Raw genomic sequence first — 57,671 nt, forward strand, 5'->3', positions numbered from 1 at the left:
TTTATCTTCAGTTGAATGCTGGACAAGGGGGAGTTACAAGCTATTATCCTTTAAAAAATCGTTTAATTAAACAGTCAATTCTTTTATAAAATGATAATTTTTTTTGGATTGAGGCTATAAAAAAACCACCTAGAATAGGTGGTTTTTTTAATTGTTGTTTTATAAGCTGCAGAATCCTTCCTAAAGGCTTTATGTACAGCATGAAAAATGAATTTAATCTTTCTTATCTTGTTGTTCCGTTTGAGTCTGATGGTTAGTAGCGTTTTTTTCTTCGTTATATATGCCATTAGACATACCAATCATAAGTGCAGCAAGAATTAGAAAAGTTTTCCTTTTTATCCAATAGGCGAAGTGCTTGGATTTCTCCAAGACGGTTTTGTTTTTTTGTGTATACATTTTAGTAATGATAAAGGATTATACATTTTTTTATCAGGATACTAGCGTAGACAGAAAATCTGTTCTAGGCTTTGATGTATAAGCAGGAATAGGTATTACAGGAAGTGTTTCTTTGGTTTAAAAAAATGCTTTGCGCTATTTTAGAATCTATCTTTTGATAAAGCGCTATGCGTAACTCTAAAAGAATAAGGGTTTGTGTAGTATAGATATTTTGCAGATTACGATAAGTAATTCGTGCAATAGCTACTTTTTTGGAAAGTATTTTTCTAGCATAAACATAAAATATAGTATGTTTATTGCTAATTTTTTTCTAGTCTTTACAAACGATACTTGCTGTTGTTTACTGTATATATTGAGGAATATATAGAACATTCATTAACCGTCAGGCCAAAAATTAGCAGGAAGGAAATAAGATGTTTTAGGTAGTTCATCAATGTATATATATATGGTATGTAAATTAAATAAAAACCACCTCGAAAGGTGGTTTTGTGTTTTAAGTAATGAAAATCAGATTCTCTTTTTCAAGGGAATTGTACTTCACTTACTTTATCATTTCATAGCTACGTTTAATAAAATTAGTTAATTCTTCCCCTTTTAATAAACCTTGAGAAAGTCTTGCTAAATCTAAACTTTGCGTAATTAAACGTTCTTGTTTCTTTTTGGTTTTAGTGCTTAAAATTTCACTCACCAATTCAGAATTTGTGTTTACAATAAGATTATGCATATCTGGCATATTACCAAACATTTGCATTCCGCCACCACCAGTTTGCTGCATTTCTTTCATTCTACGCATAAATTCTGGTTGTGTAATCATAAAAGGCGAAGCACTGCTATCCATTGCTTCTAATTGTACAGTGAATTTTTCAGAAGGAATTACCTCTTTTAATAATTCGTCTAAAGCTTTTGTTTCGTCTTCGCTTAATTTTGAAATTGCGGTATCTTCTTTTTTGATTAAATTATCAATATGATCTCCATCTACACGAGCAAAAGAAATGTTTTCTTTTGTACTTTCTAATTTCTGAATTAAATGCGATACAATTGGAGAATCTAGCATTAAAACTTCATATCCTTTTGCTGTAGCAGCTTCAATATAACTGTGTTGTTCGTCTTTATTGGAAGCATATAGAATAACCAGTTTGTCGTCTTTATCGGTTTGTTTTGCTTTTATTTTATTGAATAACTCTTCGTAGGTATAGAATTTTCCATCAACAGTAGGGTATAATGCAAATGCATCTGCTTTTTCAAAGAATTTTTCTTCGGAAAGCATTCCGTATTCAATAACAATTTTAATATCATCCCATTTAGATTCAAAATCTTCACGATTGGCATTAAATAAAGATTTTAATTTGTCGGCTACTTTTCTAGTAATATAAGACGAAATCTTTTTTACTGCACCATCTGCTTGTAAATACGAACGAGAAACGTTTAAAGGAATATCTGGCGAATCAATTACACCACGAAGCATGGTTAAAAATTCTGGAACAATACCTTCAACATTATCGGTTACGAATACTTGGTTTTGGTATAGTTGAATTTTATCTTTTTGCACATTTAAATCGTTTGTCATCTTAGGGAAATATAAGATTCCTGTAAGATTAAAAGGATAATCAACATTTAAGTGAATGTGAAATAAAGGCTCTTCAAATTGAGCTGGATATAATTCTTGGTAGAAACTTTTATAGTTTTCATCTTCTAATTCTGTTGGCTGTTTGGTCCAAGCTGGATTAGGGTTATTGATAATATTATCTACCGTTATTTTTTTCTGAGGCTCTGTTGTTTCTTTTCCTTCTGCATCTTTTGTTGTTGCAGGAGTATGTTCAGGATCATTAATTTCTTTGGTTCCAAACTTAATTGGAATAGGCATGAACTTATTGTATTTGCTCAATAAACTGCCAATTCTTGCTTCTTCTAAAAACTCTGTAGAATCTTCCGCAATGTGCAAAATAATTTCTGTACCTCTATCTGTTTTGTCAGCTTCTTCTAAAGTGAATTCTGGAGAACCATCACATGTCCAATGTGCAGCTTTTGTACCATCTTTGTGTGATTTGGTAATGATTTCTACTTTTTCAGCAACCATAAATGCCGAATAAAAACCTAAACCAAAATGACCAATAATTCCAGAGTCTTTTGCAGCGTCTTTATATTTATCTAAAAATTCTTCGGCTCCAGAAAAAGCTACTTGGTTGATGTATTTTTCAACCTCTTCAGCAGTCATTCCTAATCCTTGATCAATGATGTGAAGTTTCTTTCCTTCTTTATCAATTTTTACTTCAATTTTAGGGTTTCCATAATCGGATTTTGATTCCCCAATACTTGTAAGGTGCTTCAGTTTTAAAGTAGCATCTGTACCATTACTAATAAGCTCACGTAAAAATATTTCGTGATCGCTGTATAAAAATTTCTTGATTAATGGGAAAATGTTTTCTACCGAAACATTAATTTTTCCTTTTGACATGATTATTTGTTTTTTAAATGTTTCCCACGAAAGTGAAAAATGGTTTAAACTTAGTTTTATTATTGTTACCCATTGGTAGGCAACAAAAATGCCAATTGATAAAAAGTGACAAGATGGCATTAACTAAGCAGTTATAAATTGGATGGATGTAATTGATTATTGTAAAATAAAGAAGCTCGCTTTTAAGGCGAATAGATAATAGCAGAAATTTTTATTACAGGATAAATATTATGCATGCATAATAAATAAAAATTTATTTTGAAACCATTATTTACGAAATACTTAAATTGCGAGTCTATTTATTAGTAAATTAATAATCTACGTTTCGCTTTTAGCAGAAATAAAAATAAAATATTCTCGATGTATAATTCCAAAATAATAGGGCTTGGTCATTATGTTCCTGATAACGTTGTAACTAACGACGATTTGTCTAAAATGATGGAGACCAATGATGCCTGGATAACAGAACGAACAGGAATAAAAGAGAGACGTTGGGTAAAGCCAGAAACGGGAGACACTACAGCAACCATGGGTGTAAAAGCTGCTAAAGTAGCTATAGAACGAGCTGGAATAGATAAAGAGGAGATCGATTTTATTGTATTTGCAACCTTAAGTCCAGATATGTATTTTCCTGGTCCTGGAGTACAAGTTCAACATGCATTAGGAATAAAAACTATTGGAGCTCTAGATGTTAGAAACCAATGCTCTGGATTTGTATATGCTATTGCTGTTGCAGATAATTTTATAAAAACAGGAATGTATAAAAACATTCTTGTTATAGGTAGTGAGTTACATTCTCGAGGTTTAGATAAAACAACAAGAGGAAGAGGAGTTTCTGTAATTTTTGGAGATGGTGCAGGAGCTGCAATATTAACTCGTGAAGAAGATAATTCTAAAGGAATTTTATCTACACATTTACATAGTCAAGGGCAACATGCCGAAGAATTAGCACTTGTAGCTCCAGGAATGGCAACACGTTGGGTAACAGATATTCTAGCAGATGATGATCCAGATGATGAAAGTTATTTTCCGCACATGAATGGGCAATTTGTATTTAAAAATGCAGTTGTTCGTTTTAGTGAAGTAATTATGGAAGGCTTAAACAAAAACGGATTGGAAAAAGAAGCAATAGATATGTTAATTCCGCATCAAGCGAATTTACGCATTGCGCAATTTATTCAGAAAAAATTTGGGTTAACCGATAATCAAGTGTTTAATAACATTCAAAAATACGGAAACACAACTGCAGCATCTATACCAATAGCTTTAACTGAAGCTTGGGAAGAAGGAAAAATAAAAGAAGGAGACACTGTTGTACTTGCTGCTTTTGGTAGTGGTTTTACTTGGGGAAGTGTAATTATTAAGTGGTAATAAATTACTAAGAAAGCTAAAACTTATATTTAATGAAATAAAAAAAAATCCGAATACTTAGCAAATTCGGATTTTTTCTTGTTGTAAACGTAATTACAACAATCACTTCAATTAATATATTGTATTAAAAGGACTAATTCAAACATAATATAATAGTTGGTGGTTGTTTGAGTTTAACGTAGTTTATTGTTTTTTATTGTATTGATTATCAGGTTTTAACGTATTTTAACAATTGTTGTGTAAAAAAACAAAAACCCAAAGCAATGACACCTTGGGTTTTCTTATTTAATAACCATACATTAACACTAACCATCAACTATTATGTTGGTTATTAAATTTATTTTTTTTCTATATAAATCCGCCACCAGATTTTTCATTGTTATCTCTCTGTTTTCTACTTAAAGCTTTATATTTTCCACCACCAAACCTGTAGTTTAATCCAACTTGCCAAGCATTACTTTCCCAATTAAATTCTCCATGTGAAGGATAAGGACGTTCTTGGTCAAACTCAAATTTCATAGTATTAAAAATGTCATTATAGCCAAAACTTAACGTTGCTTTATTGTCTAAGAACGTGTAGCGTAGACCTGTGTTTACTAGTATCATTGGTTTTGTAATAAATTGTAAACCTTCGTCTTCACCTCTGTACATACCAAATAAAGAAAAGCTTATTTTTTTTGAGACTTTAAAATTATTGTTCATTCTAATATTAAAGTTTGCATTATGGATATCAACATTTTCTAGCTCGACAACACCTTTTACATTTTTCAGGTAATATTCTGCACTTGTATTAATATTCCACCACTTTGTTGGTCTATAGTTGCTAGAAGCTTCAAAACCATAAGCAGCATTTTTGTCGAAATTATCATAAGTTAATAATACGTTGTTTGGGTCTTCTGGATCAATATATACAGCCCTGTTGATTTCGTCTTTAATGACTCTATAAAATGCTCCAGCTGTTATGCTTCCTTTTTCTAATTGTCTTGTGTAATTAAATTCTATAGAGTTGGTAAACTGTTGTTTTAGTTCTGGGTTTCCAACAGAGGTTAATCTTGGTGTGCTCCATTCTCTAATAGGATTTATTTGCCCTAATCCAGGTCTATCTACACGACGACTAAAGCTTAATTGGTAGCTGTTTTTTTCGGATGCTTTATAGCTTACAAAAGCCGAAGGATATATGCTTAATTGATCATCAGTAAATTTTGCGTTTTCTTGCGTGTTTTGTGCAAAATTAGCTTCAACTTCATATTGTTCTATACGAGCTCCAACTTGATACGACCATTTTTCGTAGGTTTTTCCAAAGGTGGCATAAAAAGAATAGATGTTTCGGTCGTATTCGTAATTAGAATCCAAAAAATTAACATTGTTAGTATTGTAGTCGTTTTCAGAATTATTTACTCTGTATTCTGCACCAATTTCTAGTTTTGTACTTTCAGATAATGGGTTGGTGTAATCAATATTTAAAAGTGTGTTTGTTCTTTTATTATCTACTAAATCTAAATAATTTGGTGCATTAGAAAAACTAAAATTAGCTGTCTCATCGCTATTAAAAACGCTATAATCACCTTCTAAAATAATGTTGTGTCCTTCTTTTTTAAAATCGTGTTTAAAAGAACTATTGTAAGTAGAAGTGTTGTTGTCATTAATATTATTGAATCTTTGACGAAGATCAGAATCGTTATTATCTAAATAAAGTAGATCTGTAATACCTTTGGTTTTACCATCATGAATATTTTGATTGGTGTATATAGAAAATGTATTTCTGTCATTTATATAATAATCTACGCCAATCTTATATAAGTGTGATTTGTTGTTATCGTAAAACTGAAATAACTGTTGTGTGTTGTCGTCAAACCTATCTATTTGTCCATTATTGTTTCCTTTTCTATAGCTAGTACCATAGTTTCCGTAAAAGTTAAATTTTCCATTTCGGTAATTTAAATTTATAGCACTATTAAAGTTTGCGTTAATTTCTTTTCTTAAACCTAAATCAATACTTCCATTAAAACCTAGTTTAGTATTTTTATGAAGAATAATATTAATAATCCCGCTCATGCCTTCTGGGTTGTATTTTGCTGAAGGATTTGTAATTAATTCTACACTTTTTACAGAAGAAGAAGGAATTTGTTTTAATAATTGTGCAGCAGGAACATTGGTAGGTTTACCATCTACAAGTACTCTAACATTTTCGTTACCACGTAAGCTAATGTTTCCGTTTTGACTATCTACACTAACCGAAGGGAGGTTATTCATAATCTCGCTAGCTGTGGTTCCTGTAGTGGTTAAGTCTTTACCTACTGTTATAACTTTTCTATCTACTTTTTGTTGAATGGTAGATACTTCGGCAACAATAGTTACTTCGTCTAATCCAGTAGCTTGTTCTTCTAGTGCTATGGTTCCTAAATCTATTTTATTATTGTTAGAAGTAATATTTATTTCTTGAGTAATTGTCTTGTAACCAATAAATTGAATACTTACAAAGGTTTTTCCTAAAGGGATATCTGCTACTTTAAAATAACCATCGTCATCTGTGATACTTCCTGTAATTATTTTATCTGCACTGTTTTTAATAACAATGGTTACATAAGGTAAGGGTTCGTTTAATGTTTCGTCTATTACTTTACCAGAAATGGTTCCAGATTTAAATAAAGGTCTTGTAGAGGTTTGTGCTTGTATTGTAAGAGTTAACAATAGCAAGAAAACTGCGATTCGTTTTTTCATTTGATTGATTGATTGATTGATTGATTGATTGATTGATGTTTGTTAATAATAGTATAGACGACTACTTTTACATCTTGTTACCGTTTTTAACATTCGTTAACAAATTTTAACATTATAAAACAAAAAGAATATGAATAAAAAAACATTGGTGTTTGGAGCTTCTTTAAAACCAGATAGATATTCTAATATTGCATTACAAAAATTAGTAAACTATAAACACAAAACTGTTGCTTTTGGTTTACGAAAAGGAGAAGTAGCTGGAGTGATAATAGATACCCAATTAAAATTATATAAAGACTTAGATACAGTGACCTTGTATATAAATCCGAAAAGACAAAAGGAATATTATATGCATATAATTTCTTTGCAACCTAAGCGAGTAGTTTTTAACCCAGGAACCGAAAATCCTGAGTTTTATTCTATTTTAAAAGAAAATAATATTGCTTTTGAAGAAGCTTGTACTTTGGTTTTACTTTCTACGAATCAATACTAATCCTATAAAGGTAAGTAGACCATTTAGAATTAAAATAAAGAACCCAAATTCGAATCCAAACCACTTTAAGCTATTCACACTAATTATGTAAGATAAAATAGGAGAAAGTATAGCTATTATTGGTACAATTTTATCTTTTACTTGCCATTTAGTAAATAAACCAAAGGCATATAAACCTAAAAGAGGACCATATGTATAACCCGCAAAAACAAAGAGTTTAGCAATTACACTTGCATCTTTAATTATATATTTAAAAGCAATTATTACTAAAATTAATATAAGAGATATTAATATATGAATGCGTTTTCTAATTTGTACTTGTTTTTCTGGATTGTGTTTTTTTTCAATATCTAAAATATCAATACTAAAAGAAGTGGTTAAAGAAGTTAAAGCAGAATCTGCACTACTATAAGCTGCAGCAATTAATCCTAAAAGAAAAAAGGCAAAAACACCAATACTTAGATGATTTTTAGCAAGAATAGGAAATAAGTCATCCTTATGTGCGTCTATACCATTTTGTTGCGCATAAACGGTTAGAAGTAGTCCTAAGCTTAAAAAGATGAAGTTTACAATAGTTAGTACAATTGTAAACCAAAACATGTTTTTTTGTGCATCTTTCAACGTTTTGCAAGTTAGGTTTTTTTGCATCATATCTTGGTCTAATCCTGTCATAACTATAGCAATAAAAGCACCAGATATAAATTGTTTCCAGAAGTAGTTTCCAGATTTAAAATCATCAAAAAAGAACGTTTTACTTAAGTCACTATCTAAAACAAACCCTAGAATATTTTGTCCTTCTAAATTCAAGGACTCACTAACAAAATATATGGCAACACCAACAGCTATAAGCATAAATAGAGTTTGTAAAGTATCTGTCCATACAATAGTTTTTATTCCAGATTTAAAAGTATATAACCAAATTAAAAGCACTGTAATAGTAACGGTTTGCCAGAATTCAACCCCTAGTTCATCAAACAAAATAATTTGTAGAACATTAGCAACTAAAAACAATCTAAAACTAGCTCCAATAATTCTAGATATTATAAAAAAAGAAGCACCAGTTTTATAAGAATAGTTACCAAAACGTTCTTCTAAATAGGTGTAAATAGAGGTAAGGTTTAATCGATAGTATAAAGGAAGTAAAACAGTACCAATCACTAAATAACCTACAATATAACCTAAAACTACTTGCATATAGCTAAATTGGGAAGCTTCAATCCATCCAGGAACAGAAATAAATGTTACACCAGAAAGCGAAGCACCTATCATACCAAAAGCAACAACATACCAAGGCGATTGTTTGTTTCCTTTAAAAAAGGCATCATTTCCAGACTTTTTACCAGTTAAATAAGAGATTATTATTAACACCCCAAAATAGGCTGCAATAAGTAAAATAATTTGTGTAGCTGTCATAGATTATAATTAAAGTAGGCAAAATACAAATTACTTTAAAAGATACTCAAACAAGTTGATAATAAATATTAAATTCGCAACCATGGAATTTTCTTCAAAACTATTAGAAAGCGCAGTAAACGAAATGTCACAATTACCAGGAATAGGTAAGCGTACGGCATTACGTCTGGTTTTGCATTTGCTAAGACAACCAGAAGAACAGACTTTAAAACTATCCAAAGCTTTAGAGAATATGCGTTCTCATATTAAGTTTTGTACATCTTGTCACAATATTAGTGATGTGGATTTGTGCGAAATTTGCGCAAATCCACATAGAAATCAAGAATTAATTTGTGTTGTAGAAGACGTAAAAGACGTTATGGCAATAGAAAACACAAGTTCTTTTAGAGGATTATATCACGTATTAGGCGGGAAAATTTCGCCAATGGATGGTGTTGGTCCACACGATTTAAATGTTACCTCTTTAGTAGAAAAAGTGAAATTAGGTCAAGTAAAAGAACTTATTTTTGCCTTAAGCTCTACTATGGAAGGCGATACCACCAATTTTTATATTTTTAAGCAAATTCAAGATTACAACATAATAACCTCTACAATTGCAAGAGGAATTTCAGTTGGTGATGAATTAGAATATGCCGACGAAATCACATTAGGAAGAAGTATTATTAATAGAATACCTTTTGAAACTTCTTTAAAATCTTAAATACTTTATTTGAAACTTTCTATAATCATATTAAATTATAATGTTCGCTACTTTTTAGACTTATGCCTACAAAGTGTGCAAGCTGCTATTGCAAATTTAGACGCAGAAATTATTGTGGTAGATAATAATTCGCCAGACGATAGCTGTGTTATGATAAAGCAAAAATATCCCAATATAAAACTGATTGAAAATAAAGAGAATTCCGGATTTTCCACTGGTAATAATATTGGAGTTGCTCAAGCTAAAGGTGAATATATTTGTATATTAAATCCAGATACAGTTGTTGCTGAAGATACTTTTATAAAGATTTTAAGTTTTGCCGAAAAACAAGAGAAGTTAGGAGCAATTGCGTGTAAATTAATTGATGGAAGTGGAAATTTTCTTCCAGAAAGTAAGCGTAATATTCCTGTGGTAAAAGTAGCTTTTCAAAAAATGATTGGAAACGCTAAAAACTACTATTCTAACCATTTAAAAGAAGATGAAATTGGAAAAATAGATATTCTTGTTGGTGCTTTTATGTTTATGAAACGTAATGTTTATGATGAAGTAAAAGGTTTTGATCAAGACTATTTTATGTATGGTGAAGATGTCGACTTGTCGTATAAAATTTTAAAAGCAGGCTATCAAAATTATTATTTTGGCGAAACGACAGTTATACATTATAAAGGAGAAAGCACATTAAAAGATGCCGAATATGCAAAACGCTTTTATGGAGCAATGCAGATTTTTTATGAAAAACATTTTAAAAGCAATATCCTTTTCGATGCTTTAGTGTGGTTCGGAATTCAGTTTGCCATACGTTTTAGAAAAGCACCTCCTATAGAACCCAAAGCAGTAAGTAGTTATGCTTTTTTTTCTTATACTAAAGATCCAGGTTTTATAAAAAACTTGCCATTTGAAGCATCTCAAATTACAGAGGTAAAAGATGTTAGGCCAAATGCAGAAGTAATTTTTGATGCCAATACAATGCATTACAATGAAATTATTAAGCATCTATTAGAATTACAAAAAAATAATACACATACATTTAAAATTATTCCGAAAAGTTCTAATTTTATCATCGGAAGTAACGACTCGCAAAACCGAGGAGAGATTCTTCATTTTTAAATAAAAACACACTTTGTTAAATCTTAGTGAATAATGAACGAAATCGTTCTTTTTTTATTAATTTTGCAAAACAAAAATAAAAACTAAGGCTTACGTTATAGATATGGCAAAATTTGAACTGAAATTACCTAAGATGGGAGAGAGTGTTGCAGAAGCAACAATTACCTCATGGCTAAAACAAGTTGGAGAAACTATTGAAGAAGATGAAGCGATTTTAGAAATAGCTACAGATAAAGTAGATAGCGAAGTGCCAAGTGAAGTAGATGGCGTTTTGGTTGAAATATTGTTTAATGTAGACGATGTTGTACAAGTAGGTCAAACCATTGCTATTATTGAAACAGATGCTAATAATACTGTTACTACTTCTGCTCCAAAAGTTGAAGAGGTAAAACCAGAAACTCCAGTAGAATCAGTAGAAAAAGTAGCGCAAACGGTTGTAGCAGCAAAAGAAACTACTGCTCCTGTAATTTCTAGTGGCGAACGTTTTTATTCTCCTTTAGTAAAAAATATAGCAAAGAAAGAAGGAATAACGCAAGCAGAGTTAGATACACTTCCAGGAACAGGAAAGGAAGGTCGTGTTACCAAGAATGATATTTTAAATTACTTAAAAAATAAAGGTGCGCAACAAAGCACAAAAGCTTCACCTACACAAGATATTAATGCTGTTAAAGCTACAAATACAACTGCAAAACCAAAAGCAGAGGTAGCTCCTGCAGTAGTAAGTGGTGAAGATGAGATTATTGAAATGACAAGAATGGGCAAATTAATTGCGCATCACATGGTAGAGTCTGTGCAAAAAAGCGCACATGTACAAAGTTTTATTGAAGCAGATGTAACTAAAATTTGGAATTGGAGAAAGAAAGTAAAAGACGATTTCATGAAACGTGAAGGAGAAAATTTAACTTTCACACCAATTTTTATGGAGGCGGTAGCAAAAGCACTTCGCGATTTTCCTATGCTTAATATTTCGTTACAAGGAGATACTATTATTAAAAAGAAAAATATTAACCTTGGTATGGCAGCAGCTTTACCAGATGGAAACTTAATAGTTCCTGTTATTAAAAATGCAGACCAATTAAATCTAGTTGGTATGACAAAACAGGTAAATAGTTTGGCTAATAAAGCTCGCGAAAACAAATTGAAACCAGACGATATCCAAGGAGGAACTTATACTGTAACGAATGTTGGTACCTTTGGTAGTATTATGGGGACTCCTATAATTAATCAACCTCAAGTAGGTATTCTTGCTTTAGGAGCAATACGTAAAATGCCTGCAGTTATAGAAACTCCAGAAGGAGATTTTATTGGTATACGTTACAAAATGATAATGTCTCACTCTTATGACCACAGAGTTGTAAATGGAGCACTTGGCGGACAGTTTGTAAAAGCTGTTAAAGATTATCTAGAGGCTTGGGACAGCAATAGGGAAATATAATTTCTGTAAAGAAGGAAATCTTAAGAATAAAAAAAAGCACCATTTTAAATGGTGCTTTTTTTATAATAATGCGACTTGTTAATAATGCGCTTGTAAGGTTTTAATTAATTCTTTTTGGGTTTTTATATTGGTGTAAAGGGAATCATCGATTTTTAAAACAGGAACCGTCGCTTTACTTTTTAGATCCTTCTTTTTAAACTCTTTAAGTAAACCTATTAAATAGGTCGAATCTTGATCAATATTTATTTCTTGATAATTTATTTTATTATCACTTAAAGTGCTTTTAGTTTGATTACATAACAAACAGTTTTCTTTAGTAAATAAAGTAACCGTTTTAGCGGTTAGCGCATCGTCAATTTTAAAATCTAAACCAATGTCATCTTTTTGCATGGTAATTTCATAGCTAACTTCATTAACAACCAAAGTGTAATTGTATTTAGATTCCTCATTAACAAGTTTAACTAATGTAATCATTCTTACTTTAGAGTTTGCAGGAATCGTTTTAATAATTGGTCTTGCGCTACTTCGTCTATAGCCAGTTGCATCTACTTTTAAAAACACATCATAAGAAATGTCATTGGTGTTTACAGCAAAAAGTTCTACGCGTTTTCCTGTACTTTTTTCTTCAATACGAACAAACTCATGGTCGTTTTGTGCTATTGTAGGTATGGTAAATAATAGTATAAAAATACTTAAAAATAGAAATTTCATTATTTGTAATTAAAAGTGATTTTTTAAAGCCTTAATAAGTTTGTCTCTGCTTTCTAGTCTATTGTATATGGAATCTTCAATTTCTATAATAGGAACAAGAGAAGTCTTGTCGTTCTTTCTATTTAGAAGCTCTTGCTGTATTTTTTGGTAATACTCTTTGTCTTCATCAATATTATAAATAGTATGTACAATATTATTGTCACTAAATAATTGAATTGTATTATCACATAAATCGCAGTAGTCTTTCACAAAAACAATAACAGGTTTGTTTTTTTTGCTTTCCTCAAAAGTAAAATCAATAGCGTTGGCTATCTTTTCTTTATCATGTCCAATTTCATTAACAATCATACCAAAACTAAGGTTAGACTCGTCCGATATTTTAATTAAAGAAGCCATTTTTACTTCAGAGTTTGCAGGCACTATTTTTGTAACTGCATTTTGAGCTATTTTTCTATACCCAGCGGCATTAATTTTTATAAAAACTTCATAGTCTGTAGCGCTAGAATTAACAGCATAAACAGCAACGTGTTTCCCTTTTTCTTTCTTTTCAATAGAAATATGAGCATGGTTATTTTGTGCAAAACTTGATGCAGACACAAAAAAAAGTAAAAAATAAAAAGTAATTTTTTTCATTATTAGTTATAGATTTAAAAATAAGATAAATATAATAAAAAGTATATTTGCATAAACCATTCCAAACTAATGAATTTAAATTTAATAAAACCAATTTGTTTCTTCGACTTAGAAACTACAGGAATAAATATTTCAAAGGATAGAATAGTAGAAATTTCTATTTTAAAAGTTTTTCCCGATGGAAAGCAAGAAAGTAAAACCTGGAAAGTAAATCCAGAAATGCATATTCCAGAAGAAGTGACCTTGATTCATGGTATTTCTAACGAAGATGTTGCAGATAAACCAACCTTTAAGGAACTAGCAAAAGAAATTCATAACGTCATTAAAGATGCCGATTTAGGAGGCTTTAACTCCAACCGTTTTGATATTCCACTTTTAGCAGAAGAAATGCTACGTGCAGATGTAGATTTCGATATGAAAAATAGAGTATCTATAGATGTACAAACCATTTTTCATAAAATGGAACAACGTACATTGGTAGCGGCATATAAATTTTACTGCGATAAAGATTTAACAGATGCACATAGTGCAGAAGCAGATACCAATGCAACCTTCGAAGTATTAAAAGCACAAATAGAGAAATACGATACCTTAGAAAATGACACCAAGTTCCTAGCCGAATTTAGCTCTCGAAAAAAGTTTGCTGATTTTGCAGGATTTATTAATTTTAATAAAAATGGAGAAGAATGTTTTTCTTTTGGTAAGCATAAAACTAAGCGTGTTGTAGATGTGTTAAATGACGAGCCAGGTTATTTTGGTTGGTTATTAAATGCCGACTTTCCTTTATATACTAAAAAAGTATTAACAGCTATAAAATTGCGATCATTTAATAATAAATTGGGTTAGAACTTAATACTTTTTACCTTTACTAAATAAGGAAACCTGATACATTGAAGCCATAATGTTTTCGCTTTCGCGGAAACTAAAAATTATAAATTCGAAATGAAAATAATCTGCATAGGAAGAAATTACACAGATCACATTAAAGAATTAGAAAACGAAAAGCCAACAGATCCAGTTGTGTTTTTAAAACCAGATACAGCGATTCTATTAAAAAAGCAACCGTTTTTTATTCCAGACTTTTCACAGGATGTGCATTATGAAGTTGAAATTCTAGTGAAAATTAATAAAGTTGGTAAGCATATTCAAAAAAAGTTTGCACATAAATATTATGACCAAATCGGATTAGGAATAGACTTTACTGCAAGAGATTTGCAAGCAAAACTAAAAGAAAAAGGTTTGCCTTGGGAAAAAGCAAAATCCTTTGATGGAGCAGCGGTAGTTAGTAATTGGATAGAAAAAGCAGAGTTTCCAGATGTAGATAATTTAAATTTTTCGCTTCAAAAAAATGAAACCATTGTACAGCAAGGAAATACAAGCCTTATGCTATGGAAAATTGATGAAATTATAGAATATGTATCAAAATATTTTACTTTAAAGATTGGAGATATTATATTTACGGGAACTCCAGCAGGAGTTGGCAAGGTCGTTGCAAACGATAAACTAGTAGGAAGTATAGAAAATAAGCAAATGTTTTCAATAACAGTAAAATAAATGGAACAACATTACAAATTATCTCGAGTACGCGAATTAGCAGAAGGGGACCAAGAATTTATTAACATACTAGCGCAAACTTTTTTAGAAGAAGTTCCTGCAGATGCACAAATCTTAAAAGAATCGGTAGAAAATGACAACCATTTAGCGGCGTACCAAACTGCGCATAAAATGAAACCAACGATTGATATGTTTGAATTAGGTGTTCTTGAAGATTTAATTGAAGTACAAGATTGGGGGAAGTATGAAAAAAAAGAAATAGATATACTCCCTAAGCTACAAATTGTACTTGCAGCTGTAGAACAAGCATCTAACGAAATTCGTTCTGACTTTAATTTATAATGCAAGCAGAAATAATAACCATAGGCGACGAAATCCTAATTGGTCAAATTGTAGATACTAATTCTGCATTTATAGCACAGCAACTTAATAAAATAGGCGTTTCTGTTTACCAAATAACATCTGTACAAGACGATAAACAACATATTCTAAAATCACTTCGTGAAGCAGAAGAAAATGCAGATATCATTATACTAACTGGAGGATTAGGGCCAACAAAAGATGATATCACAAAAAAAACTATAGCAGCTTATTTTCAAGATACACTTATACAAAACAAAGCCGTTTTAAAAAATATAGAAACCCTTTGGGAAAAATATATTAAGCAACCACTTTCTCAAGTTAATATAGACCAAGCATTAATACCAAGCAAGGCTACTGCGCTAATGAATAAAGTAGGTAGTGCACCAGGAATGTGGCTGGAAAAAGGTGATAAAACCTTTATATCACTTCCAGGAGTGCCATTCGAAATGAAAGCCTTAATAGAACAGGAGGTAGTGCCAAAACTTCAAAAAAAATATAAATTCCCATTCATACTGCACAAAACCTTACTTACTTATGGAATTGGTGAAAGTAATTTAGCAGCTAAAATTGAAACTTGGGAAGATCAATTACCAAAGCATATTAAATTAGCATACTTACCAAATTTAGGAAAAGTACGCTTGCGTCTTTCTGCAAAAGGAAATAATAAAGCAGAAATAATACAAGAAGTAGACCAGCAAATAAAGTTACTCCTACCACAAATAGAAGATTATTTTACAGGTTTCGAAGACCAAGAAGAAACCATAGAAGCAGCAATTGCAAAAAAACTAACCTTAAAAAAACAAACATTAGCAACTGCAGAAAGCTGTACAGGTGGAAAAATTGCTGAACAAATAACTGCAATTCCTGGAGCATCTTCATATTTTAAAGGGAGTGTGGTAAGTTATACCGAAGAAATAAAAAAAGAGATATTAAAAGTGCCAAAAGCACTTATAGCAAAACACACAGTCGTAAGCGCAGAAGTTGCAGAAGCAATGGCAGCAAGTGTTTTACAATTATTTAGTACAGACTATGCAATAGCAACTACTGGAAATGCAGGACCAACCAAAGATAATACAACAGAAGAGCTAGGAACTGTTTTTATTGCAATTGCAACAAAAAACAATGTTTATTCCCAAAAATTCACTTTAGGACAACCCAGAATAAAGGTGATAAACAAAGCCGTAAATAAGGCTTTTGAAATGCTTAATAAAGAAATTTTAAAAAATAGATAAAAATAAGATTGTCAAAACATAAAGTATTTGTATATTTGCACCTCGTTTTGAAATAACAATAATACATTTAGAACAATGTCAAGAGTTTGTGAACTTACAGGAAAGAAGGCAATGGTTGGAAACAACGTGTCTCACGCAATGAATAAAACTAAACGCACATTTGATGCTAATTTAATCAAAAAACGTTTCTTTATTCCTGAGGAAGATAAGTGGATTACTTTAAAAATATCTACATCAGCATTAAAAACTATTAATAAAATAGGTATATCTGCTGCATTAAAAGAAGCAAGAACCAAAGGTTTTATTAAATAATAGCCGCATTTAAAAGTTTAAGAAAATGGCAAGAAAAGGCAACAGAGTACAAGTAATATTAGAGTGCACAGAGCACAAAGAGTCTGGTAAACCAGGAACTTCTCGTTATATTACTACAAAGAACAAAAAGAACACTCCAGATAGAATGGAAATTAAAAAATTCAATCCTATCTTAAAGAAGATGACTGTTCATAAAGAGATAAAATAATTAAAGATTTTTTATAAATCTTATAAAACATTAAATCATGGCAAAGAAAACCGTAGCATCATTACAAACTTCTTCTAAAAGATTAACTAAAGCAATAAAAATGGTAAAGTCTCCAAAAACAGGAGCTTACATGTTTGTTGAGTCTGTAATGGCACCAGAATTAGTAAGCGATTTTTTAGCAAAAAAATAAGTTTACTTTAAAAAAGATATTTTAAAGCTGCTTTCCAAAAGAAAGCGGCTTTTGTTTTATATTTACATTTCAAGTTAATGACAATATTTCAGGCTAATAAAAAAGGCTTGACTATTGTTATAGAAATATTAGCGTTCCCTAAAGGTCGCGCTTTCGCAAGTCGCTATCAGAGATGAGCTCCAACAATTGCTCTATCGCTAACGCAACTTCAGTTTAGTATCAACTAAACAGTAAACAATAAACAAAACGTAAAATGAGTTTTTTTAAAAAAATATTTTCTTCCGATAAAAAAGAAACACTAGACAAAGGTTTAGAAAAATCTAGCACTAATTTTTTAGGTAAGTTAAGCAAAGCAGTAGCTGGGAAATCTAAAGTAGATGACGATGTTTTAGATAACCTAGAAGAAGTATTAGTATCTAGCGATGTTGGTGTAAATACCACATTAAAGGTAATTACACGTATTGAAGAACGTGTAGCAAAAGACAAATACTTAGGTACAGACGAACTTAATAAAATACTTCGCGAAGAAATAGCTGGGTTATTAAGTGAAACCAATTCTGGAGAAGAAACCGAATACACTATTCCGCAATTACCAAAACAAGAAGATGGTAAAAAAACACCATATGTACTTATGGTTGTTGGAGTAAATGGTGTAGGAAAGACTACAACTATTGGTAAATTAGCATACCAATTTAAAAAACAAGGATTAAAAGTAGTGCTTGGTGCAGCAGATACTTTTCGTGCAGCAGCAATAGATCAATTACAAGTATGGGCAGACCGAGTAGATGTGCCAATGATACGTCAAGAAATGGGATCGGATCCAGCTTCCGTAGCTTTTGATGCTTTAGAATCTGGTGTAAATCAAAATGCAGATGTTATTATTATTGATACCGCTGGTCGTTTACACAACAAAATAAATTTAATGAACGAGCTTACTAAAGTAAAACGTGTCATGCAAAAGGTAGTAGGAGATGCTCCACATGATGTGCTTTTAGTTTTAGATGGTTCTACTGGTCAAAATGCTTTCGAGCAAGCAAAACAATTTACTGCAGCAACAGAAGTAACAAGTTTAGCGGTTACCAAATTAGATGGAACGGCAAAAGGAGGAGTTGTTATTGGTATTAGTGATCAGTTTCAAATACCTGTAAAGTATATTGGTGTTGGAGAAGGTATTGAGGATCTTCAAGTATTTAATAAATTCGAATTTGTAGATTCTTTCTTTAAATAAGAAAATCATAAAAATAAAAAAGCCTTAAGTAATTTACTTAAGGCTTTTTTTATTAATAAAAGGTGTTGTTTATTGTGCGGTAACCGTTATTGGTCCAACCCAATCACTATATCCATTAGTGCCTCCGCAATTAGCTCTTAGATAAAAATCATAAGCTTGTCCAGAACTTGTAGAACCATATGTAATCCTAACGCTATCAAAAGAAGTTGCTAATATATTTGCAGTTGATGCATTAAAAGTTGACCCAGCTATAATACGAGCTACTTCCCAGCTATTTTGAGTACTTGGGTGACTCCATGTAAAATCAAAATAATTACTGTTGTTGACGTCTGTTCCAGTTCCTGTAGAAGTAAAAGCGGTAGGGTCAATACAGTTTGGGTTAGAAGGGGGCTCCAAAGTGCTATGTGTATATGGTCCAACCCAAGTACTATAACCACTTTCATTACAATTGTTGCGTATATAAAAATCATAAGAAGTATCTGGATTTAGTCCATCCACTCTATAACTACTAGGGTAATTACTAGAAATTGTAATTGTTGTGCCAGATCCAAAAGCAAAGCCTTCTAAACCGTATTGGATTTCAGACCCACCATATTCACCATTAGACCAAGATAAGTCAATGTGTTCATGTGTTACAGAGTCTGGATATAATTCTACGCTAAGGTTATCCGGGTCATCACAGTAAGGATTACTCTCTAAAGTTACAAAAGAAAAAGGACCAGTCCAGTTGCTATACCCATTAGAATCATTACAATATACTCTAGTATAGAATGCATATTGTGTTAACGGATCTAAGCTAGTTACATCTGCATAGGTATCTGGTACTGTTAAAGTCGTTCCAGTACCTAGACTAAAACCAAGAGTACCATATTCTACTTGATATAGTGAAGAATTCACATTCGTGCTCCAGCTTAATGTTGCAGTTGTGTTGGTAAGATTATTGACATCTAAATTGCTAGGTTTAGAACAGTTGTTCGAATCTCCAGAGTCATCGCTACCACAACCAATCATAAATAAAGAGATTGTAAATAATAAAATAATTTTTTTCATAAATAGATTTATAAGATTTTTCAGACGCGAATATATAGATTGTATTCAAAAAAAAAAAGAATATAGTTTGTTACTAAGTAATGGAATTATATCGTTTTATCTTTTCAGCGTAAAATGACCAGAATTACTTTTACCACTTGCTCTAGTAACAGTAAACCAATAATCTGAATTTGGCATATATTTTCCGTTAAAAGTGCCATCCCAAGAGGTATTGGCGTTTAGTGTTTTAAGAAGTTTCCCATATCTATCAAATATTTGAATAATCATGGTAGGTTCCGTTTGAGAAAAAGGGATAGACCAAGTGTCATTATAGGAGTCTCCATTTGGGGTGAAGAATTTTGGATAACTAAGAATATATACCAGTTCTTCTATTGTACCACAACCGTTTTTGTCTCTAATATAAACCGTATACTCACCAGGGATTAACCCAGAAAACACATTGCTATCTTGGTAGTTTATAGCATCTAAGGAATATTCGTAATCTCCTAAACTTGTATCAGACAAATGCACCGTAATCGTATTTTTATTATCCGTCCAATCTTTTACAATTATATTCAAGACGATGGCAGTGTTTGATAATACTACTTGAAAGTTTTTTGTAGTAGAGCAGCTGTAATTGTTATAATCTTGTGTAACGGTTATGGAATACTCGCCAATATCTTCGATAGCAACAGTAATTTCTTGGGTTGTACTTCCGTTAGACCATAAATAACTGTCAAAACCATCTCCAGCATTCAAAATAATGCTGTTTTCTCCTTCACAAATACCAACAGAATCTGCTATTGGTATTATTGGCGACTCTTGAAAAAGTATGCTAATTTCTGCAATTTGAGAGCAATTATCAGAGGAGTCAATTCTTACGTATACGCTATATATATCTTCTAGCCATTCAAAATTTGTTGGAGCGGTAATAAGGTCTTCTTCTGCATCATTTTCAGCAGAGGAATAGGTTGTGAAATAATGAAACTCACAATCCAAACAATCCGTTATATCTAATTCGTAGCTTGTTAAATCTATAATTTCTGAAGCATCATTATATGCATCACAAACGGTAGTTAAAACATCGTTTATAATTAAACTTGGAGCTATTATTTGTATAGAAATAGCTAATCTGTCTTCACTTTCACAACCATTAGTATTGGTATTTGTAGCATAGTAAGTCGTGTTGTTAATTAGATTGGTTGTTTCGGGAAGGATATTTCCGTTTGTTGCTGCATCATACCAAATAGCTGCTGTGTTCACTTCAATATCGCTAACGGTTGCGTTTTGTGTTGTGCAAAAAGTTTGTGCAGTTTCGGCTGTAGTAATTTCTGGCGTTTCAATAACTTCTACATAAAAAATATCAGAAGCTATCCTGCAAGACTCTGTATTAATATTTGCGCCATTTGCAGCAGTTAATCGGTATAAGAAGGTGCCAGCAATGCCTGTGCTAGAATAGGTGTACGTTGTTGCTGTTTCTCCAGTAATATCCATCCAGGTTGCTCCATTATCTTCTGAGTATTGCCACTGGTATTGCGGATTGGAATACCCCGAAGAAATAGAGGTTTGAAAATTGTAGCTAACGGTGTCATTTTGGCAAACGATTATACTGGAGTCTAATTCTCCTTCAATAGCGTTTGTAATTGTTGGTCCGCAAGGTCGAAATGCGATATCATCTAGAGCAATATCATTGCCTGGATGTGCACTAGGAGCAGAGTTTAGTATACTTATAACGGCTTCTGTTTCATTTCCAAGAGTGAAAAAGAAACCATATTGTATCCAGGTACCAGAAGTGGTTTGTGCAATATCTTCTGTGTTATAAGCACCTAAAATGTTACCAGAGGTATCGCTTATTCTAAAGGTTACATCAGGATGGTACTCATCTGTTCCAACGGTAGGATTCATTAAATTAATCAACCAGGCAGAAAATTCGTAAGTAGTATCTGCACAAAGACCAGTTACTGTTTTGTTATAAAAAACACCTTCATCTGCAAGTACAGCACTATTTATAACCATCATATACCCATTAGTATTACCTGTGTGATCATTAGTTACATGCCAAGCATTACCTTTTAAACCACTTGTGGAATTGGCTATGGTGTATTCGCCTTCATCTAACTCTCCAACGGCACTATAAGTAAAAGCTGTAACATCATTACCTAAGGCGCTACCAACTCCCGAGCCAGAACCGAAATCTATTTCTACAACAGAATCTCCTAAGCTACCTTCACATAATTGTGCATGTGTTTGTAGAGTAAAGCAAAAAAGAATAACTAGAGCAAGTGGTTGTTTTATATACAAAGTATCATCATTTTCAATATCTCAAAAAGAAAATGGGATGCTTTTTAAGAATGTGTTGTCTTTTTAGATGCCATCTTTGTATAAAACTTGCGTTATCCATGCTATGTTTTATTTCAATATATAAAAAGCGGTAGTATAGTAATTACATTTACTATCGTGAATAAAGTACACCTCTAGAGGGTTCTAGTGTTTTTAAAAAATAAAATAGCTGTTATTCAACAATTTTTGAGCGGAAGTTAATTTATTACAAGATTTATTTTAGCCCATAAATCATTATCAAAAGTAGAAAGCCCAAAGTTTGTATCCTCTGCTGCTTCTCCCATTCTAATAACCACTAGTTTCTTACTAGGAACAATATATATTTTTTGATCGTTTTTTCCTAAGGCAGCATACATGTCGCTTGGCGCATTAGGGATTAAAGAACCAGAGAATTCAAACTGTGTTGTAGGTAAGTGATAAGTGGTTTTTCCATTTAGCCACCATAAATAGCCATAAGCATCATTTATATTTTGCGATGTATTTGTTGCTTGGCTAATATAGTTTGAAGATATAATTTGCGTGTCTTCCCATTTTCCGTTAGCAGAAGTTAATAATCCAAATCTGGCCATGCTTCTGGTGTCGCTCCAATATACACTTAAATCTCCTAATGGTATCCAGCTTCCAGACATGCCTATTCTGTCTTTTAATTTGGAGCTAAAATAGTTAGACCATGTTTGGTTACTGGCCTGCGCAACAACGTCTTGTAACTTTACATACACGTTATGATACGCCCATCGTTGTCCTGCATCTGCTATATATTGAAGGTTTGCTGGAGATACATCATCGCCTAAAGAGTCGTCCAAGCCAGAGCTCATAGATAATAGATGTTTGCAAGTAATTAAGTTTTCTTTTTCTATGGGAGCGCTAGTCCAACCAGTTCCTAAATAATCAGATACTTTAGTATTTGTATCTAGTAAACCTTCCTCTTCTGCTATTCCGGTTAGTGCAGATGTAAGTGTTTTTCCTGCGCTAGCCCAATACCAATTCGACGAAGCTGTGTGGTTATTCATGTATTGTTCTATAACTATTCTTCCGTTATAGAGCATAATAAATCCTTTAGTATTTTTTTCTTCTAAAAAATCGAATAAAGGTTGTAAGTTGTTTTCATCCCATCCTAATTCAGAAATAGGAGTAGTTTCCCAAGTGTTTGACGTAATAGGCGGAAAGTAAATGGATGTAGTATTGCTATCTTCTTCATCTTCTATTGCTTCATCTGAAGTTGCACAACTTACAAAGCTAATTAATATCCATAATAATAAGTAAACTTTAGTTTTCATAGTGTGGTTTTAATTTAAGACAGTGAAATATATAAAAGGTTTAATTAAGATTGTATCTTTGCACCCTAAAATTATAATTAGTAATCATTAAAAAGATTCCCGGTTTTTCGGGAAATAAATATGAGAACAAAGACGCTAAAAAAAAATAAAATCAACGTTGTTACTTTAGGATGCAGTAAAAATGTATACGATAGTGAAGTGTTAATGGGCCAACTTAAAGCTAATGGAAAAGAAGTTGTTCATGAAGAAGAGGGAAATGTCGTTGTAATAAACACTTGTGGTTTTATTAATAATGCGAAAGAAGAAAGCGTGAATACTATTTTAGATTTCATGCAAAAAAAGGAAGCTGGCGAAGTGGATAAAGTATTTGTTACTGGATGTCTTTCGGAAAGATATAAACCAGATTTACAAAAAGAAATACCTAATGTAGACCAATACTTTGGTACTACAGAGTTGCCTCAATTATTAAAAGCTTTAGGAGCAGATTATAAACACGAGTTGATTGGAGAGCGTTTAACAACAACACCCAAAAATTACGCATATTTAAAAATTGCCGAAGGTTGTGATAGACCATGTAGTTTTTGCGCTATACCTTTAATGCGTGGAAAACATAAAAGTACTCCAATTGAAGAGATTGTAATTGAAGCTGAAAAATTAGCAGCAAATGGAGTAAAAGAACTTATTCTTATAGCTCAAGATTTAACTTATTATGGTTTAGATTTATACAAAAAACGAAACTTAGCCGAACTTTTAGAAGCTTTAGTGAAAGTTGAAGGAATAGAGTGGATTCGTTTACATTATGCATTTCCAACCGGATTTCCGTTAGACGTTTTAGATGTTATGAATCGTGAGCCTAAAGTGTGTAACTATTTAGATATTCCATTACAACATATTAGCGATTCTATTCTAAAAAGTATGCGTCGTGGTACTACCAAAGAAAAAACAACAAAGTTAATTGGTCAGTTTCGTGAAGCAGTTCCTAACATGACAATTAGAACCACTTTAATTGTCGGTTATCCTGGAGAAACGGAAGAGAATTTTCAAGAATTAAAACAATGGGTTCAAGACATGCGTTTTGAACGTTTAGGTTGTTTTACTTATTCGCATGAAGAAAATACACATGCTTTTAATTTAGAAGATGATGTGCCAGAAGAAGTCAAAATGGATAGAGCAAATCAGATTATGGAGATGCAATCGCAAATATCTTGGGAATTAAACCAACAAAAAATTGGACAAGTTCTTAAGGTAGTTATCGATAGAAAAGAAGGGAACTATTTTGTTGGAAGAACAGAATTTGATTCTCCAGATGTAGATAACGAAGTGCGTATTGATGCCAGTAAAACGTATTTAAAGACAGGGGAATATACAACAGTTAAAGTTATTGAGGCAGAAGACTTTGATTTATATGGAGAGGTGGTTTAGACTTATTTTTCTAAATTTTCAACAATAGCTTCAAAATATCTATCTGCAATTTCTTTTGCTCCTAATTCATTGTAATGTAAATTGTCTGCCATATAATCATCGGTCCAATTGGTAGACATATCTACAAGTATTATTTTAGATGCTTCATTGGTCTGTTCTAAAGCAATTGTAGCAAGTTGTTCTAGATAAGAATTATATGCGGTAATACCATCAGGAGTCATAACATTAGATCTTCCTGGAGCAATGCGCTCTAAAAAAATAGTGATATTTGCATTGCTGTTTTGTAAAATATCTATGGTTTGATTTATGTTATCTATTATTTCTTCTACAGGAATACCTCTTACTAAATCATTTCCTCCTATACCTAATAAAACGACATCTGGAGTTCCTGCATCATCCATAACCTCTTCAATGTTCTCTAAAACATCTTCGCTTTTAAAACCGCCAATACCTTCATGATCTGGGTCAAAAGATTTCCCTAATAATAAGGGGTACGAAGTGTTATCATTCTGCGTACCAACATAATCAATGTCCCATTCGTTAGAAACTAAATCTTTCCATAAATCGTATCTGTAACTTACAGAGTTACTAGTTGCTCCTTCCACTCTCGAATCTCCCAACGGCATAATCGTTATCGTGTTAGTATTAACATTATTTTGTGTAAAAGTATTAGAATTTTCTTCATTTTTGTGACAGTCTTGTAAAGCGAAAAATGTCGTTAAAACAAGAAACGGTAAAAGAATAGCTGTTTTTTTCATTAAAAATATTTTAAGGACTAATAGTTTTAAGAGACTAAAGATAAGTTATTTCCTTTTTGTTTTGTTTTATTAAGGGGGAAATTGAAAATAAAATATCTAAAAATTAAAGAATAAAACACTGTATCTTTACATAAAATATTAAAGTTTAATATGCCAACAGAATGTATCGCTTTTAAAAAAACCAACTATTTTTCATCTTTAATATGTGATTATTTAGAGGAAAAGGAACAACTACAATCTTTTTATAACAACTATCCAAAGCTTGAAAATTTTAAAGCACAAATAGAAGAGAAGCGAAACTCTGAAAATACTTCAGAAGCCAGTCGAAAAATTTTAGTAGAAACTTTAAAAAAACAATATCAAAATATAGAAGCTTCAGCAAAAACGCTTCAAAATATTGAAGATTTAAAACATCAAAACACGTTTACAGTGACAACGGGCCACCAATTAAATTTATTTACAGGGCCTTTATATTTTTTATATAAAATTGTTTCTGCAATAAATTTAGCTTCACAATTAAAACAAGCATATCCAGATAATAATTTTGTGCCAATATATTGGATGGCAACCGAGGATCATGATTTTGAAGAAATTAATTATTTCAACTTTAAAGGAAAAAAAGTACAGTGGAATAGAAATGTATCTGGAGCAGTTGGAGAACTAACAACAGAAGGTTTAGAAAAAGTTTTCGAAGTATTTACCAAAGAACTTGGTGTAGGAAAAAATGCTGAAACTTTAAGAGAATTGTTTCAGTTTGCTTATTTAAAACATACTAATTTAGCAGATGCAACTTTGTATTTAGCAAATGCTTTATTTGCTAAATATGGTTTGGTTATAATAGAAGCAAACACGAAAAACTTAAAGCAATTATTTATACCATTTATTGAAGAAGAACTACTAAAACAAACTTCTTTTGCTACAGTTTCGGAAACAAACAAGCAATTAGAACAATTACCTAATGTTAGTAAAATACAGGTAAACCCAAGAGAAATAAATCTATTCTATTTAAATAAAAATCTTCGCGAACGTATTGTTTTAGAAGATAATGTATACAAGGTTCTAAATACAAATATTACATGGAGTAAGAGCGAGATACTTAAACACCTTCATGAAGCACCGCATCGATTTAGTCCAAATGTAATAATGCGTCCTTTGTATCAAGAAGTTATTTTACCAAACCTTTGTTATATTGGTGGAGGTGGAGAATTAGCCTATTGGTTACAATTAAAAGATTATTTTAAAGCCGTAAAAGTAACTTTCCCAATGTTGTTATTACGAAACTCCGTTTTAATTAAAACCGAAAAACAAGCAGGAAAATTAGATAAGCTTCATATTAGTAACGAAGACCTTTTTTTAAAGCGTGATGCTTTTATTAATAAAAAAGTAAGACAAATTTCTAATATCGATATCGATTTTTCAGAGCAATTAAAACATTTACAACAACAATTTAAAGACTTATACACTTTAGCTGATAAAACAGATCAATCTTTTGTTGGCGCAGTAGCATCTCAAGAAAAAAAACAGATAAACGGCTTGATGCAACTTGAAAAACGTTTACTTACCGCACAAAAACGCAAATTAAAAGATCAAGTTTCCCGTATGACAGAACTGCAAAACGAGCTATTTCCTAATGGCAGTTTACAAGAGCGTAACACTAATTTTTCGGAATTATACTTAGCGTTTGGGGAACAACTAGTGCCAAAACTAATCGAAGTATTAAAACCACTACAAGGTGACTTTACGATATTAACAATGTAAGTCTTTTAATGTTTAAAATTCTATTAAAAAAGTTTAAGTATCGTTCATGATTAAAAAATCAATTCCTATTTTTGCGCATGCAACACAACAAGGTACTTATATTAGATTTTGGATCGCAATACACACAACTAATTGCGCGAAGAGTTAGAGAGCTTAACATCTTATCCGAAATACATCCATTTAACAAAATTCCGTTAAACATAGAAGATTACAAAGCTGTAATACTTTCTGGTAGCCCAAACTCTGTACGAGGAGAAGATGCTTTACATCCAGATTTATCTAAAATAAGAGGTCATAAGCCCTTATTAGCAGTATGTTATGGCGCACAATATTTAGCACATTTTTCTGGAGGAGAAGTAGCTCCTTCAAATACCAGAGAATATGGTAGAGCGAACTTAAGTTTTGTAGACGATTTAGACCCTTTTTTTAGCACAATTTCTAAAGGAAGCCAAGTCTGGATGAGTCATAGCGATACCATTAAAGTATTACCTACCAATGCTGTGCTTTTAGCAAGCACTCATGATGTAGAAAATGCAGCTTATAAAATTGAAGGCGAGCAAACTTATGCAATTCAATTTCATCCAGAAGTGTATCACTCTACAGACGGAAAACAATTACTAGAAAATTTCTTAGTAAATATCGCTAATCTGGATCAAGACTGGACCCCAGATTCTTTTGTAGACGAAACCGTTCAGGATTTAAAAGATCAGTTAAAAAAAGATAAAGTAGTATTAGGCTTATCAGGAGGAGTAGATTCTTCGGTAGCAGCAATGTTATTACACAAAGCTATTGGTGAAAACCTTTACTGCATTTTTGTAAACAATGGTTTACTACGTAAAAACGAATACCAAAGTGTATTAGACCAATACCAAGGTATGGGTTTAAATGTAAAAGGTGTAGATGCTTCGGCACGCTTTTTGGATGCACTTGCTGGATTGAGCGATCCAGAATTAAAGCGTAAAGCAATTGGTCGTGTGTTTATTGAAGTTTTCGATGACGAAGCACATCAAATTGAAGACGTAAAATGGCTAGCGCAAGGTACCATTTATCCAGATGTTATCGAAAGTGTTTCGGCAACAGGAGGACCAAGTGCAACCATAAAAAGTCATCATAATGTTGGTGGTTTACCAGACTTTATGAAACTAAAAATCGTCGAACCTCTAAAAGCATTATTTAAAGATGAGGTTCGTCGCGTAGGTGCTTCCATGAACATGGATAAAGCCTTGTTAGGTCGTCATCCATTTCCAGGACCAGGACTTGCAATTCGTATTTTAGGAGACATCACTCCAGAAAAAGTTCGTATTTTGCAAGAAGTAGATGCTGTATTTATAGACAATCTAAAAAAATGGAATCTATACGATAGCGTTTGGCAAGCAGGAGCAATCCTACTTCCAGTAAATAGCGTTGGTGTCATGGGAGATGAGCGAACTTACGAAAAATGTGTAGCACTACGAGCAGTAGAAAGTACAGATGGTATGACCGCAGATTGGGTAAATTTACCATACGAGTTTTTACAAAAAACGAGTAACGAGATAATAAATAAAGTAAAAGGCGTTAATAGAGTAGTGTACGACATTAGTAGCAAGCCACCAGCAACCATCGAGTGGGAATAACAAATTCCTTTGAAAAAAGGAATATCATAAATAGTAATTATGGCGTTCCTTTTTGAAAAAAAAACAAAAAGTCAGGCTTTACGTTGCAATCTTTTTTAAAAAAAATAAAAAAGGATTTACACTGCAATCCTTAACGCAAGCATACTTGCAAATGTAAGTGTCATTTATAAGTTAAGGAGCATTAATAGAGATAAGGAACATTAAATAGATACCTGTTTTCGCAGGCATTAATATGAAAAAAATAATATATATATTCAGTTTCGTTTTAATATTCAGTAGTATTACAACAATACAAGCACAAGAATATAAAACACATAGAGTACAATCTGGAGAAACCATAGAGTTAATTGCAAAGCAATATAATGTAACACCTTACGATATATATGCATTAAATCCAGATGCAAAAAAAGAACTAAAACAAAATGCAGTTCTAATCATTCCAAAATCTAAAATTGCAAAACCGCAAACTAAAACTACAACTGTAAAAGAGTTTGTAAATTTTAGAGAACACAAAGTAAAACGTAAAGAAACGCTTTACAGTTTGGCAAAAAAATATAATGTAGAACAGGACGAAATTAAAAAGCACAACCCTTCACTATATGCGAATAACTTACGTAAAGGAGATAAAATTAAAATTCCTGTATACAAAACAAAAACAGTAGTTGAGACAGTAAAAACAACAAGTGATTATACGGTTTTACCAAAAGAAGGGAAATGGCGAATTGCATATAAATACGGAATTACAGTAGACGAGCTAGAAGCATTAAACCCAAATATGCCTGCAACACTTAATGTTGGTCAAGTAATACAAGTACCAAATTTAGAAACTGCAGCGGTAAAAGAAATAGACGAAAGATACTCGTACTACTCGGTGTTACCAAAAGAAGGTTTTTATCGTTTAAAAATTAAATTAGGATTAGAGCAGGAAGAACTAGAAGCTTTAAATCCAGAATTAAAAGAAACAGGATTAAAATCAGGTATGGTTTTAAAGATTCCATTTTCTAGTAAAATTACCGAAACAGGCGAATCTATTTCTGGCGACATACAAACTACAACATCCAGTTTAATAAGTAACATTAGAAATTACGAAACGAAGAACATTGCTATTATGCTGCCTTTTAGATTAAATCGAGTAAATGCGGATTCGGTTTACGATGCTAAAAAGCAAATTGAAAACGATAATTTTCTAAGCACTTCTTTAGATTTTCATTCTGGTGTTTTGATGGCTGTAGACTCTCTAAAAAAATTAGGAATCTCCCTAAAAGTAGATGTGTATGATACTAAAAATCAATTAAGCGAAGTTTCCTATTTGCTTAATTCTAAAAATATAGAAAGTGCAGATGCTGTAATTGGACCATTAATGCCTAAAAATTTTGAGCGTGTAGCTTCCGAGTTAAAAAGAAACAACGTTCCTGTAATTTCTCCTAATTTAAAGGATTTAAAACTATCAGAAAATGTGTTTCAATCCATGCCTTCTACAGCATTGTTAAAAACTAAAATGATCGATTTTGTTAAGGCAGATAGCACAAAAAATCATGTCATTATTATTGCAGATGCTAAAAATGCTGCTACAAGTAATGCTCTAAAAAGAGAGTTAGGTACAGCATCACAAATACACTCCAGAAAAGATAAAGAAGGAAAAGATTCGTATTACGTTTTAGAAGAAGATATTATTGCAAAACTAAAACCAGGAAAAAATATTATCTTTTTAGAAACCGAGAATTTCGTATTTGTATCTAATGTTACTAGTATTTTAAATTCGTTAAATAACGACGAAAATAAAATTGTTTTAGTTACAACAGATATGAATGATGCTTTCGAGAATGATGAAATTTCTAATTATCATTTATCTAATCTAAACTTTCATTTTCCTACTGTTTCTAAAACCTATAACGAAGACGATAATAACGGTTTTGCTAAACAATACAGTAAAAAATATGGAGCTACACCAAACAAAACGGCAGTTCGAGGTTTCGATTTAATGATGGATGTTGTTTTACGTCTTTCAGCTTCAGAAAACATATATAACTCGGTAAACGAATTTCCCTTAACCGAATACCTAGAAAACAAATTCGCTTACCATAAAAACTTATTTGGAGGTTATTATAATAATACGGTTTATGTGGTAAAATATCAAGATTTAAAAATTGTAGAAGCTAAATAAATGTTTTTAAGATGCTTTTTTATTATTTTTTGTATTCTCACACTTCATAAAGAGGAGTCTACAATTGCTTGGAGCGAATCGTATACGCTTTCATGGGATGATTTTAAGGGGCCAATAAAAAAGGATACAGATGCAGTTGCAACAACAGCTTCGGGTATTACGTTTAGTTATTCCATTAAAAAAACAAGTGTAGAAGTTGTTGGTTTTAAAACTAAAATACAAGCGCATTTCTATCCTAAAAAATCTTGGTATAAACCAGAGCAAGCAGATAACCACATATTAGCACATGAGCAGTTTCATTTTAATATAACAGAGCTGCATACTAGAAAGTTTAGGCAGCGTGTAGCACAGTTGCAAGTTTCCTCTAATATAAGCAAGCAATTAGATAAAATACATCAAGAAATTAATCAAGAACTTTCTAGCCTTCAAAAACAGTATGATGCAGAAACCGATTTTTCTAGAAACTACGAGATGCAATCACATTGGCAAAACCATATTGAAACAGAATTAGCCAAATTAGATAATTATAAATCTAAAGAATAGGCATGCAACTTCAGCCAGATAAAGAGTTTCTTGTAAAACTAGCACATACAAAAATGCCATTTGGTAAGTATGAAGGTCGGTATTTAATAGATTTACCAGAATACTACGTGGTTTGGTATCATAACAAAGGATTCCCTAAAGGAAAACTTGGAGAAATGCTTGAAACGGTATATACTTTAAAACTAAATGGCTTAGAAAATTTGATTAGAAATATACAAAATAATTTTTCTAAGCCTTAGGCCTTGATGGTTTCATTAATTTGTTTGTTGTTAGGTTAAGTAACTAATTTAGTAAATGTAAACCGTTTAGAAAATTCAAGTAGATTTTTAAGTATACTATAGTTAAAAATGAATGATACATCGTGTTATATAGCGTTTTCTTTTTGCCAATCGTTTTTCAGATATTTCAATGCGTCTTCCAGAGCTTTTCTTGAAGGTTTAGGATTAAAATCTAGTTCTTCTTTTGATTTACTAATATCATAATCTTGTTTTAAACCATAAAACATATCTACGTAATGTCTCTGTAATAAAGGCTCTTTCCCTGTCAGTTTACTACTAAATTCCATTAAACCAGCAACAGAATATAATAGACATTTTGGTGCTTTTTTAGGTGTTTTTAGTTTTAGTTCAGGATATAATTCTGAGGCTATTTTTACTGTTTCTTGTATCGTAGTGTGTTGTTCGTTCGATAAAATATAACGTTCTCCATTTCTGCCTTTTCGCATTGCTTGATAAGCACCAAAAGCAACATCTTTTACATCAACCCAATTTAAAGTCATGTTTGTATCTATAGGAATCTCTCCATTTAAAGCTTGATGAACTAAATTATTACTGTAACTTAATTTATGAGCTTCACATCCAATCATAGCAGAAGGCAAAATCAAAACGGTTCTGATACCGTATTTTTCACCCAATTCTAATGCTAATTTATCGGAATCGTTTTTAGAGTTATAATACCAATTTCTTCTGTCTTTGTTATATCCATTGTCCACATTAGCGGGTAATTTGGTAAAATCTAAACTAGCTACAGAACTTACATATACAATGTTTTTAACACCACATTCTTTTGCCATATCAAACACATTTTGTGTTCCTTGCATATTATTATCATAAATTTCAGTTATTGGGTCTTTTGCCCACATGCTAAAATTTGCAGCCACTGCATATACGTTTGTAACTCCTTGAAATGCTTTTTCAAGTGATTTCCTATCCATAAGATCTGCCTGTACAACTTCGCAATCTAAACCTTCAAAAGGTTTCGTGTTTTTTGTGTTTCTAACAGTAGTCCTTACGTTTTGATTATTTGAAAGTAATAACCTAACTAAGTTGTTTCCTAAATGACCTGTTCCTCCTGTTACTAATGAAATTTCGTTGCTCATAATTATTAAATTTTGTTTGAACAAATTTCGATAGATTTGAAGCGCTTAGAAATAACATTTGTTAGAAAGCGATTTGTTTTCTAATACGACTTAAAGATTGAGGTTCCATTCCTAAAAAAGAAGCGATATTGTCAATAGATACATTTAAAGCTAAATTTGGATACTGATTTACAAATTTTAGATAACGCTCTTTTGCTGTTAAAACTTGAAAATCTTTAACACGCTCTAATTTACAATTCAAATGCGCATTGGTTACATCTTTCACAAATATTGCCCAGAATTTTGTTTCTTTTTGTAAAATGTCAAAATCAGGTTTTGATATTTTTATAAGGCTACAATCTGTGATAGCCTCATAATAATCTAGAGAAGGTGTTTCAGTCATAAAACTATCTAAAGAAGTGAAGAAATCTTGTTCCGTTACAAGGTGCTGTACAATAATTTTTCCGTCGATATTTTGATATCCTTTTACAATACCTGTATCTATAAAATAAATGTATCGCTCCACTTTTCCTGCTTCTAAAAGATTCGTTTTTGCAGGAATTTTTTCGGAAACGAAATGGTTATTTATTAATTCAATTTCGTTTTGAGTTAAAGTGGTTTTTGATTGTATGTAATTAATTAGATTTTCCATTGTTGTGTTATAATGGTATATAATAATTCTGTAATAAAAAAATGTTTTATAACCAGTCTGGCTAGTCACATATGTTTTTATCAAGCTTGAAACGAAGTTCGACATTTTTTCTGACAAATTCAAATAACATACGCTTCTAAAACGCCTTAAAACTACTTATTAATTTGACTAAAAATAAAACACTAAAAACGGAAAATTTCAACTTAAAATCGTAAATTTGCTCGCGTTTAACAACGCAACATGACAACTACAACAAAATACATATTTGTAACAGGAGGAGTAACATCTTCCCTTGGAAAAGGGATTATTGCTGCCTCTTTAGCGAAACTTCTTCAAGTACAAGGTTACAGAACTACCATTCAAAAATTAGATCCTTATATCAATGTAGATCCAGGAACACTTAATCCTTACGAACATGGCGAATGTTATGTTACAGATGATGGCGCTGAAACCGATTTAGATTTAGGGCATTACGAACGTTTTTTAAACGTACCAACTAGCCAAGCGAATAATGTAACTACAGGACGTATTTACCAAAGCGTAATTGAAAAAGAACGTCGTGGGGAGTTTTTAGGAAAAACGGTTCAGGTAATTCCGCATATAACAGACGAAATTAAAAACAGAATCCAAATTCTTGGTAACTCTGGAGATTACGATGTGGTTATTACAGAAATCGGTGGTACTGTTGGTGATATTGAATCGCTTCCCTATGTAGAAGCTGTGCGTCAACTAAAATGGGATTTAGGAGATAATAATGCTATTGTTATTCATTTAACATTAGTTCCTTATTTATCTGCTGCTGGCGAATTAAAAACAAAACCAACCCAACATAGTGTGAAAACATTAATGGAAAGTGGTGTTATGGCAGATATTTTAGTTTGTAGAACAGAACATGAACTACCAGAAGAATTACGAAGTAAACTAGCTAAATTTTGTAATGTAAGAGAAGAAGCAGTAATTCAATCTATAGATGCTTCTACCATTTACGATGTGCCAAATTTAATGTTAGAACAAGGTTTAGATAAAGTAGTCTTAAAAAAATTAGATTTAGAAAGTCATACTCCCGATTTAACCCAATGGAATAAATTTTTACAGCGACATAAAAATCCTAAAACCGAAATAACAATTGGTTTGATAGGTAAATATGTAGAGTTGCAGGATTCGTATAAGTCTATTTTAGAGGCATTTATTCACGCTGGAGCAGAAAATGAAGTTAAGGTAAATGTAGAGTCTGTACATTCGGAGTATTTAAATAAAGACAATGCCAAAGTAATGCTATCCCATTTAGATGGTGTTTTAGTGGCTCCAGGTTTTGGAGAACGTGGAATTGAAGGGAAAATTAGTGCTGTAAAATATGTGCGTGAAAATAATATTCCTTTCTTCGGAATTTGTTTAGGTATGCAAATGGCAGTCATAGAGTTTGCTAGAAATGTACTAAAAATAGAAGATGCAAATTCTTCTGAAATGGATCCAGAAACTAAAAACCCAGTAATTAGTTTAATGGAAGAACAAAAGACGATTACTGAAAAAGGCGGAACGATGCGTTTAGGAGCTTGGGCCTGTACTCTTAAAAAAGATAGTATCGTAGCAAAAGTCTATAAAACAGAAGCAATTAACGAAAGACATAGACATCGTTACGAGTTTAATAATATTTATAAAGCGCAAATTGAAGCTGCAGGTATGCTAGCAACTGGATCAAACCCTGAAACAGGTTTGGTCGAAATTGTAGAGTTACCAGAACATCCTTGGTTTGTTGGTGTGCAATACCATCCAGAATATAAAAGTACGGTTTCTAATCCGCACCCATTATTTGTGGCATTCGTAAAAGCCGCATTAAAACATAAAAAAAAGAAATAAAGATTAACTAACGTGTCACAATGGCATAAAAATAAAGTTGGATTACTTTTTGTGTAATTCAATTTCTCTACTTCTCTTTAAGAAAGAAGAAAATAAAAATAGATTACCGCTTTCGCGGAAAATAAATATGGAAGAAAAAAAACTAGACCTTAATTCAATAATAGGATTCATCCTAATATTTGGAATTTTAGTGTACATGATGTACACCAACCAACCATCTCCTGAAGAACTTGAAGCAGAAGAAAAAGCAAAACTAGAGCAAGTTGAAGCAGAACAAAAAGTAGAAATACAAGACAATACTTTGGTAACAACTGCCAATGATTATTCTGCAGCAACTGTAACAGATTCTTTACAACTTGTTGCACTAAATAATAAATTAGGCGCTTTTGCTTATGCATCTACTTTGCCATCTGCAACCAATAAAGAAACCTTAGTAGAAAATGGTGTGCTTTCTTTAAAGTTTAGCAATAAAGGTGGGTATCTTAGTGAGATTAAATTAAAGCCTTTTGTAGATTACGACTCTATTCCAATTTATTTAGTAAAGGAAAATAATACCGCTTTTAATATTAATTTTAATACTTCCGATAATAGAAATCTTAATACACAAGATCTGTTTTTTGAACCAACTGTTACCAAAAACGGGGAGAATACAGTAGTTTCTATGAAACTAAAAGTGTCTCCAACACAATTTTTAGAATACCGATATGAGCTGAAACCTAACGATTTTATGGTAGATTTTACTATTCGATCACAAGGTTTAAGTAGTATTGTAAATGGTTCGCAAAAAATTAATTTAGATTGGAAACTGAAAACGTTTCGTCATGATAAAAGTATCTCTTATGAAAATAGATATACGCGTTTAACGTACCAACATGAAGAAGATAAAATAGACAAATTAAGCCCTTCAGGTGATGATGAAGAAATTCTTGAAGACGTAAGCTGGTTATCGTATAGACAACATTTTTTTAGTTCTATATTAGTTTCAGAAAAACCTTTAAAAGAAGTAACTGTCACTTCTAAAAACTTAGTTTTAGATGAAGAAATTGATACTATTTCTACAAAAATATTTACGACTAAAATGCCATTAGAGTTACAAGCTGGTGAATTTAATCAACCTTTAAAATTCTATTTTGGACCAACAGATAACAATACACTTAAGAAGTACGATATAGGCTTAGAAGACAGTATTCCTTTTGGATGGGGGATTTTTGGGTGGATTAACCGTTTCCTTTTTGTTCCGTTATTTTCTATGTTAAGTGGTTTCTTACCATATGGTATCGCTATTGTTGTTATGACCGTTTTAATTAAATTATTACTTTCATTCGTACAATACAAACAGTTTTTGTCGCAAGCAAAACTTAAAATTATTAAGCCAGAATTAGATGCTATTAAAGAAAAGTATAAAGACAATAAAATGAAAATCCAACAGGAAACCATGGCATTGCAAACCAAAGCAGGAGCAAGTCCTTTAAGTGGTTGTTTGCCAGCTTTAATTCAGCTTCCTGTGTTTTATGCTCTGTTTCAGTTTTTTCCTTCTGCTTTCGATTTAAGACAAAAAAGTTTTCTTTGGGCAGACGATTTGTCCTCTTATGATGTAGTAGCTGAGCTTCCGTTTCATATTCCTTTTTATGGAGATCACGTAAGTTTATTTCCAATATTAGCATCGATAGCTATTTTCTTTTACATGAAAATGACTACAGGACAACAAGTGGCAACGCAACCAACGCAAGAAGGTATGCCAGACATGCAAAAAATGATGAAGTATATGATCTACTTCTCTCCATTAATGATGTTATTTTTCTTTAATAACTACGCATCTGGTTTAAGTTTATACTATTTTATTTCTAATGTTATTAGTATTGGAATTATGTTAGTAATCAAGAATTATATTTTAGATGAAGATAAAATTCATGCTAAAATTCAAGAAAATAAGAAGAAGCCTAAAAAACAAGGTAAATTTGCAAAAAAGATGTCCGAAATGATGGAACAGGCTGAAAAGCAAAAACAAGCACAACAAAAAAAGAAGTAATCGCCTTCTTTTATAAAATGAAAGCTGCTAATTGTTTTTAACTTTGGCAGCTTTTTTGTTATAACAATTTTAGCTTTAAAAAAACGTTATTTAAATTATGAAAAATATACTATTCCTTTTTGTTTTTTTACTACCAATTTTTGCTTCTGCGCAAGATGTAAACCTATTGGATGCTAACGGTAAGCGTCATGGTGTTTGGAAAAAGAATTTTGATAATACAAAAGTTTTACGATACCAAGGCACGTTTTTTCATGGTAAAGAAATTGGTGAATTTAAGTTTTATAAAAATGTAAATGGTAAAGCAGTTTTAGCAGCCAATAAACAATTTAACAAAGACAATAATATCGCACAAGTTTCTTTTTATGCTTCTACAGGAAAACTAATTAGTGAGGGCCAAATGAATGGTAAATTATATATTGGTACTTGGACTTACTATCAAAACAAAACAAAAAACATATTAAGTAAAGATACCTATAATGATAAAGGGGAATTGCATGGAGAGCGTTTGGTGTATTATGACGATGGTGTTTTAGCGCAAACAGAAACATACGTAAACGGGAAACTTCATGGTCCTTCTATTTGGTACACCGAAAAAAGTGTTGTTGTAAAAAAATATGTTTACGATCAAGGAGAATTACATGGTCCAGCAACTTTTTTCGATAAAGATGGAGTTCTTATTTTAGAAGGGCAGTACCAAAGAGATAGAAAGCATGGCCTTTGGAAATACTATGAAAATGGAAAACTTGTTAAAGAGAAAGATTTTACCAGAAAGAGTAATAATCCATACAAACGATAAGTTGAAATAGGTGCAAAATATAAGCTCCTTACTTTCGTAAGGAGCTTTTTTAGGTAGTCATTCTTGTTATGAGTAAGCTATTAATCAATCTAAATGAAAGGGGTTACCTAAAATTGTAATGCTAAACTATAAAAAAAAAGAATATCTCTTTAGTTTTTATTTGTTTTTTCGACTAAATACATACCCTTTTAATAAAGCATTATAATTAAATACCATTCAAAATTTTTTATTTGTAATTTTGCAACATGAGATTAATTCTTAAATACAACGGTTTTAATAATTTCAGTTTTGATGAATTACATCTGATAAATAATACAAAAAATAACAGATGAAAAGAGTAATAGTAGGACTTTCAGGCGGAGTAGATTCAAGCGTAGCTGCATACTTATTAAAAGAGCAAGGTTATGAAGTAATAGGCTTGTTTATGAAAAACTGGCATGATGATACCGTAACTATTTCTAATGAGTGCCCTTGGTTAGATGATAGTAATGATGCAATGTTGGTTGCAGATAAATTAGGCATTCCTTTTCAAACCGTAGATTTAAGTGAACAATATAAAGAACGTATAGTAGATTATATGTTTCATGAATATGAAAAAGGAAGAACACCAAATCCAGATGTGCTTTGCAATAGAGAAATTAAGTTCGATGTGTTCATGAAGATTGCTTTAGAACTCGGAGCAGATTATGTTGCTACTGGTCATTATTGCAGAAAAGGCACTATAGAAAAAGAAGGCAAAGAGACCTATCAATTGCTTGCTGGAGCAGATGGTAATAAAGATCAATCGTACTTTTTATGTCAATTATCACAAGACCAATTGGCAAAAGCATTATTTCCTATTGGTGAATTACAAAAGCCAGAAGTAAGAAAAATTGCTGCCGAACAAGATTTAATTACAGCAGATAAAAAAGACTCTCAAGGATTGTGTTTTATTGGTAAAGTGCGTCTTCCAGATTTTTTGCAACAGCAATTAAAACCTAAAGAGGGTGTTATTGTTGAAATTCCAGAAAACAATCCTTCTTTTCATACAACAGCACCTAGCTTTTCTAATAAAAAAGAAGAACTAATATACTTGTCTGAAAAAACAAACTTCAAGGTACAAGATGGTAAAGTTGTTGGGAAACATCAAGGAGCACATTATTTCACAAAAGGACAGCGTAAAGGATTGGCTGTTGGGGGGACAATAGAACCTCTATTTGTTATTGATACAGATGTTAACGATAATGTAATTTACACAGGGCAAGGTAAAAACCATCCTGGTTTATATAAAAAAGCGCTTTTTGTAGCTAAAGAAGAAATCCATTGGGTTCGCGAAGATTTAGCGTTACAAGTTGATGAAAGCATGCAGGTATTAGCAAGAATAAGATATCGTCAAGATTTGCAAAGAGCGACCTTACACCAAGTAAATTCTGGAATGTATGTAGAGTTTGAAGAAGCACAATCTGCCATTCAAGAAGGTCAATTTGTGGCTTGGTATCATGACGATGAACTTTTGGGTTCTGGGGTAATTTCATAATTATCATTTTCATATAATGTGAGTTCGAGAGAAATTGTTTTACAATTTTATATCGAGAATATTTCAATTGCCAAATTGCAATCAAATCCGTAAATTTCAAATTCGAAACTAAATATCATACTTAGCCTGTCGAAGCATCTCTAATAAAATCAATAAAATGCAAAATAGAATCACGAAACTTTTTCATATAAAACATCCAATTATTCAAGCTGGGATGATCTGGAATTCTGGTTGGAAACTAGCCGCAGCAGCAAGTAATTCTGGAGTATTAGGACTTATTGGAGCAGGGAGTATGTATCCAGATGTTTTAAGAGAACATATTCAGAAATGCAAAAAAGCAACCAATAAGCCTTTTGGTGTAAACGTACCAATGTTATATCCTAACATTGAAGAAATCATGAATATTATTGTAGAAGAAGGTGTAAAAATTGTATTCACTTCAGCAGGAAACCCAAAAACGTGGACCAATTGGTTGCAAGAAAAAGGTGTTACTGTGGTACATGTAGTAAGTAGTGTAAAGTTTGCATTAAAAGCACAAGATGCAGGTGTAGATGCTATTGTAGCAGAAGGTTTTGAAGCTGGAGGACATAACGGAAGAGACGAAACTACAACACTCACATTAATTCCAATGGTTAAAGAACAGTTACAAATACCATTAATTGCTGCAGGAGGAATTGCTACAGGACAAGCCATGTTAGCAACTATGGTTCTTGGTGCAGATGGGGTGCAAGTAGGTAGCAGGTTTGTTGCTAGTGAAGAAAGTTCGGCACATCAAGCATTTAAAAAAGTGGTTGTTGATGCTAAAGAAGGAGATACGCAACTTACTTTAAAAGAATTAGCTCCAGTACGTTTGATAAAAAATAAGTTTTATAACGAATTACAAGAGCTATACAAAAGCTCACCATCACCAGAACAGCTGAAAGAATTACTCGGTAGAGCAAGAGCAAAACGTGGTATGTTTGAAGGTGATTTAGAGGATGGTGAATTAGAAATCGGACAAATAGCAGGACTTATTCACGACATTAAACCTGTTGCGCAAATTGTGGAAGATATGGTACAGGAGTTTGAAAATGCGAAGGATAGAATATCCAGTTTATAAATGGTAAAATAAAATTCGCATAACCAAAACCGAAGCATTACTTTTACCAAATGGTTTTAAGTAAATACACCAAAGAATTTAAATACAACTGGAAGCTTGCAGCACCTGTAATGCTAGGTATGCTTGGTCATACCTTTGTGCAGTTTATAGATAATATTATGGTTGGCCAATTAGGTACTGCAGAATTAGCTGCTGTATCTCTTGGTAATAGTTTTATTTTTATTGCAATGTCTTTAGGTATTGGTTTTAGTACAGCAATTACACCTTTGGTGGCAGAAGCAGATACTGCAAACGATTTTAAACAAGGAAAATCGGCTTTCAAACATGGTTTGTTTTTGTGTACGGTTTTGGGAATTTCCCTTTTCTTTTTAGTATATTTTGCTAAACCGCTTATGTACTTAATGCAACAACCAGAAGAGGTTGTTGCTTTTGCAATTCCGTATTTAGATTTGGTGGCGTTTTCTTTAATTCCGTTAATTATTTTTCAAGCTTTTAAGCAATTTAGTGATGGTTTATCTATGACTAAATACCCAATGTATGCAACCATTTTAGCAAATGTTATTAATGTAGTTTTAAACTATCTGCTTATTTTTGGAACTTTTGGTTTTCCAGAATTAGGTATTATTGGTGCTGCTTATGGTACTTTGGCTTCGCGAATTGTCATGGTTGTTTATTTGTGGTGGTTATTAAAAGGAAAAGAAAAATCTAAAAACTATGTAACTAATATTAAGTTTTTTGTGCTAGAAAGTAGCATGATAAAAAAACTGATAAGTTTAGGAGCGCCAAGTGCCATGCAAATGTTTTTTGAAGTAGCCATTTTTACTGCAGCCATTTGGTTAAGTGGTTTGTTAGGTAAGAATCCGCAAGCAGCAAACCAGATTGCTTTAAATTTAAGCTCGATGACCTTTATGGTTGCTATGGGTTTAAGTGTTGCATCGATGGTTCGTGTTGGTAATCAAAAAGGGCTTAAAAATTATGTCGAGTTGCGCAGAATTGCTTTTTCATTATTTTTATTAGGAACAATATTTGCTAGCTGTTTTGCTTTATTGTTTTTTGTGTTTCATAACCAACTACCTAAGTTATATGTAGATTTTGACGATGCCAAAAACCTTGTAGATAATACGGAAGTAGTTGCAATAGCATCTAAGTTAATGCTTGCAGCTGCTATTTTTCAAATAAGCGATAGTCTTCAAGTTGTTGTACTTGGAGCTTTACGTGGTTTGCAAGATGTGAAAATTCCAACCATTATTACTTTTGTTTCGTATTGGCTTGTTGGTTTTCCAATTAGTTGGTTTTTAGGAAAAGAGGACGCCTACGCTAGTTTTGGCATTTGGTTAGGTTTACTAGCAGGACTAACAACTGCATCTATATTATTGTATATTCGTTTTAACTATCTAACAAAAAAATTAATTCATTCAAAACATGGAACTACCTAAATTTATTCTTGGCGACAACACAGATCATCCAAACGCTATTTTTGTTATTCATACTGAATTTCCTATGTTTATAATAAACTTGGAAGATGATGAAGTAGAATGGTTAGAAGATTTTGATCAGCATGACCAAAAAGAATTAGAACTAGAAACCGAAAATTTAATTAAAGAAGCAACAGCTTTTTACGATAGAGAAGTAGAACGTTACGAAGATTAATTGCGTTAAGGATTGAAGTGGAAATCCTTTTTTATTTTTCTTAAAAAAGATTGCAACGTAAAGCCTGACTTTTTGCAATAGGAAAGCTATTCTATACCTGCGGAGTTTTGTTGTAAAAAGTAACGCCCAAAAACATTAAAAATGCTAGATCAACTAATACAATACGATAAAGAATTATTTTTATTCTTGAATAATTTAGGAACACCTACTTGGGATGCATTTTGGTTATTAGTTACCAACAAGCTTACTTTTATTCCATTATATGCTTTCTTATTGTTTTTAATTTACAAACGATTTGGACTAAAAACGTTAGTGTTTTCTGTTTTGATAATTGTGTTTATGGTTACTTTTACAGACCAAATAACCAACCTTTTTAAAGATGGATTTAAAAGGTTAAGGCCTTGCAGACAAGAAGGAGTAATGGAGCAAATGCGTTTTATAGCAGTGCGTTGTGGTAAGTATGGTTTCTTTTCTGGGCATTCTTCTAATACTATGGCAGCTGCTGTTTTTACTGGTTTATTTTTAAGACCTTATTATAAAAAATTAATTTTTATTCTGCTTTTTTGGAGTGCAACGGTAGCGTATAGTAGAATTTATGTTGGTGTGCATTATCCTTTAGACGTTTTTTGTGGAATGACCTTTGGAGCGCTTTCTGGTTTTATGTTTTATAAAATACTGAATTATGTGATTCAGCGTTATGTAGTACAGCAAGAGGCCTAAAAAAATCTAACTGTTTATAATAGTTTCTATTTAATGCGTTATTACTCTTAGATTGATAATTAGATATATAAACGAAATTAATGAAAGTAAATACGATGAGAAATATACTTGTTATAATAACGTGCCTACTATTTAATTTTTTAACAACACCACTGTTTGCACAACAGGATAATTTTATCAAGGATTATTTAGAGCGATTAGAAAATTCTAAAAAATATTTAATTCTTGTTGCAGAGACAATGCCGGAAGCTAAGTATAACTATAAAGCTACTTCAGAGTCTTTGAGCTTTGCCGAAAACTTATTGCATATAGGTTATGCTTTAGATTGGCATAGTGAGTCGTTGTTGGGAGAACGTGAATCAAGAGATTGGAAAACAGATACTGTTTATAAGGTGGCTAATAAATCTAAAGTAGAAATGATTGCTACAGTAGGGGAAACTTTCGATGCTGCAATACAATTAATTGCACAGTTTGATATTGCGCATTTAGAAGATAAGCTAGATTATTTTGGTTTGCATAGATCTAAAAGACAAATCCTCTTATTACTAGCAGACCATATAACGCATCATAGAGGGCAAATGCTGGTTTATATGCGATTAAACGGACTTGTTCCTCCAAGATATGTTTTGTTTCAGTAGTAGCATGAAAAACGTATTCATTTTACTCTTTTTTAGTTAGTACATAGTAATTACATGATAATCTACCATTATGAGAACTAGAACCAAGGGCAGCAGTATTTAGATCGTAAGTTGATATTTTTTCGATAGTATATATGGTATTTAACTTGGCTTGATCTTCAGGTGATATGCCATTAGTTAGCATGCCAAAAGTATTTTCTTTTGGAAAGTTATAGGTGTTTTCGGCCTGTTTTATATTTGGGATCTTACTGCCAAATTGCCAAATCATTTCTGGGGAAACATAATTAAAAGAATACACGTTTAAATTTGTAGCAGAAGCTTCTTTTTTTAAATTTGAAATAGGAGTATAATTACTACTAATTAAAGCTTTGCTTAATGGTGAAACAGTAAGTGTAATAGAAGTAAAGAATAGTACAGTATACATAAAAACCTGTTGTATGTTTTTTCTTTTTAAATGAATTAAAATTAAAATACCTAGTGGCACCAAAATTAAAGAAGCTAGTAGATACCAAAACCAATACCCAGCTAAATTATCTTTTAAAAAGAGATATGCTACTATAGGAAAAACAATACCGATGCAACCAATTAATCCAAAATTAAAATATACAGGAATAGTTTCTTTTTTATTTTTTAAGTGTTTAAATTTTCGGAATAAATACTCCATATAAAACCCAATATTTATAGCTAATGGAATTAAAACAGGCATGAGATAGCGTGATTTTTTTTCAGGAATTACAGAGAGTAACACCACAGCAATTATGGTCCATAAAAAAGAAAATGTATAGGCTTTTTTATTACTCACTCTGTGTTTTAAATACGGATACAGTAAGCTAATAAACGCTGGGATAGTCCATAATCCGCTTTGAGTAAAAAAGCTCCAATAGTAATAAAATGGTCTTACATTATAACTAGACCAATTGCCCGTTTCTTTTTTTGTAATCGCTTCAAAAGTCGCTGGGTCTTCCATTCTTACGTATATAAACCACCAAGAACCAATTATTAAAGCTAATAAGAGGACGCTAAAATAGGAAAAAGCTTTTGTTTTAAAATTACTAAATTTAAAGGTAAAACCATAGGCAATTAAAAATGGAAGCAGCAAAGCATACATAGAAACTGGGCCTTTACACATAAAGGAGGAACCAATAAAAATTCCTGCAAAGAGGGAATGTTTCCAATAGTTTTTTTCGGATTTAAAAAGTAGAAATAAATGATAGATTGCCACTAGCATAAAACCATGTGTAAAAATATCCCAAGGCGCTTCAATAATTATTGCAATAACATAGAATGCGCTAATAACAATTAGTGCATTTATAAAACTATGTCTATTCTTTTTAAGTATTTGATACGACAGTTTATACATAAAACTACCCATAAGCATAACCATAATTGCAGCTGGTAATCGTAAGCCAAAAATGCTTTTTATTCCAAAAATTAAACTAGAAATCGCGGCAAGCCAAGTAGGTAAAGGTGGTTTTTGGTACCTGGCTTCTCCATTCATAGTCGTTAAAAGCCAGTTATTATCTACTATCATTTCGCGAGCAGTAATAAAGTTTCGAGCTTCCATAATAGAAACAGAAATGGTTTCTAAATTTGGTAAAAGCATAATTGCTACCAAAATACAAACACTAAGAATTGGGTGTTTTTCAAGTGCTTTTAACATAATTCTTTTTTAATAGCATTAAATTCCTACTATAAATAACTGCTCCAAAAAGCTGACCAATGAATAAAACAGGATCTCTTCTAATAGTAGCATAAGTTAATATTAAAATGGAACCAATTAAACTTAAAAGCCAAAAACCAAAAGGCAAAGAAGATTCTTTGTGTTTTTCAGAATATAGCCATTGGTATACAAAACGCAAGGTAAATACTACTTGCGAGACTATACCAAGTATTAATAACCAAAACGGAATGGCTTCGTTTTTAAATAAGCGATCTACATCTATGGTATTGTTGTTAAAATAAAAGATAGAAATAAAGACAGGAACCAAAAGCAATAACCAACGCATTATTTTAGGGAATTTTTCCCACTGATTTTGTAATTGTAAATTTCGTATATAAATAAAATAGGTGAGACCTTGACCAAGCATTATAGCAAAGTCGTCGCGTAAATAACCATAAACAAATAAAAGAAAAGAGGCAAATAAACTTAATGTCCAGAATAAAGTTGGTGTTGATACTTGTTTTTGTTTTTCGCTAGTAATCCATTGTATTATTAATCTAGAGGAGAATAATATTTGTGCAGTAAACCCTATGCTATATATTATCCAGTTGTTCATTAACCTTGTTTTTCAACGGAATAATTAATGTGTTTTTTCTTCATCCATAGATAAGCAAAACAATCTGTTAATGGACCAAGTAATCTATTCCAAACACCAAAATTTGCTTGGCCAGCTATTCTTGGAAAGTGTTGCACAGGAACTTGTGTTATTTTTCCGTTTTGCAATAAAATCATAGCAGGTAAAAAGCGATGTAAGCCTTTAAACATTGGAATGCGTTTGGCATATTCTGTTTTTATAACTTTTAGAGGACAGCCAGTGTCATCCATACCATCATGGGTAAAGCTCCTTCTAATTCCATTTGCAATGATTGAAGACAGGTTTTTTACAAAACTGTCTTTTCGGTTAGCACGAACCCCAGTTACTAAATCGTAAGTGCCAATATCTTTTAAAAGCAAGTTGAAGTCTTCAGGTGCAGTTTGTAAATCACTATCTATGTAACCAACTAATTCGGTGTCGGTATAATCGAAACCAGCTTTTATAGCAGCACTTAAACCGCTATTTTTTTCGAAAGAAATATATGAAAATTCAGGATTTCTATTACAAATGGTTTCAATTAATTCTTGGCTTTTGTCTTTAGAACCATCATTAACAAATAGTATTTTGGTAGTTTTAATTGCGATTTTAGTATATGCAAGTAATTCTTTTTCAACTCGTAATAAATTGTCTTCCTCATTATAAACAGGAACAATAATGGTAAATTGAAAATTCATAAAAAAGGAATTAATTATACAAATGTATTCTTTTTTAAGGAATAGAAATTCTTTATAAAAAAAAATATGTTTCTTTGTAATATAATACTCTTATATGAACCTTTCATAACTAGCATTTAATATTAAAACGAATGACTAAACTTGGAAGCACCATGTGACCGTTAAAAAAAATAGAATAGACACATGAAAATATTAATTACTGGAGCTGCAGGCTTTATAGGTTCGCATACTGCCGAACGTTTACATGATTTAGGACATGAAGTTATTGGTATAGATAATTTTTCGCCTTATTATAGTTTAGAATTAAAAAAACTAAATGAAAAAGCCCTAAGCGACAAAGGTATTACAGTAATTAATGCAGATTTAAGGGATGTGAATTTAGCGGAAGTGTTACCTAAAGACATCCAATATATCTTTCATTACGCTGCCCAACCAGGGATTTCTAAAACATCGACTTTCGAAGATTATTTTACTAACAATATAATCGCAACAAAAAACCTAATTGATTATGCACTTACTTTAAACGATTTAGCGCTTTTTGTAAATATTGGTACTTCTTCTATCTATGGCTTACAAGCTACTTTTCCAGAGGATATAGCTCCAAAACCTGCTTCACATTATGGGGTAACTAAATTAGCAGCAGAACAATTAGTACTTCAAAAAAGTAGAGAGAAACATTTTAAATCTTGTTCTTTGCGCTTGTACTCGGTTATTGGACCAAGAGAAAGACCAGAAAAAATGTATACTAAGCTTATTGCTTGTGCTTTTAATGATGATGCTTTTCCGCTTTATGATGGTAGTGCAAGTCACTTACGAAGCTTTACTTATGTTGGCGATATTGTTGATGGTGTTGTAAGTGTTATTAATAATGAAGCTAAAGTAGATGGTGAAATTATTAATCTTGGTACAGAAGTAGAACATACAACACAAGAAGGTATTGAAGCTGTTGAAAAAGTGATTGGTAAGTCTATAAAAATTAATCATGTAGAAGCAAGAGCAGGAGACCAATTACGAACAAAAGCAAATATTGATAAAGCTAGAAAATTACTGAATTACAATCCGAAAACGACACTATTGCAAGGTGTTGAAGCGCAGGTGAATTGGTATAAGGAGTATTTTTTGTAACTTATTTTTTATAAGCTTAACAAATAATCTGCAGCAGCAAATGGAGTTGTTTCGTTGTCTTCAATACGTTGCAACTGTATTTGTAGAGCATCTTTAATTTTTTCATTGTTGAAGAAATCCGTTTTTAAACGGTTTTCAATAGTTTGAAGAAGCCAAAACTTATTTTGCTCGTTTCGTTTATGGTTAAGGTAATTGTTTTTAGAGGTAATAGAAATGTACTCTTCAATAATTGTCCAAATTTCTGCAATACCTTGGTTGTGTAACGCACTACATAAAGAAACTTTAGGTTGCCAACCTGAATCTTTTTCAGGATAGAGGTGAAGCGCTCTGTTGAATTCTACTTTTGCAAGTTTTGCTCTTTTTTCGTTATCGCCATCTGCTTTATTAATAGCAATAGCATCCGCCATTTCAATAATACCGCGTTTTATACCTTGTAATTCGTCTCCAGCTCCAGCGAGTTTTAGCAGTAAAAAGAAATCGACCATACTATGTACCGCAGTTTCACTTTGTCCAACACCAACGGTTTCAATAATAATAGTATCAAAACCAGCAGCTTCACAAAGAATAATCGTTTCTCGCGTTTTTCTTGCAACACCACCAAGAGATTCTCCAGAAGGTGAAGGTCTTATAAATGCATTTTTATCTTTCACCAAGTCTTCCATTCTGGTTTTGTCACCAAGAATACTTCCTTTGGTTAGCGAACTACTAGGATCAATAGCTAAGACAGCAACTTTTTTCTTTTGACTTGTTAAATACGTTCCAAAAGCTTCAATAAAGGTGCTTTTTCCAACTCCAGGAACTCCGGTAATACCTACGCGAACCGATTTATTGGCATGGGCTAAACAAGCTTTAATTATGATGTTTGCTTTTTTTAAATGCGCAGCGTTTTTACTTTCTACTAAAGTAATGGCTCTACTTAATGCAGTAATATTTCCTTTTAAAATCTGCGAAACTAAATCTTGTGCACTTGGTTGTGCTTTTCGTTTTTGTTTAATGTTTTGAATAGAAGTAGCATTGGTAATTTCACTTACTGAAACACCTTCTTTTTCTTGTAAAGCAGATTTTTTTTGTTTTGCCACTTTGTTATTGTTCTTTAATTCTAAATGTATCTCTTATTTTTTGAAATAAAACAAGTGAGAATCGAAATGGGAATGTAAGTTTACTTTAACGGAACCACAACCATCGTATTATCCCAAGCCATGGTTAGCGATAAGTTGTCTGTAGAGTTATCGAAACCAATAGTGAATTGCTCTACAGTTGTATCAATCTTTTTAACAGGAACACTAATGTTTACAATATCAAATTCTGGAACACGCATTGGTTTCATTTCCATATCTACTCCCCAAGAATATTGTTTAGAGTTAAACATGACATTCCATGCAGTGTCGTTTGGTATAGTCCAAATTGTATATTTTCCAGCAGGAAGGGAATCTTTGCCAATTTTTAAAGGTTTATTGGTTTCAAATGTAGTAGCTTCGTTCGCTCCTGTACGCCAAACTTGGTTATACGGTACAAGTGCTCCAAAAACTTCGCGATCTCTTTTAGATGGTCTATTGTAAAAAACCTGGAGTTTAATATCTTCAACTTGAAAACTAACCGTTTTTTCAGGACTTAATCGTTGGCTAAATAAACCATCGTTCTTATACGAATAAATAGAAACAGCAACCAATGCAACTGCTAATAATCCAATAACCCATTTTAAAAACCTATTCATTTTAAATTTTTTTAAATAAAATTTACGAGTGTAAAGATACTTTAAAGTAAGCATCTTTAAAAAGGTAATGCAAATTTCTTACCAATTATTTAAAAAAATATTATCTTTTTTGCAACACAACAATTTTTTAATCGTCTTTAAGGAGAACAAACCAAAAACCATAATTGAAAAGCGTGTTTCAAACGGAAATTATTGAAAAATGTAAACAAAACAACCGACTAGCACAAATGCAGTTGTACAACCAGTATTGCAATGGTATGTATATTGTTGCTAATCGATTTGTTAAGGATGCAGCAGAAGCAGAAGATGTAGTACAAGAGGCTTTTATTAAAGCGTTTTCTAAACTACATCAATATAAAGCAGAAGTAACTTTTGGTGCTTGGTTAAAACGTATTGTTGTTAATAAAAGTATTGATTATTTGAAATCTAAAAAGCAACAAGTGGTTGCATTAGAAGAAGTGCACTTAAAAGTAATTGATACACCAAATAATGACGAATGGTTGGTAGATGATACAATAACTGTTGCAGAAGTTAAAAATGCAATAGATACATTACCAGAAAAATACCGATATGTTCTTACTCTTTTTTTAATGGAAGGTTATGATCATCAAGAGATTTCTGAAATTTTAGATATCTCGCAAGTTGCATCTAGAACCCAGTTATCTAGAGGAAAACAAAAATTGCAAGAATTATTAAAACACAAAAAAGATGGCACAAGATATTAGAGATTTATTAAAGCAAGATTTGCAAGAGCATAACAAAAAAATGCCAAAAAATCATGAAGCTAGATTTCTTGATAAGCTAAATAAAGCATTACCAGAAGCTCAAAAACCAAAATTTAATTGGATGCAAATAGCTGCAAGTGTAGTAGTCTTTATAGGTTTAAGTTTTGGCGCTTTTAAATATTTTAATAATCCAGCAGTCACTATAGATAATAATGTAGCAACAGTGGAAAATACGAAAACCCTAGGGGATGTTTCTCCAGACTTAAAAAAAGTGGAAGATTATTACTTAGCAAATATTAATCTAGAATTATCTAAAGTAAAACTAACACCAGAAAACAAAGAAATGTTTGACGGTTATGTTCAACGCTTAGAAGATTTAAAAAAAGAATACGGTAAACTATCTGTAGAGTTAACACAAAATGGTCCAACCGAACAAACCATTAATGCGCTTATCGATAATTTAAAATTTAGATTAAACTTATTACACCGATTAAGAGAACAATTAAAAACATTAAGTACACTTGATACCAATCAAGAGGTCATTTAAAAACATATAAAAATGAAAAATTTAAGAATAACAATTCTGATGCTTTTTGTCGCTTTAAGTAGTGTAGCACAGCAAAAACTTGAAAAAATATCACAATCTATAAATGTAAATAAAGACGTAGTAGTTGAATTAAACACAAGCCACACCAATATTGAAATAGAAACTTGGAACAAAGATATTATTGAAATTGAAGCTTATATAGAAAGCGATTTACTATCCAAAGAAGAACTACAAAAGGTGTATGATGCTTGGCAAGTACAAGTAAATGGATCGAAACAATTAGTTACTATAGAAACCGAAGGAGTATTAAATTCCTGGTCTAATGAAAGTGTCTCGATTTTTGATGAGAACTCCTTAGAAGCTTTAAAAGAGTTAGAGTTTAAGCTAGCAGATTTACCAGTTATGCCTTTAGTAGAAGGATTAATGGAATCGTTAAATTTATCCGATATGCCAAAAATGCCTAATCTTCCAGATTTACCAGATGGCATGAATAATTTTAATTTTGATTATGAAAAATACCAAGATGAAGGAGAAGATTATCTAGAAAAATGGAGCAAAGAGTACGAAGATAAATATGGAAAAGAGTATGCTTATAAAATGGAAAATTGGGCAAAAAAGTTTGATGAAAAAGATTGGAAAGCATACGAAAAGAAAATGGAAGCTTGGGGAGAACAATTTGGTGAAAATTTTGAAGAGCAGTTTGGAAATGACTTTGAAAAAAGAATGGAAAAATGGGGGAAAGATTTAGAAAAATCTATTGAAGATAGCGACTTCGAAGAAAACATGGAAGCTTGGGGGGAAGCATTTGGAAAACGTCTTGAAGAATCTATAGAAAGAGCTTTTGGACAAGAAAGTCAAGAAGATAATAATGAAGAATTATTTTCAAGATCCAAAAAAACAAACCTAAAAGTAAAGAAAACAATAATAATTAAGATGCCTAAAAAAGCAAAACTTAAATTAAATGTAAGACATGGTGAACTTAATTTAACCTCTGTAATACATGATTTAAAAGCAGATGTTTCACATTCTAATTTTACAGCAAATACCATTGATGGAAGCCAGACTTCCATCAATGTTTCTTATTCTCCAGTTAAAATTTCAAACTGGAATGCTGGTGAATTACATCTTAATTATGTCGATCAAGCTAAAGTTGAAACAGCAAACAGCTTGGTTTTAAGTGCAAATTCATCGAATGTTAGTATTAAAAATGTAGTGAGTAATGCAATAATTGATGGTAGTTTTGGAGATTTGGTGATTGGTAATATATCTAGTGATTTTAAAAATATTAATCTTGTTCTCGAAAACAGCGAAGCCAATGTGAAACTACCACAAGGCGATTTTAATTTGTTTTATAAAGGCACAAAATCTATTTTTAACAACGAAAGCACTTCTAGTAAAACGGTAAGTAGTGATAGTAATAAAACCATTGTTATTAATGCAAAGTATAGTAATGTTATAGTAAAAAAATAAGCTTATTTAACTTCATGTTTTTTTATTTAGAGTTTTTTTAGATATTGAAACAGGTTCCCAATTATAAAATTTTATTCTTCAATTTTTATTCCTTTATACTTACTTTTGAAAGAAACTAGTATTGTATGTATTCTGAAGATTTCTCTCTATTTTTAAATAGTATTTCTGCAAAACCTCTTCGTGTATTAGATGCAGCTATTTCTAATTCCCAATATATTTCAATAGATTTATCTGAAAATAATCCAGACTTAAAAAAGTTTGACATCTCTTCTTCTAATGCTTGGCAAGAGTATATAAATAATTACCTTGAAAAAAATAACAAAACAGTTGCTTTTGGAGGTTATTTAGAGAAGAGAAACCTATATAAGAGAAGTCTTTATTTTAATCAAGAAAACAGTGAGCATGAACGAAACATACATTTAGGTGTAGATTTATGGATTGCTGCTGGGACTAAAATATATACGCCTTTAGATGCTACTGTACATAGTTTTAAAAATAACACCAATTTTGGCGATTATGGTCCTACTATTATTTTAATTCACAATATTAAAGGAGAATCTTTCTTTACACTTTATGGCCATTTGAGTTTAATATCTATTGCAAATTTAAAAATTGGGCAAACTTTTAAAGCAGGAGATTGTATTGCTACATTAGGGGAAGCATCTGTTAATGGTGATTATGCACCACATTTACATTTTCAAATTATAAGAGATTTAGAGGGTAATTATGGCGATTATCCTGGAGTTTGTAACAAAAAAAATCTGGACAAGTTTAAAAAAAACTGCCCAGATCTTAACACTCTACTAAAACTAAACTATTGATTAATAAGTACTTTAAATGTGACTACTTCATTTTCTGTAGATGTTATGGTTACAAAATATAAAGCTTCTTTTAGATTTCTAACTGGAATAGCCATTTGGTTCCCCATAGTATTTATACTGTTTATTTGCTGGATGCGTTTACCATCGATACTATGTATGGTAATGTTTTCAATTTCTGATGCTGTATTTGTTTTTATATAAAGCACATCGCTAACAGGATTAGGAAATACAGAAAAAGAATCTCTAAAATCATTTTGGTTTGTAGAAAGTGTAGCTATAATAATATTATTTGTAGATCCTGTAATATTTTCTGCAGAAGTGTTGGAAACTCCAGTTCCATTTGGTTCTGCATTAGAGTATAATACATGTTCTATCATAACACTTTCAGTTGTGTTTATTACTTCAAAAACAGCAGTAAATAATGTAGTAGTTCCAAATACATCATTAAAAGCGCCAGCGGAATATCTAATAACACCAGGCACACTCGTGTCGTTAGATAAAGGAATATTTAAATCTGTATTGTCTGGAGTTAAACTATTTAACTGTATAACAGTTTCATTAAATTCTAAATAAAGTTGTACCACCCTGTAAGGTGTAGTACCAGCCACAGCTTGAATGGTATAAGTAAATGTTTGGCCAACAGATAAAGGGGGAATGGCATCTACATTTGCAACGAGATCTACTGTTTGTGCTTTTAAATTTGCACCAGCAATAAAAAAGAATAGTATAAGTAATTTTAAAGTTTTCATATTAGATTGTTTTAATCATTTTGTGTTTCTCCTGAAACACCATAGTTTCCAGAAAATATTCCAAAGTCAAAAAAGTTTATATTTAAATTGTTGTCAAAATCTGCTCGACTGTCATATCCTGATTGAGTAGAATTTAATCCATAAGTACTCGATAATATCCCAAAATCAAAAAAGTTAATCGCATTATCATTATTTGTATCTCCAGCTAATAATTGAGGAATCATTTCTGTTTGATTACCAATTACATTGATGGTAATTAGACGCTGTAAATACATTGCATGTTTTACTAATACTTTATAATTCCCAGGAAGAATTTCGGTACTTATAGTGATCGTTCCTGCTGCATTAGCCGTTTCGTTTAAGGTATGTATAGGAGTAACTAAATCATTAATATCATAAATAATAACCGAATAGTTTCCAGAATAATCTGTTCTTCCTTGAAGGGAAACATTTAAAAATAGGCTATATGTTGAAGTGACACTTACGGTTTGTTGGCAAGTTAGGGAATCATTGCCTGCTGCATCTGTTGCAGTCCATGTAATAGTTGTATCTCCTAAAGGAAAAGGGTCTGTTAATAATAAGGCATCACTTCTAATTCCAGAATATGTAATTGCTGCCGAGCAATTATCTGTTGCAGTAGGTTCTATAATGGTTAATGATATTTCTGTAGTCCCATTAGCTACAATTTCTTCCATGTTTTCTGGGCAAGTAATCATTGGAGCTTCAGTGTCCTCAAGAACTGTCCAAAGAAAAGTTTCAATAGCATCCATACTTCCAGGTTTCGATACCGTAACCGTCACTTGATGTATGCCATCACTATTTAATCCTCCAGTTGTAGCACTAGCATCAATGGTTCCAAAAATTAGCCCATTGGTTGGTTCTATTTGCAATCCACTTGGTTGTCCGCTAATGGCATAAGTAAAGTTTTCAGAAGTGCTTCCTCCATTTGCAATTGCAGAAAAGTCTGAAATTTCTAAGGCACAGCTAGTAATATCTGCAATAGGATCGATAATAATATCGGAAGCTTGTAAAGCTAGAATTTCAATAGCATTCACCATTGGATTTTCTAAATTTCTAAAAAACTCAATTTCTAGAATCCCATCTAATACGAGTACATTGTGTTGAATCATTCCAGCAATTCTATGACCAAATCTTGAGGAAACATCAATGTTTTCTAAAAAGCGTTGGTTTTCAATATCTACGCTAAAAAAGCGTTCCTCAGGATTAGAAGTTCCATTATATAAATTAGCAACATAAAAATTAACAATATAATCCCCATTAGGTACTGGAATAGAAAACACCATAGGGTTTGAGCTAGCACTAATACTACGTTGCGAGTTCATAACTGTTTCATAAGTAGTTTGGTCTATATATGATGGAATAGATGTGTCTTTATACGTATAATCTAGTGTTGAAATAGCATATCTAGATCCTGAAGAAACAGCATAAGATGTGCCTGTAAAAGTGCCATTAGTATTGTTAGCCTCCCAATCTGGACCAGAATCGCTTGCAGTGACTAAAGGACCTCCAGCATTAATTCGTACTATTGGCGAAAATGTATCTGTAATTTCTCCTGTAAGATTAACTTGAATAGGAGAGTTGTTCCCAGAATGTACAATTTGTAAAGTCGCATTTTTTACACCTAAAAGACTGTTTGATATAAAATGAATTGGCAAGTCTTCATTGGTTCCTGCGTTAATAGTTAATGGTAACGAAACATCGGTTGAAAACATAGCTGCATCTGTACCAGAAAAGTTAAGGGCTGTAATGGTTATAGGATCATCTGTAGGGCCTCCTTCATTACTAACATTAAGAGGTTTCGTTCTTAAAGAATTTATTGTAGGAGTTAATCCGAAATCTAAAGGGGTCGGATTGGAGGATAATATTCCGTTTTGGTTTTCGTAAACTTCTATATAATCCCAAGTTGCAGTAAATGGGTTTGAAGAACTACTTGTAGCATCTCTAGCGGTTGAAATCATTCCAATGGCTAATCCTTTGTTGTCTAAGGGATCTAAAAAGTTGGTAGGTAAAGATATTGGGCTTCCTAAAACAAGTAATGTTTGTCCATCATCTATAGAATAAAAAGGTTGTGCTGTATTTGCTGCAGGATCTATACTAAAGTATAAACCAACAGATCCAGCATTTAATATTCCAGGAACATCATAAGTATTGTTAGTTGTAACGACACCATTGTCTTCTAATAATACTTGTAATCCATGTACTGTATCGGCATTACTTGTTCCATTCATTAAAACAAGTTTTAAATAGTTGTCTTGGTCACCATTTCCAAAACTAATACCATAAGATTGAGAATCTATAGGCTGTGTTTGTGAGCCATTAATACCAAAAAAAGGCGATTCAATTTTAGAATGAATAGTAAAAGGAGTAGAGTTTGTATCTACATTTACGCCAAACTGAAAACCATTTTTCTGATTATTTGTTGTAGCATCTCCACCGGTAACTAAATCCACCGTGGCTTTACCCGCAGCACCTCCAAAAGACAAGTTGTCTTCTATGTATTGTGATAAGTAATCTGTTGTTCCAGAAGGGTCTAGTATTAAACCTGTAAAACCTAAACCAAAAAAGCCAGTTCCTGGATCATTATTCCAAAATGGATAATCTATAGGCAGACTTGTTGTTAAGCCGTTATTAGCATCTAGTGCAAATACATCATTGACATCTAAAATAGTATCATTGTCATCATCGGGATCGTTTAAATCGGAAATAAAGTCGCCATCATTATCATTTGGTTTACTTCCTTGTGAACAAATATTGGTTCCGTTATCAATTTCATCTTGATTCGAAAAGCCATCCCCATCATTGTCTGCAAGCGCATCGTATCCAGGTTCTCCGGGTTGTGTACAATCTAAGTCAGATGGTTCAAAAACAGTAATGTTATTTGCTCCATAAGTTGCAGCCCAAACTGTACCTGGAAAAATATCACTATCATTTTGCGCTGTAATGTCTAGTGGTAAAGCTCCAAAGCCACTAAAAATAACTTCTTGTTCTATTACATTATCTCCTGCAGCATTTAGTACATACCTGTTAATATCGCCATTAAAAGAAGCTGTTAGAATATTTCCTTGCATGACACCATTAAAGTTTGTCGCTGTATATTCTAATATACCATTAGTAGATGATGGTCTAACATCTAAAATATTATTTTTAGTACTTGCAATAGGTTCATCTACTAGATATTCAGCTAAACGAGGGTCATCTGGAAAGTCACCAATAGTAAAAGAAGAATTAAAATATCCCGAAGTTCCAGAAAGTAAAGATTGTAATGTATTTGTACTAGTAGCAACCCAGGAACCATTTATTTTTTCATAGGCAATTACTTCTGCTCTAGAAGGAAATGCATTAATAGGTATTGGATGGCCTCCATAATAAGTTTTATTGGCATCATTAGTAGTACCTACATAATGTAATGGGTCTCCAATTAAGCTACTCCCAGACTCATTCATTTCATTTTTTATATAATGATTTAGAGGGTCGAAAGTAATAGTGCTTTCGTCTCCAAGAAAATTGTTTGTAGCACTGTCGTATATTTTTGGAATACCACCCCAAAGCGAGTTTGGGCCATTATCTGAAGTGTAAATTCTTCCATTTTCGGTGACAACAACATCATAGGCATTTCTGAAACCTGGTGCAAACAGTTGAATTGGGCCTCCTGTTTCAGGAAAAGCTTGATTTAAACTATTGTTTCCGCCAAAAGGGTCGTTTATATCTATGGTTGCATCTCGTAATGGATGACCAACAGGATACGGGAAGTTTGCATGTGTCTTATCTAT

52 protein-coding genes (1 of these 52 only partly in view) are annotated in these 57,671 nt (G+C 32.0%); 33 read left to right on the plus strand and 19 right to left on the minus strand.

The features are described from left to right. Positions 1–213: 213 nt before the first annotated feature. Positions 214–369: a hypothetical protein gene (locus Q4512_RS11845; protein WP_368389419.1), complete on the minus strand. Its 156-nt coding sequence runs from the start codon at positions 367–369 to the stop codon at positions 214–216. 568 nt (positions 370–937) lie between these two features. Further along, positions 938–2,851, minus strand: a complete 1,914-nt coding sequence (gene htpG / locus Q4512_RS11850) for a molecular chaperone HtpG (RefSeq protein ID WP_303424814.1) — start codon at positions 2,849–2,851, stop codon at positions 938–940. Positions 2,852–3,211: 360 nt separating this feature from the next. Between htpG and Q4512_RS11855 the strand changes: the two genes are divergently transcribed. Next, positions 3,212–4,222, plus strand: coding sequence for a 3-oxoacyl-ACP synthase III family protein (locus tag Q4512_RS11855; protein WP_303424816.1), 1,011 nt, complete (start codon positions 3,212–3,214; stop codon positions 4,220–4,222). A 348-nt stretch (positions 4,223–4,570) separates the two neighbouring features. On the opposite strand, the gene Q4512_RS11860 is transcribed toward Q4512_RS11855, so the two are convergent. Beyond that, positions 4,571–6,943, minus strand: a complete 2,373-nt coding sequence (locus tag Q4512_RS11860; protein WP_303424819.1) for an outer membrane beta-barrel family protein — start codon at positions 6,941–6,943, stop codon at positions 4,571–4,573. Between the two features lie 130 nt (positions 6,944–7,073). Here Q4512_RS11860 and Q4512_RS11865 point away from each other — a divergent pair, with 130 nt between their 5' ends. Beyond that, entirely contained in the window at positions 7,074–7,436 is a 363-nt protein-coding gene (locus Q4512_RS11865; protein WP_303424821.1) for a CoA-binding protein, read from the plus strand. Here the strand turns inward: Q4512_RS11865 and Q4512_RS11870 are convergent. Continuing rightward, the gene (locus Q4512_RS11870) at positions 7,413–8,849 is read right to left on the minus strand and encodes a sodium:solute symporter (RefSeq protein ID WP_303424824.1); all 1,437 of its coding nucleotides are present in this window, start codon (positions 8,847–8,849) and stop codon (positions 7,413–7,415) included. The two genes, Q4512_RS11865 and Q4512_RS11870, sit on opposite strands and share 24 nt — an antisense overlap. Before the next feature lie 82 nt (positions 8,850–8,931). On the opposite strand from Q4512_RS11870, the gene recR reads away from it, so the two are divergent. The 3 genes from recR to Q4512_RS11885 all read left to right on the plus strand — a co-directional run bounded on the left by recR (position 8,932) and on the right by Q4512_RS11885 (position 12,091). Next, the gene (recR, locus tag Q4512_RS11875) at positions 8,932–9,549 is read left to right on the plus strand and encodes a recombination mediator RecR (protein WP_303424826.1); all 618 of its coding nucleotides are present in this window, start codon (positions 8,932–8,934) and stop codon (positions 9,547–9,549) included. A 9-nt stretch (positions 9,550–9,558) separates the two neighbouring features. Continuing rightward, complete coding sequence (locus tag Q4512_RS11880) at positions 9,559–10,656, plus strand: glycosyltransferase family 2 protein (protein ID WP_303424827.1); 1,098 nt, start codon at positions 9,559–9,561, stop codon at positions 10,654–10,656. 103 nt (positions 10,657–10,759) lie between these two features. After that, entirely contained in the window at positions 10,760–12,091 is a 1,332-nt protein-coding gene (locus Q4512_RS11885; protein WP_303424830.1) for a dihydrolipoamide acetyltransferase family protein, read from the plus strand. 78 nt (positions 12,092–12,169) lie between these two features. On the opposite strand, the gene Q4512_RS11890 is transcribed toward Q4512_RS11885, so the two are convergent. Next, on the minus strand, positions 12,170–12,802 hold the full coding sequence (locus tag Q4512_RS11890) for a glutaredoxin family protein (RefSeq protein ID WP_303424833.1): 633 nt from the start codon (positions 12,800–12,802) through the stop codon (positions 12,170–12,172). 9 nt (positions 12,803–12,811) lie between these two features. Further along, positions 12,812–13,435, minus strand: coding sequence for a glutaredoxin domain-containing protein (locus Q4512_RS11895; RefSeq protein WP_303424835.1), 624 nt, complete (start codon positions 13,433–13,435; stop codon positions 12,812–12,814). Between the two features lie 69 nt (positions 13,436–13,504). On the opposite strand from Q4512_RS11895, the gene Q4512_RS11900 reads away from it, so the two are divergent. From Q4512_RS11900 to ftsY, 8 genes are all read left to right on the plus strand, one after another. Then, positions 13,505–14,281 (plus strand): 3'-5' exonuclease, encoded by a 777-nt coding sequence (locus Q4512_RS11900; RefSeq protein ID WP_303424837.1) that lies wholly within the window; start codon positions 13,505–13,507, stop codon positions 14,279–14,281. Positions 14,282–14,377: 96 nt separating this feature from the next. Next, positions 14,378–14,989 (plus strand): fumarylacetoacetate hydrolase family protein, encoded by a 612-nt coding sequence (locus Q4512_RS11905; RefSeq protein WP_303424839.1) that lies wholly within the window; start codon positions 14,378–14,380, stop codon positions 14,987–14,989. Continuing rightward, positions 14,990–15,331, plus strand: a complete 342-nt coding sequence (locus tag Q4512_RS11910; RefSeq protein ID WP_303424841.1) for an Hpt domain-containing protein — start codon at positions 14,990–14,992, stop codon at positions 15,329–15,331. Beyond that, a complete protein-coding gene (locus Q4512_RS11915; RefSeq protein ID WP_303424842.1) occupies positions 15,331–16,584 on the plus strand; it encodes a competence/damage-inducible protein A in 1,254 nt (417 codons plus the stop codon). The genes Q4512_RS11910 and Q4512_RS11915 overlap by 1 nt, the downstream gene beginning before the upstream one ends. Positions 16,585–16,659: 75 nt before the next feature. Then, complete coding sequence (rpmB, locus tag Q4512_RS11920; RefSeq protein ID WP_072351244.1) at positions 16,660–16,896, plus strand: 50S ribosomal protein L28; 237 nt, start codon at positions 16,660–16,662, stop codon at positions 16,894–16,896. Positions 16,897–16,921: 25 nt separating this feature from the next. Continuing rightward, positions 16,922–17,104 carry a 50S ribosomal protein L33 gene (gene rpmG / locus Q4512_RS11925; protein WP_215967105.1) on the plus strand — a complete coding sequence of 61 codons (183 nt, stop codon included), beginning with the start codon at positions 16,922–16,924 and terminating at the stop codon, positions 17,102–17,104. Between the two features lie 37 nt (positions 17,105–17,141). Next, positions 17,142–17,294, plus strand: coding sequence for a DUF4295 domain-containing protein (locus tag Q4512_RS11930; protein ID WP_303424862.1), 153 nt, complete (start codon positions 17,142–17,144; stop codon positions 17,292–17,294). Positions 17,295–17,547: 253 nt separating this feature from the next. Next, entirely contained in the window at positions 17,548–18,522 is a 975-nt protein-coding gene (gene ftsY / locus Q4512_RS11935; protein ID WP_303424865.1) for a signal recognition particle-docking protein FtsY, read from the plus strand. Positions 18,523–18,591: 69 nt separating this feature from the next. On the opposite strand, the gene Q4512_RS11940 is transcribed toward ftsY, so the two are convergent. From Q4512_RS11940 to Q4512_RS11950, 3 genes are all read right to left on the minus strand, one after another. Continuing rightward, positions 18,592–19,572: a fibronectin type III domain-containing protein gene (locus Q4512_RS11940; protein ID WP_303424866.1), complete on the minus strand. Its 981-nt coding sequence runs from the start codon at positions 19,570–19,572 to the stop codon at positions 18,592–18,594. A 96-nt stretch (positions 19,573–19,668) separates the two neighbouring features. Then, positions 19,669–21,852 carry a T9SS type B sorting domain-containing protein gene (locus Q4512_RS11945; RefSeq protein ID WP_303424868.1) on the minus strand — a complete coding sequence of 728 codons (2,184 nt, stop codon included), beginning with the start codon at positions 21,850–21,852 and terminating at the stop codon, positions 19,669–19,671. 236 nt (positions 21,853–22,088) lie between these two features. After that, positions 22,089–23,168 carry a serine hydrolase gene (locus tag Q4512_RS11950; protein WP_303424871.1) on the minus strand — a complete coding sequence of 360 codons (1,080 nt, stop codon included), beginning with the start codon at positions 23,166–23,168 and terminating at the stop codon, positions 22,089–22,091. A 120-nt stretch (positions 23,169–23,288) separates the two neighbouring features. Here Q4512_RS11950 and rimO point away from each other — a divergent pair, with 120 nt between their 5' ends. After that, the gene (gene rimO, locus Q4512_RS11955) at positions 23,289–24,590 is read left to right on the plus strand and encodes a 30S ribosomal protein S12 methylthiotransferase RimO (protein WP_303424874.1); all 1,302 of its coding nucleotides are present in this window, start codon (positions 23,289–23,291) and stop codon (positions 24,588–24,590) included. 2 nt (positions 24,591–24,592) lie between these two features. Here the strand turns inward: rimO and Q4512_RS11960 are convergent, their stop codons facing one another. Continuing rightward, positions 24,593–25,348, minus strand: coding sequence for a GDSL-type esterase/lipase family protein (locus Q4512_RS11960; protein ID WP_303424877.1), 756 nt, complete (start codon positions 25,346–25,348; stop codon positions 24,593–24,595). 150 nt (positions 25,349–25,498) lie between these two features. On the opposite strand from Q4512_RS11960, the gene bshC reads away from it, so the two are divergent. From bshC to Q4512_RS11985, 5 genes are all read left to right on the plus strand, one after another. After that, entirely contained in the window at positions 25,499–27,106 is a 1,608-nt protein-coding gene (gene bshC, locus Q4512_RS11965; protein ID WP_303424880.1) for a bacillithiol biosynthesis cysteine-adding enzyme BshC, read from the plus strand. Between the two features lie 77 nt (positions 27,107–27,183). After that, positions 27,184–28,719, plus strand: coding sequence for a glutamine-hydrolyzing GMP synthase (guaA, locus tag Q4512_RS11970; protein WP_303424883.1), 1,536 nt, complete (start codon positions 27,184–27,186; stop codon positions 28,717–28,719). A gap of 232 nt (positions 28,720–28,951) precedes the next feature. Then, on the plus strand, positions 28,952–30,883 hold the full coding sequence (locus Q4512_RS11975; RefSeq protein WP_303424885.1) for a LysM peptidoglycan-binding domain-containing protein: 1,932 nt from the start codon (positions 28,952–28,954) through the stop codon (positions 30,881–30,883). Further along, positions 30,884–31,426, plus strand: a complete 543-nt coding sequence (locus Q4512_RS11980) for a DUF922 domain-containing protein (protein WP_303424888.1) — start codon at positions 30,884–30,886, stop codon at positions 31,424–31,426. It begins immediately after the preceding gene. Positions 31,427–31,428: 2 nt separating this feature from the next. Next, positions 31,429–31,665, plus strand: coding sequence for a DUF3820 family protein (locus Q4512_RS11985; RefSeq protein ID WP_303424890.1), 237 nt, complete (start codon positions 31,429–31,431; stop codon positions 31,663–31,665). 125 nt (positions 31,666–31,790) lie between these two features. Here Q4512_RS11985 and Q4512_RS11990 read toward each other — a convergent pair whose 3' ends face one another. Beyond that, the gene (locus tag Q4512_RS11990) at positions 31,791–32,804 is read right to left on the minus strand and encodes an NAD-dependent epimerase/dehydratase family protein (RefSeq protein WP_303424892.1); all 1,014 of its coding nucleotides are present in this window, start codon (positions 32,802–32,804) and stop codon (positions 31,791–31,793) included. 61 nt (positions 32,805–32,865) lie between these two features. Continuing rightward, a complete protein-coding gene (locus Q4512_RS11995) occupies positions 32,866–33,435 on the minus strand; it encodes a Crp/Fnr family transcriptional regulator (RefSeq protein WP_303424894.1) in 570 nt (189 codons plus the stop codon). Positions 33,436–33,675: 240 nt separating this feature from the next. Between Q4512_RS11995 and Q4512_RS12000 the strand changes: the two genes are divergently transcribed. From Q4512_RS12000 to Q4512_RS12040, 9 genes are all read left to right on the plus strand, one after another. Continuing rightward, positions 33,676–35,292: a CTP synthase gene (locus Q4512_RS12000; RefSeq protein WP_303424897.1), complete on the plus strand. Its 1,617-nt coding sequence runs from the start codon at positions 33,676–33,678 to the stop codon at positions 35,290–35,292. Positions 35,293–35,419: 127 nt separating this feature from the next. Continuing rightward, positions 35,420–37,321: a membrane protein insertase YidC gene (gene yidC, locus Q4512_RS12005; RefSeq protein ID WP_303424898.1), complete on the plus strand. Its 1,902-nt coding sequence runs from the start codon at positions 35,420–35,422 to the stop codon at positions 37,319–37,321. A gap of 97 nt (positions 37,322–37,418) precedes the next feature. Further along, positions 37,419–38,117 carry a toxin-antitoxin system YwqK family antitoxin gene (locus Q4512_RS12010; RefSeq protein ID WP_303424901.1) on the plus strand — a complete coding sequence of 233 codons (699 nt, stop codon included), beginning with the start codon at positions 37,419–37,421 and terminating at the stop codon, positions 38,115–38,117. Positions 38,118–38,445: 328 nt separating this feature from the next. Then, a complete protein-coding gene (gene mnmA / locus Q4512_RS12015) occupies positions 38,446–39,633 on the plus strand; it encodes a tRNA 2-thiouridine(34) synthase MnmA (protein ID WP_303424904.1) in 1,188 nt (395 codons plus the stop codon). Between the two features lie 157 nt (positions 39,634–39,790). Beyond that, complete coding sequence (locus Q4512_RS12020; RefSeq protein WP_303424906.1) at positions 39,791–40,732, plus strand: nitronate monooxygenase family protein; 942 nt, start codon at positions 39,791–39,793, stop codon at positions 40,730–40,732. Between the two features lie 50 nt (positions 40,733–40,782). Continuing rightward, the gene (locus Q4512_RS12025; protein ID WP_303424909.1) at positions 40,783–42,168 is read left to right on the plus strand and encodes an MATE family efflux transporter; all 1,386 of its coding nucleotides are present in this window, start codon (positions 40,783–40,785) and stop codon (positions 42,166–42,168) included. Then, a complete protein-coding gene (locus Q4512_RS12030) occupies positions 42,155–42,382 on the plus strand; it encodes a hypothetical protein (RefSeq protein ID WP_303424912.1) in 228 nt (75 codons plus the stop codon). The genes Q4512_RS12025 and Q4512_RS12030 overlap by 14 nt, the downstream gene beginning before the upstream one ends. Positions 42,383–42,523: 141 nt before the next feature. Continuing rightward, positions 42,524–43,102, plus strand: coding sequence for a phosphatase PAP2 family protein (locus tag Q4512_RS12035; protein WP_303424915.1), 579 nt, complete (start codon positions 42,524–42,526; stop codon positions 43,100–43,102). Between the two features lie 95 nt (positions 43,103–43,197). After that, the gene (locus tag Q4512_RS12040; RefSeq protein ID WP_303424918.1) at positions 43,198–43,740 is read left to right on the plus strand and encodes a DinB family protein; all 543 of its coding nucleotides are present in this window, start codon (positions 43,198–43,200) and stop codon (positions 43,738–43,740) included. A gap of 22 nt (positions 43,741–43,762) precedes the next feature. Here the strand turns inward: Q4512_RS12040 and Q4512_RS12045 are convergent, their stop codons facing one another. From Q4512_RS12045 to Q4512_RS12055, 3 genes are read right to left on the minus strand one after another with little or no spacing between them, the layout of a single operon-like run. Next, complete coding sequence (locus tag Q4512_RS12045) at positions 43,763–45,400, minus strand: glycosyltransferase family 39 protein (RefSeq protein ID WP_303424920.1); 1,638 nt, start codon at positions 45,398–45,400, stop codon at positions 43,763–43,765. Beyond that, positions 45,384–46,016: a lipid-A-disaccharide synthase N-terminal domain-containing protein gene (locus tag Q4512_RS12050; protein WP_303424923.1), complete on the minus strand. Its 633-nt coding sequence runs from the start codon at positions 46,014–46,016 to the stop codon at positions 45,384–45,386. Before Q4512_RS12050 ends, Q4512_RS12045 begins: the two co-directional genes overlap by 17 nt. Beyond that, the gene (locus tag Q4512_RS12055) at positions 46,016–46,729 is read right to left on the minus strand and encodes a glycosyltransferase family 2 protein (RefSeq protein ID WP_303424926.1); all 714 of its coding nucleotides are present in this window, start codon (positions 46,727–46,729) and stop codon (positions 46,016–46,018) included. The genes Q4512_RS12050 and Q4512_RS12055 overlap by 1 nt, the downstream gene beginning before the upstream one ends. 183 nt (positions 46,730–46,912) lie before the next feature. Between Q4512_RS12055 and Q4512_RS12060 the strand changes: the two genes are divergently transcribed. Further along, a complete protein-coding gene (locus Q4512_RS12060; protein WP_303424929.1) occupies positions 46,913–47,854 on the plus strand; it encodes an NAD(P)-dependent oxidoreductase in 942 nt (313 codons plus the stop codon). 8 nt (positions 47,855–47,862) lie between these two features. Here Q4512_RS12060 and meaB read toward each other — a convergent pair whose 3' ends face one another. Further along, entirely contained in the window at positions 47,863–48,933 is a 1,071-nt protein-coding gene (meaB, locus tag Q4512_RS12065) for a methylmalonyl Co-A mutase-associated GTPase MeaB (protein ID WP_303424932.1), read from the minus strand. Positions 48,934–49,013: 80 nt separating this feature from the next. Next, a complete protein-coding gene (locus Q4512_RS12070; protein ID WP_303424935.1) occupies positions 49,014–49,568 on the minus strand; it encodes a DUF2911 domain-containing protein in 555 nt (184 codons plus the stop codon). 173 nt (positions 49,569–49,741) lie between these two features. Here Q4512_RS12070 and Q4512_RS12075 point away from each other — a divergent pair, with 173 nt between their 5' ends. The 4 genes from Q4512_RS12075 (at position 49,742) to Q4512_RS12090 (ending at position 53,131) form a co-directional block, all read left to right on the plus strand. After that, positions 49,742–50,293 (plus strand): RNA polymerase sigma factor, encoded by a 552-nt coding sequence (locus Q4512_RS12075; RefSeq protein WP_303424937.1) that lies wholly within the window; start codon positions 49,742–49,744, stop codon positions 50,291–50,293. Further along, positions 50,277–50,840, plus strand: a complete 564-nt coding sequence (locus Q4512_RS12080) for a hypothetical protein (RefSeq protein WP_303424939.1) — start codon at positions 50,277–50,279, stop codon at positions 50,838–50,840. Before Q4512_RS12075 ends, Q4512_RS12080 begins: the two co-directional genes overlap by 17 nt. 12 nt (positions 50,841–50,852) lie before the next feature. After that, the gene (locus Q4512_RS12085; RefSeq protein ID WP_303424941.1) at positions 50,853–52,310 is read left to right on the plus strand and encodes a hypothetical protein; all 1,458 of its coding nucleotides are present in this window, start codon (positions 50,853–50,855) and stop codon (positions 52,308–52,310) included. Positions 52,311–52,435: 125 nt separating this feature from the next. Continuing rightward, positions 52,436–53,131 carry a peptidoglycan DD-metalloendopeptidase family protein gene (locus Q4512_RS12090; protein WP_303424943.1) on the plus strand — a complete coding sequence of 232 codons (696 nt, stop codon included), beginning with the start codon at positions 52,436–52,438 and terminating at the stop codon, positions 53,129–53,131. On the opposite strand, the gene Q4512_RS12095 is transcribed toward Q4512_RS12090, so the two are convergent. Both Q4512_RS12095 and Q4512_RS12100 read right to left on the minus strand, forming a co-directional pair. After that, positions 53,125–53,880, minus strand: coding sequence for a T9SS type A sorting domain-containing protein (locus tag Q4512_RS12095; protein WP_303424945.1), 756 nt, complete (start codon positions 53,878–53,880; stop codon positions 53,125–53,127). The genes Q4512_RS12090 and Q4512_RS12095 overlap by 7 nt on opposite strands. A gap of 11 nt (positions 53,881–53,891) precedes the next feature. Beyond that, positions 53,892–57,671, minus strand: partial view of a malectin domain-containing carbohydrate-binding protein gene (locus tag Q4512_RS12100; RefSeq protein WP_303424947.1) — the 3' portion only. It continues 792 nt past the right edge of the window; only the last 3,780 of its 4,572 coding nucleotides appear in the window; its start codon lies beyond the right edge, outside the window; its stop codon occupies positions 53,892–53,894.

The sequence above is a fragment of the Oceanihabitans sp. 2_MG-2023 genome, assembly GCF_030547245.1.
Lineage (GTDB): Bacteria > Bacteroidota > Bacteroidia > Flavobacteriales > Flavobacteriaceae > Oceanihabitans.

Bases quoted from the DNA above. Each gene is read 5' to 3' on its own strand.
- Q4512_RS11865 (WP_303424821.1), top strand. From the start codon at position 7,074: ATGAATAAAAAAACATTGGTGTTTGGAGCTTCTTTAAAACCAGATAGA.
- Q4512_RS11990 (WP_303424892.1), bottom strand. From the start codon at position 32,804: ATGAGCAACGAAATTTCATTAGTAACAGGAGGAACAGGTCATTTAGGA.
- Q4512_RS12000 (WP_303424897.1), top strand. From the start codon at position 33,676: ATGACAACTACAACAAAATACATATTTGTAACAGGAGGAGTAACATCT.
- Q4512_RS11940 (WP_303424866.1), bottom strand. From the start codon at position 19,572: ATGAAAAAAATTATTTTATTATTTACAATCTCTTTATTTATGATTGGT.
- Q4512_RS11890 (WP_303424833.1), bottom strand. From the start codon at position 12,802: ATGAAATTTCTATTTTTAAGTATTTTTATACTATTATTTACCATACCT.
- Q4512_RS11895 (WP_303424835.1), bottom strand. From the start codon at position 13,435: ATGAAAAAAATTACTTTTTATTTTTTACTTTTTTTTGTGTCTGCATCA.
- Q4512_RS12085 (WP_303424941.1), top strand. From the start codon at position 50,853: ATGAAAAATTTAAGAATAACAATTCTGATGCTTTTTGTCGCTTTAAGT.
- Q4512_RS12060 (WP_303424929.1), top strand. From the start codon at position 46,913: ATGAAAATATTAATTACTGGAGCTGCAGGCTTTATAGGTTCGCATACT.
- htpG (WP_303424814.1), bottom strand. From the start codon at position 2,851: ATGTCAAAAGGAAAAATTAATGTTTCGGTAGAAAACATTTTCCCATTA.
- Q4512_RS11950 (WP_303424871.1), bottom strand. From the start codon at position 23,168: ATGAAAACTAAAGTTTACTTATTATTATGGATATTAATTAGCTTTGTA.
- Q4512_RS11905 (WP_303424839.1), top strand. From the start codon at position 14,378: ATGAAAATAATCTGCATAGGAAGAAATTACACAGATCACATTAAAGAA.
- recR (WP_303424826.1), top strand. From the start codon at position 8,932: ATGGAATTTTCTTCAAAACTATTAGAAAGCGCAGTAAACGAAATGTCA.
- Q4512_RS11930 (WP_303424862.1), top strand. From the start codon at position 17,142: ATGGCAAAGAAAACCGTAGCATCATTACAAACTTCTTCTAAAAGATTA.
- rimO (WP_303424874.1), top strand. From the start codon at position 23,289: ATGAGAACAAAGACGCTAAAAAAAAATAAAATCAACGTTGTTACTTTA.
- Q4512_RS12050 (WP_303424923.1), bottom strand. From the start codon at position 46,016: ATGAACAACTGGATAATATATAGCATAGGGTTTACTGCACAAATATTA.
- rpmG (WP_215967105.1), top strand. From the start codon at position 16,922: ATGGCAAGAAAAGGCAACAGAGTACAAGTAATATTAGAGTGCACAGAG.
- guaA (WP_303424883.1), top strand. From the start codon at position 27,184: ATGCAACACAACAAGGTACTTATATTAGATTTTGGATCGCAATACACA.
- Q4512_RS12035 (WP_303424915.1), top strand. From the start codon at position 42,524: ATGCTAGATCAACTAATACAATACGATAAAGAATTATTTTTATTCTTG.
- bshC (WP_303424880.1), top strand. From the start codon at position 25,499: ATGCCAACAGAATGTATCGCTTTTAAAAAAACCAACTATTTTTCATCT.
- Q4512_RS12045 (WP_303424920.1), bottom strand. From the start codon at position 45,400: ATGTTAAAAGCACTTGAAAAACACCCAATTCTTAGTGTTTGTATTTTG.
- rpmB (WP_072351244.1), top strand. From the start codon at position 16,660: ATGTCAAGAGTTTGTGAACTTACAGGAAAGAAGGCAATGGTTGGAAAC.
- Q4512_RS12020 (WP_303424906.1), top strand. From the start codon at position 39,791: ATGCAAAATAGAATCACGAAACTTTTTCATATAAAACATCCAATTATT.
- Q4512_RS12090 (WP_303424943.1), top strand. From the start codon at position 52,436: ATGTATTCTGAAGATTTCTCTCTATTTTTAAATAGTATTTCTGCAAAA.
- yidC (WP_303424898.1), top strand. From the start codon at position 35,420: ATGGAAGAAAAAAAACTAGACCTTAATTCAATAATAGGATTCATCCTA.
- Q4512_RS11900 (WP_303424837.1), top strand. From the start codon at position 13,505: ATGAATTTAAATTTAATAAAACCAATTTGTTTCTTCGACTTAGAAACT.
- Q4512_RS11885 (WP_303424830.1), top strand. From the start codon at position 10,760: ATGGCAAAATTTGAACTGAAATTACCTAAGATGGGAGAGAGTGTTGCA.
- Q4512_RS12055 (WP_303424926.1), bottom strand. From the start codon at position 46,729: ATGAATTTTCAATTTACCATTATTGTTCCTGTTTATAATGAGGAAGAC.
- Q4512_RS11855 (WP_303424816.1), top strand. From the start codon at position 3,212: ATGTATAATTCCAAAATAATAGGGCTTGGTCATTATGTTCCTGATAAC.
- Q4512_RS11960 (WP_303424877.1), bottom strand. From the start codon at position 25,348: ATGAAAAAAACAGCTATTCTTTTACCGTTTCTTGTTTTAACGACATTT.
- mnmA (WP_303424904.1), top strand. From the start codon at position 38,446: ATGAAAAGAGTAATAGTAGGACTTTCAGGCGGAGTAGATTCAAGCGTA.
- Q4512_RS11975 (WP_303424885.1), top strand. From the start codon at position 28,952: ATGAAAAAAATAATATATATATTCAGTTTCGTTTTAATATTCAGTAGT.
- Q4512_RS11995 (WP_303424894.1), bottom strand. From the start codon at position 33,435: ATGGAAAATCTAATTAATTACATACAATCAAAAACCACTTTAACTCAA.
- Q4512_RS12080 (WP_303424939.1), top strand. From the start codon at position 50,277: ATGGCACAAGATATTAGAGATTTATTAAAGCAAGATTTGCAAGAGCAT.
- Q4512_RS11915 (WP_303424842.1), top strand. From the start codon at position 15,331: ATGCAAGCAGAAATAATAACCATAGGCGACGAAATCCTAATTGGTCAA.
- Q4512_RS11980 (WP_303424888.1), top strand. From the start codon at position 30,884: ATGTTTTTAAGATGCTTTTTTATTATTTTTTGTATTCTCACACTTCAT.
- Q4512_RS12070 (WP_303424935.1), bottom strand. From the start codon at position 49,568: ATGAATAGGTTTTTAAAATGGGTTATTGGATTATTAGCAGTTGCATTG.
- Q4512_RS11985 (WP_303424890.1), top strand. From the start codon at position 31,429: ATGCAACTTCAGCCAGATAAAGAGTTTCTTGTAAAACTAGCACATACA.
- Q4512_RS11860 (WP_303424819.1), bottom strand. From the start codon at position 6,943: ATGAAAAAACGAATCGCAGTTTTCTTGCTATTGTTAACTCTTACAATA.
- Q4512_RS12025 (WP_303424909.1), top strand. From the start codon at position 40,783: ATGGTTTTAAGTAAATACACCAAAGAATTTAAATACAACTGGAAGCTT.
- Q4512_RS11910 (WP_303424841.1), top strand. From the start codon at position 14,990: ATGGAACAACATTACAAATTATCTCGAGTACGCGAATTAGCAGAAGGG.
- Q4512_RS12040 (WP_303424918.1), top strand. From the start codon at position 43,198: ATGAGAAATATACTTGTTATAATAACGTGCCTACTATTTAATTTTTTA.
- Q4512_RS12010 (WP_303424901.1), top strand. From the start codon at position 37,419: ATGAAAAATATACTATTCCTTTTTGTTTTTTTACTACCAATTTTTGCT.
- Q4512_RS11870 (WP_303424824.1), bottom strand. From the start codon at position 8,849: ATGACAGCTACACAAATTATTTTACTTATTGCAGCCTATTTTGGGGTG.
- Q4512_RS12030 (WP_303424912.1), top strand. From the start codon at position 42,155: ATGGAACTACCTAAATTTATTCTTGGCGACAACACAGATCATCCAAAC.
- Q4512_RS12095 (WP_303424945.1), bottom strand. From the start codon at position 53,880: ATGAAAACTTTAAAATTACTTATACTATTCTTTTTTATTGCTGGTGCA.
- ftsY (WP_303424865.1), top strand. From the start codon at position 17,548: ATGAGTTTTTTTAAAAAAATATTTTCTTCCGATAAAAAAGAAACACTA.